The following is a 57,671-nucleotide window of genomic DNA, read 5'->3' on the forward strand; positions in this document are numbered from 1 at the left end:
TCCCAGATTACCCAGTCTCACCAGTTACTGACCTAGAACATGACATTCGAGCCCGTTATGATTCAGTTATCGGCTCTGCAGTTAATCCCGTTTTACGAGAGGGTAATTCGGACCGCCGCGCCCCGCGAGCAGTGAAAAATTACGCCCGTACTCATCCACATTCGATGGCTCCATGGTCAGCCGATTCACGCACCCGCGTTGCCACAATGGACAGCGGAGATTTTAAACATAATGAGGTTTCTTACCTGGTTGACCAGCCGCTGAATGCCAGCATCGTGTTTCAACCGAACGATGGCCCTGCACAAAAAATAAGAACCGCAATTCCCCTGACTACTGGCGATATCATCGATGCCAGCGTCATGAGTATTGCCCAGCTCGATCGTTTTTTGGCCACCTGTGTTGCCCAAGCTAAGGAATCAAACCTACTCTTTTCAGTTCATCTCAAAGCTACAATGATGAAAGTTTCCGATCCGGTGATTTTTGGCCGTGTTGTGCGCGCCTTTTTCCCGCGCACTTTTGCCCGGTTCGAAGGTCAATTAGCTGATTTGAAGCTGTCACCAGACAATGGTTTAGGAGCGATCTTCGCCGGATTAGAGCAGGTAGCCGAAGGCAGAAATATTCGCGAATCGTTTGATGACGAACTTGCTAGCAGTGGACCTCTCGCTATGGTTAATTCAGATCGAGGTATCACTAATCTTCACGTACCATCAGATGTCATTGTTGATGCGTCAATGCCAGCGATGATCCGACATGGCGGAAAAATGTGGGGTCCTTCTGGGGAGGAAAATGATACGCTCGCCGTCATCCCAGATTCGTCTTATGCCGGAATTTATCAGGTAGTTATTGATGATTGTAAAGCTCACGGCGCGTTTGATCCGGTTACGATGGGTAGCGTTCCGAACGTTGGTTTGATGGCGCAAAAAGCTGAAGAGTACGGTTCTCACGATAAAACTTTCGTTGCGCCAGCTTCAGGGCGAGTCGATATTATCGACGACGACGGACGAGTGCTTTTGTCACGGCCAGTTGATCAGGGCGACATTTTCCGCAGTTGCGTGACCAAAGATGCCCCTATCCATAACTGGATTTCATTGGCTGTTCAGCGGGCGCGCCTTTCATCAACTCCGGTTGTTTTTTGGCTTGATTCACAGCGGGCGCATGATCGAATAATGATCTCGAAAGTCGAATCTGCATTATCCCTTTGCAATACCGAAGGTCTTAATATTCGTATTTTAGATCCTTGTCAGGCAGCGGTACATACACTTCAGCGGTTGCGTAAAGGTCTGGATACTATTTCGGCTACTGGTAATGTTTTGCGTGACTATTTAACTGATTTATTCCCGATTATGGAGCTGGGGACGTCAGCGAAAATGCTTTCCGTTGTTCCGTTGATGGCTGGGGGTGGTTTATTTGAAACCGGCGCTGGCGGTTCTGCACCGAAGTTGGCTCAACAATTAATTGACGAAAACCATCTGCGGTGGGATTCACTGGGTGAGTTTTTAGCGGTGGCGGAATCGTTGCGGCATTGCGGGCAAATAACTGGTAATCATCATGCTCGTGTTCTTGCCGATTGTTTAGATATAGCAACTGAGCGGGTATTGACGCACGGACGTTCAGCACAACGTCACGTTGGTGAGCCAGATAATCGTTCTTCACATCTATGGCTTGCAACGTATTGGGCACAAGCTCTTGCCAAACAGAATGATGACGAAGAACTCCAGAATGCATTTGCTTCGTTGTCGGCAGAGTTGACTAAGTTAAGTCCACATATTGACGATGAACTTCTTGCAGTTCAAGGACAAGCAGTTGATGTAGGTGGCTACTATCATCCAGATCCGGTTAAACTTGCGCAAGTGATGCGGCCTAGTGCTGTCTTTAATCATCTTATTGATCAGTGAACTACCTACTGGCATACCAGCTTTTGCCTGCCATTCTTACCTTCACAAGTGATAGAATTTTGGGTAGTTTTGTCACTACTTTTATTAGGAAGAAGGGATCATGGCTCGTTGGAGCTTAGTGCGCGTTGGCGCTTGCCTACCTCTCGCGTTATTTGCGTTTACTGGATGTTCAAACTGTGCCGAGACTAGTGGAGAAGAAGCACTTGCTCAAGCTGCCACCGAGTTGGCACCAGCTTGGGAAGGTTTAGCGCCAGATAGTGCGGAAAATTGGGATTTTGCCAGTGCTGACACCAGTACGTATGATTCCTGCAAGCCGCTTTCTTGGATTGTTATCCCGACGGCGATGCCTAGCAAAGATGCTCCTTATGAAGTTGCACTATTCCACAATGGCGTCTTCAGTGGCACTTCAGAAGCCCGCCCGTATCTTGGCGAACCTAAAGTCACTCGAGTGTCCGATAACGAAATTCAGGTTGAACGCACCTGGTATCTCGATGAAGAAAAGACAATGCCTAAACCAGCCGTTGCAACATACGTTTGGAATGACGATAAATCACGAACAGTGCGCACTGGTGGTCTGCCGCCAAACGAATACGCGGCCGGTGGTCCACAGGCACCTGCGGAGTAAAAAGATTACTCTACGAATGTTTTATCCATAAATGTGTGAGTGGCAGGAAGAATCCTGCCACTCACACATTTATGGATAAATTTAGAGACCGATACTGCGCTGGGCTGACGTCAAGGCTTGTACAGAGGCGTCAAAACGTACCTGTTCTTGAGTATCCATCGGGAATTCAATCGTCCGTTCCACTCCGTTTGCTCCAACGATACATGGTACAGACATAGCTACATCGTTAACTCCAAAAGCGCCGTTAAGGACACTACTGACCGGTAAAATAGCTCGCTGGTTACCCAAAACTGCTTCCACAATACGCGCACCGGCCACACCGATGGCGTAGTTAGTGGCTCCTTTACCTTCAATGATCTTGTAGGCAGAGTGAATAACTTCTTGTTCTAACTCATGCAAAACATCGTCAGTAAAAACTTTTTCACCTTTGGCATTGCGCCAATCACGCAATGACACCTGTCCGATGGTGGCTGAGGACCACAACGCAAATTCACTATCGCCGTGTTCTCCAACGATCAATGAGTGAACCGAACGTGGCGAAACGCCAATCTTGCGGCCAACGAGCCACCGCAACCGTGAAGAATCAAGCACTGTTCCCGAACCAAAAACGCGACCTTCCGGAAGCCCGGAGAATTTCACCGCGGCCGCTGTCAGTACATCAACTGGGTTTGTTACCAAAACAAAAACTGCATTAGGAGATAGCGGAACAAGGTCAGACATCAAGCTTTCTAGAATATGAGCATTCTTTTCCGCTAAATCTAACCGTGTTTGACCTGGATTCTGTTTCGCTCCAGCAGTAATAAGCACAATATCGGAGTTTGCGGTTACGGTAATATCCGATCCGCCGATCAATTCCGACCCGGCCATGAACTGGGTACCGTGTGCAAGATCAAGGACTTCAGCATCAACTTTAGTCTTATTAATATCGAATAATGCAACAACGTTGGCCGAACCGCGCAACATCGCCGCATACGCAAGAGCAGTACCTACTGATCCCGCACCAACCACAGACATTTTCGTTTTGAATTGTGTAACCATGTAACCCATTATCCCGGTTTATATCTCAAATGTCTTGAGAATGATCGCACACTTTGTGGTCAGTAGCATTAACCGACACAAAAGTGACACAATAGCACAAGAGAAACAATCGTAGCCCGTGGCACACATCGTCGTCGGACTACAGGGAAGGAAACTGGCATGGATAGGTCACTCGCAGCGGATATTGCCCGTAAACTCAGTACAGCACAACATACCCATGAGCTCTTAGCGCGTATTTCTGAGCAACTTCCTCATGCTACGCTCGACGATGCTTATGAGATCCAAGCTGCCTGGGTTGAAGAACAACTTGATGCTGGCCGTCATCGCGCTGGTTGGAAAATTGGCTTAACAGCCAGAGCTGCACAAGATTCCCGAGGAATTACCGAACCCACATATGGCACGATTTTCCGCGATATGATCTACAGCAATTCGGCATTGATTGATTTTGACATGTTCAACAAACCTCGGGTCGAAGTCGAATTAGCTTTTATTCTTAAAGACCGTCTTGAAGGTCCGCATGTGACGATGTATGACGTGCTACGAGCTACCGAATTTATTACTCCAGCTATCGAGATTCTCTCTTCACGGGTTAGCGGTCCGGGACGAACCGTTGTTGATTCAGTTGCCGATAATTCTTATTTTGGCGCGATGGTTATGGGCGGTCGCCCATTGCCACCAGAAGATGTTGATATGCGCTGGATTTCGGCATTGCTCTACAAAAATGAGGTTATTGAAGAAACTGGCGTGGCTGCTGGGGTGATGAATCATCCAGCACATGGTGTTGCGTGGCTGGCTAATACGTTGGCACAGCAAAATCAGTTCTTGGATGCTGGTGAGATTATTCTTGCCGGGTCCTTTACGCGAGCAATGCCAGTTGAGCGTGGTGATGTTGTGCTCAGTGATTACGGTCGGATGGGAACGATTACTGCACGTTTCGTTTAAGGAGCTTTATGGAAACGACTTATCTTCAAGGGCTACGTCTTGACGATCATACGATCACGGTTCCCCTTGTTTTCGACGGCGACGCGGACACCCGCTCGATCTGTGTTTTTGCTCGAGTTATTACTCGAGATGGCGGCGAAAACTTGCCATATTTGGTGTATTTACAGGGTGGTCCAGGCTTTGAAGCACCACGAGTTTCAGCTCGCCCGGCAACACCAAGCTGGCTACCTCAGGCTCTTAAACATTACCGCGTAGTCATGCTTGATCAGCGCGGAACTGGCCGTTCTACTCCGGTAACTTCTGCCTTATTGGATAGTGGGGATGCGCCCGCTGTGGCTGAATATCTCAGTCATTTCCGTGCCGATTCGATTGTTGAAGACGCTGAAGCACTACGGAAGCACCTGGGGGCACGTCCAGAAGAATGGAATGTGCTGGGGCAAAGTTTTGGTGGTTTCACTGCCGTGTGCTATCTCAGCCGCCATCCACAGGCTATTCATCATGCCTTTTTCACCGGCGGGCTACCACCAGTGACCGGTCATGTTGATGACTTTTATACGGCAACATTTTCAAAAATGCGCTGGCTTTCCGAAAACTACTATGCGCATTTTCCGCACGATCGCGAGCGCATGCAAGCGTTACTCGAGAATGCGGCTGCGGGCAATATTGTGCTCCCCGATGGTGAGGTTGTCTCACCATCTCGTATTCGTTCTCTAGGAATGGAACTAGGACGAAATGAGGGCTGGCAGGTATTGCATCACTTGCTTGAGTGGGATCCGCAATCTGAGCAAATGCGTTACGATCTGGCAGGCCTTCTTCCTTTTAGTGGCCGAAATCCACTCTATTTCTTATTACATGAAGCCTGTGGAGCAAACGGGGTGATAACGGATTGGTCAGCAGATCGGGTGATGCCTACTGATTTCCGTGACGATCTGACGCTTTTGACTGGTGAGCATATCCGGCAAGAATGGTGTGAGACAGTTCCGGCTTGGCAACCGTGGGCCGAAGTGATGCGTATTCTCGCATCATGGCAGTGGCCAGCGTTGTTTGACCAAAGTACGTTACGTGATAGTGGCGCCCAGGGCGCAGCAACAATTTATGTGCGTGATGCCTTCGTGCCTTTTGAACTCTCCATGGCCACTGCAGATGTCCTGCCGGACATTAAACAAGTAATTACTAATACTCACGAACATAATGGATTACGTGCAATGGGGCCGGAGATTGTGGCACACATGTTTGATCTTGCCCAAGGGCTACGCTATCGCTAATCGGAAAAGAGAATAAACGATGTATAACAATATGTACGATGAGCTTTATGACGATGGAATGATTATTAGCTCAGTGACCGACGACGAGCGGACTTGGGCTAAACTTGCTCATCTATCCGCTATTATCGCTATGCTTATTTCTGCTAATTCTCTTTCTTTCCTCGGTCCACTTCTTATTTGGGGATTACAAAAAGACAAGAGTTCTTTTGTTCGTCACGCGGCTGCCGATTCGTTCAATTTCAATATCGGTATGTGGATACTGTGGTTTGCTGGTATCGCAGTATGTTTCACTATTATTCTGATTCCACTCGGGATAGCGATGATACTTGCGAGTGTCATTTTGACGTTATGGCATCATCTGAAAGCTTTTTCCGCAGTCAATCAGGGCCGGCTACACTACTACCCGTTCCAGCTAAAAATTTTGTCCTAGCTGGTAAAACTGCGCGTCATCAACACCCATATCGTCTGATAGGACCTGTGGAATTCTTCAACAGGTAAGAATTCGTGAACTGAGTGAAAATTGAATCCGCCAGTAAATAGGTTAGGTGTGGGAATTCCTCGAGTAGACAAATAAGACCCGTCAGTTCCGCCGCGCATGATGATCGCCGTCGGTTCACATCCGGTAGCCCGTATTGCGGCCCGCATATCATCAACCACCCATTGCGTATCAGGACTTAAAGAATCAGCAATATTGCCATATACATCCGTTATCTCACAGTTAATTTTCGCACGCGGATGAAGGTCTTGAAGGCGCCTAACCGCCGTCGTAATCTCGTCTTTACGCGCCTGATAGATAGCTTTGTCATGATCGCGAATATTTAATGTGACAACGGTTCGAGCCTGATTGCCATCAATGCCTTGAACCCAAATGTAGCCTTCTCTTCCTTCCGTGTGTTCTGGCGTTTGGGAACGGTCAAAAAATGAGATAAGGTCGTAGGCCACAAGATTTGGATTAACTAACACTCCTTTTGCAGACATCGGATGAGCGCTCACTCCGGTAATTGTCACTACTGCTTGTCCGGCATTGAAAGTTTCGTAGGCGAAGGTTGCTTGTCCTTCACAATCGACGGTATATGCGGCGTCGACGTCGAAACGTGCTAAATCGAGCGTCTTAATACCGCGTAACCCAATTTCTTCATCGGGAACAAAAGCAACGACTATTTCGGGATGGGCAACATGTGATAACCGGGATAATGCAGTCATGATGGAAGCCAGTGCGGCTTTGTCATCAGAGCCTAAAACGGAAGTACCATCTGTGCAGATAATGGGCTGGCCGATATAGTTATCGAGCACTGGATATTGCGCTGGATCAAGGATCTGCCCATGTCCGAGAGTTATCGGATGGCCGGTAAATTCACGTATCTGAGGTTTAATCTCTGGTGACAAACCAACGTCGACGGTATCTAAGTGCGCACAAAACCCAATTGCTGGGCCAGGCATCGTTGCGGGAAAACGAGCCGTGAGACACGCATGATCATCGATAACGACGTCGATTGCTCCGATACTTGCGAGTTCCTTGGCTAACAGCCGCGCAAGACGAAGTTGCCCAGGGCTGGTAGGCACCCGTGTTGCACTTGCATCTGACTGGCTAGAGATCGCCGCGTACCGAAAGAATCGGCGCACTAATTCGTCGGTAATCGGTTGCGTGGTCATATCCGTCACGTTGTTTCACCTTCCAACAGTTATCGTCATCTATAGCCTAGTTCTATTCCACAATCTATAACTAATATTGACAGATACTTGACTCAGTGTTCCTTGAGTTCGTATTATAGAAACATCTATAGAGGTTGCAACTTTTTAGGCAAGACTCAAGCGGCGCTTTAACGCGCTCTTGAGTCTTTATTTATTTCCGGCAAATGAGAAGGACGAAGATGTCTATAAAAACGAGCGCGCGCAGTATCATCGATGCTGTTGGCGGGCCACAAAACATTAACTCGCTGACCCACTGCGCAACACGTTTGCGTTTCGAGCTTTCTGACGCTTCGTTAGTAAGCCAAGAAGATCTAGAAAAAATCCCGGAAGTTCTTGGCACAATGCCACAGTCCGGGGATCGTTATCAGGTTATTGTTGGCGGCGCCGTCGAATCTATGTACAGCGCAATCAATGGACTTCCGGACATGGCTAAGACCAGTTCGAATGCTAAATCTGATGATGAGATTAAGGCTGCCGCACGTGCGAAGACGCGCGGTAAGTCTGCATGGCTTGATACATTCTTCGAATACCTTTCCGATTCATTCCGTCCCATTCTTGGCGTGCTCTTGGGCGCATCCCTGATTATCGCTTTTGCGGCGGTCCTCGACGCTCTCCATGTTGTCGACTTCCGAGCAGCCGATAAAGCACCTGGCTGGGTATTCGTTGACGCCATGTGGCATTCAGTGTTCTACTTCTTGCCAATCATGGTAGCGTTTAACGCCGCTAAGAAGCTCAAGGTTGATCCGTGGCTAGGTGCGACTATCATGGCCGCTTTCCTTACTCCAGATTTCCTCAAGCTGTCTAATCCGGAGGCATTTTCTGCACTACAGTGTGTGGAGAACGCAGCAATTAAGCAAACAACGTGTTCTATCGACGTTTTCGGCTTGCCACTGACACTGCCAGATTACTCTGGTAACGTCTTCGTCCCATTGATGATGATTCCAGTTCTTGCCTTGATCTACCACAACTTGAAGAAGATTATTCCAAGCAATGTTCAGATGGTCTTTGTACCATTTATTTCTATGCTCGTTGTTATTCCATTGACCGCATTCCTCATTGGCCCATTGGGCATCTGGATCGGTAACGGTCTTGGCTCTGGGCTTGCCTGGATGAACGCTACTGCGCCATTCATCTTCGCTATCGCAATTCCACTTATTTACCCATTCCTCGTTCCACTCGGTCTACATTGGCCGTTGAACGCAATGATGCTCGTTAATATCCAGACCCTCGGCTACGATTTCATTCAAGGCCCTATGGGTGCATGGAATTTCGCATGTTTCGGTACCACTGCTGGCGTCCTCTTCTTAGCTATTAAGGATAAGGACAACACGATGCGTCAGACCGCTTCGGGTGCGTTAGCCGCTGGCCTATTTGGTGGTATTTCAGAGCCTTCACTCTACGGTATCCACTTGCGCTTTAAGATGATCTACTCTCGTTTGCTGGCTGGCTGTTTAGCTGGTGGCGTGACGATCGCAATTTTGAGCTTGCCATACGGTGGCGTAACAACGAACGCCTTCGTCTTCACTTCTTTGTTGACTATTTCGGTATTCAACCCAGCCTGGGTTTATCTTATCGCTATCACAGTCGCATTCTTTACTTCCATGTTGGCTGTTATCATGCTCGATTACCGCCCCCGCGACGAGCGTCCGTCGAATAAGAAGACGATCGTGGCTTTGCCAGATAACGCGGTTGGTGTACCAATTGAAGGCCAAGTTATTTCTCTTGATGAAGCTGGCGATAAGGTTTTCGCATCACGCGCTTTGGGTGAAGGTTTCGCCGTAATCCCAACCTTAAATCCCATGGGTGTTTCTGAGGTTGTTGCGCCGATTTCGGGTACCGTATCTTCGGTGGCAAAGTCTGGCCACGCCTACGGAATTAAATCTGACGATGGAACCGAAGTTCTTGTTCATGTCGGCATCGATACAGTCAACATGAAGGGTGATGGTTTCACCGTCAAGGTTTCTAAGGGTGAGCATATTACTGCTGGAACGCCTCTCGTCGAGGTAGACTTTAAGAAAGTCGCCGCTGCAGGTTACGCAACTTCGGTGATCGTCACGGTCACTAATACGCGTGCTTTCGCAGCTGTCACCCCAGTACTGGCTGATTATGCTACTGTCTTAACGCCGGGTGTGACAACTCAACGTTAAGGACAGGTATGAAGGTTCTGCGGATCTTTAATAATAACGTCGTCTTGGCCCGTCAAGATTCTGGCCGTGAGGTCATCGTGACGGGCCGGGGCGTCGGTTTTAAAACCGCTCCCGGGCAAGAGATCAATTCTGATCTTATTGCCCGGGTCTTCGTTCCTGTTGATGGCCGCGATCCTGATCACGTGGGAACACTGATTGCTCAGTTACGTCACAACGTGCGAGATCTTGTTTACCGGGCGATGGTTGCAGCAAATTTTACTGAAGAGCAACTATCTAGTCCCACTCTTTTCATTAGTTTATGCGATCATATTGATCTTGCCTTACGGCGGCGAGAGACTGGCCAGATTCTGCACTATCCACTGCAAGCAGAAGTTGAACATCTTTATCAAAGTGAATACCGCGAAGCTGTTACTTTCCTCAATAAACTTAATGAGTTGTTATTAGCCGATGGCGATGAACAGTTGCCGGCACACGAAAGTATTGCGGTTGCTTTGCATCTCGTTAATGCTGGTTTTGCTGCCGGGGACTTAGCTCAAACTTATACGATGACTGGCCTCATCCAACAAATTATTGATTTAATTGGAGCATCTTTTGATGTTCGTTTGGATCAAACAAGTATTAATACTGCTCGGTTGATTACTCATATGCGTTATTTATTTTTACGTATTATTCAAGGGAAGCAACTTGATGATGATACGACCACTATTGGCGATACTATTCGCCATAGTTTGGTGCAAGAGTATGCATGTGCCGAAAGTATCGGACAGTTGGTATCGTTGCGGTTGGGCCAAGAATTAAATTCTAATGAGAAGGCCTATCTTGCCCTACATATTTCTCGTGTGACTTCTATGCGTTAAACTATTGCTTTATCAAAAAGAAGGGCGGGACAGTTCAAATATTACTGTCCCGCCCCTCTTTTGGGCACTATTTACATGAGGAACTTCACGTCAGGATGAACCAGTGCTTCTACAGCTGCACGTGCGTCTTTTGCCGTTGGGGCGTCTAACGCATACGCGGCCATTTGTTGGCACGTGGAAAGGTCGTGAAGCTTAAGTGAAACACGTACTGCTCCGACTTTTGGTGGTGCCATCGAAAGCGATTGGACGCCTAGTCCGGTAAGTACGAGGGCAAGTAGTGGATCGCCACCTGCTTCACCGCATACTCCAACGTATTTACCTGTTGCAGTACCGCCTTGGCAGGCCTTGCGGATCATACGTAGGACTGCAGGTTGCCACACATCCAACAAGCTGGCGAGTTCGCCTTGCATGCGATCAGCTGCCATCGTGTATTGCGCTAAATCGTTGGTACCGATCGAGGCGAAATCTACATGCGACAAGATCGTTGCCGCGTTGATAGCTGCTGCTGGAACTTCAATCATGACACCAACGGATGTTAAGCCGGCCGCATGTGCTTTATCGGCAAACCATTTGGCTTCTTCGGTTGTTGCGATCATCGGCGCCATAACTCTCACGTCCGCTCCAGTTGCTTTTTGTGCGGCTGCAAGAGCTTCAAGTTGCGCATCCATGAGGTCTTCGCGTATTCGTGTCAGGCGAATTCCACGCCGACCTAATGCAGGATTCTCTTCTTCGCCTAAATCGGCAAACTTTAATGGCTTGTCTGCTCCGGCATCTAGAGTTCGAACGGTGACGCGGCGATCTCCGAAAGCACGGAATACCTGGGTATATACCTCAGTTTGTTCAGCAACACTCGGTGCACTCTCCCGGCCCATGAAGAGGAATTCGGTACGGAAAAGACCGGCGCCTTCAACATCGTATTCAGCTGCCCGCTGTGCGTCTTCTGCTGTTCCAATATTGGCAAGAAGCGCAATCTTGTGACCGTCATATGTCAAACCGATCCCGTGGGAATCAGCAAGTGCAGCTTCGCGCCGTTCGGAGCGTTCTTTCAATAGAGCGATATCTTCATCGGAAGGAGCAATAATTACTTCACCGACACCACCGTCAATCGCGATTTTTGCGCCCTGTTCTTGTGCAGGTCCAGCAAGTTCGAGAATCTGTCCGACTCTCACTGCTGCTGGAATACCCAACTGGGCAGCTAAAATAGCGGTATGGCTGGTGGGTCCGCCTTCTGCAATAGCAATTCCCAGCGCAAAGTCAGGGTCTAGTGTTGCTGTTTCGGCGGGTGCGAGATCGCGGGCAACGATAATCGATGGCTCGGTCAATTGTGGAATGCCCGGCATCGGTAGTCCACGTACGACGGCAATTGTTCGATCACGTACATCATAGAGATCAGTTGCCCGCTCAGCCATGTATCCACCGAGTTTGATGAACATATCGACATATTTTTGCACGGCATCCGTGATGGCGCGGGTTATTCCAGCACCACCTTTGAGTTCGTTGACAATTGCTTTTTTCAACCCTCGATCGTGTGCCATTTTGGCGGTAGCTTTCAGGATTTCCTGGGCCTTTTCAGACGCATTTTCAGCTCGTTCATAGAGCATGTCTGAGACGGATTCCAGCGCTTGGGAAACAGTCTCAGTAGCAGCTTCGACGTCGGTAGTTTTTGGCTCGTTTGGGTCAACAGTTGGGGCTGGCGAAACGACGGCGATTGCTCCGTGTGCTGTACCAGCTGATACCCCAATGCCGAGCAGAACTCGGTGTTCGACAGTCATAGACTCACGCGTCCAGATCAGTTTCGAGCAACCCTGCGAGTTTTTCAAGTGCGTCTGTTGCTGAATCGTCCTGTGTGGACAGTGTTACTTCATCGCCGTGCTGCGCGCCAAGTGACATCACATCGAGAACTGACGCAGCGTCTGCTTCTTCACCGTCGAGTGTAAGCGTAAAATCAACGCCAGTTTCTTCGGCAGCTTCTGCGAACAGCGCCGCTGGGCGGGCATGCAAACCAACGGCGGATGCGATTTTTACGGTACGAGAGATCATAAGAGTTCCTTCCTCTTTGAAGGCGCTTTGGAGGCACGACTTCTATGGACTATGGGTCATGTAAAAACAAAAACCTGAGAAATGCATGCACATATCTCAGGTTTTGCCTTTTCAGTAACAACCCTGTTCATGGAATAATTCCATAATTCATTATATCGTAAGCGTTAAGTAAACGCTAGCGGGTTGTGGGTATGTGTGTGGGGAGGGTGTTGACTTATCGTCAACACCCTCCCCTTATATCACGTTAAGTGACGGCGGTGTCCTACTCTCCCACACCCCCTCGAGTGCAGTACCATCGGCGTTGGTAGGCTTAGCTTCCGGGTTCGGAATGGTAACCGGGCGTTTCCCTACCACTATGACCACCGTCAAAATGGTTGACATAACACACACGCACTACAACGTGTGGGAGTCAAGAATCGTATAGTAGACGCGAGCAGCATTACCATCAACATGTTCCATAATAAAACACTGACGATAAGGAAACTTTTTTGTAAATGGTTGGCCATTAGTACCAGTCAGCTCCACACCTTACGATGCTTCCACGCCTGGCCTATCAACCCCATGGTCTATAGGGGGCCTACAAAACAATAATGTTTATGGAAACCTCATCTCAAAGCAGGCTTCCCGCTTAGATGCTTTCAGCGGTTATCCTTCCCGAACGTAGCCAACCAGCCATGCACCTGGCGGTACAACTGGCACACCAGAGGTTCGTCCGTCCCGGTCCTCTCGTACTAGGGACAGCCCTTTTCAAGTTTCCTACGCGCGCAGCGGATAGGGACCGAACTGTCTCACGACGTTCTGAACCCAGCTCGCGTGCCGCTTTAATGGGCGAACAGCCCAACCCTTGGGACCTACTCCAGCCCCAGGATGCGACGAGCCGACATCGAGGTGCCAAACCATGCCGTCGATATGAACTCTTGGGCAGGATCAGCCTGTTATCCCCGGGGTACCTTTTATCCGTTGAGCGACGGCGCTTCCACAAGCCACCGCCGGATCACTAGTTCCTACTTTCGTACCTGCTCGACCTGTCGGTCTCACAGTCAAGCTCCCTTGTACACTTACACTCAACACCTGATTGCCAACCAGGCTGAGGGAACCTTTGAGCGCCTCCGTTACCATTTAGGAGGCAACCGCCCCAGTTAAACTACCCACCAGGCACTGTCCCTGAACCAGATCATGGTCCAAGGTTAGACATCCAGCACGACCAGAGTGGTATTTCAACAATGACTCCACAACCACTGGCGTGGCCGCTTCAAAGTCTCCCACCTATCCTACACAAGCCGTACCGAACACCAATACCAAGCTATAGTAAAGGTCCCGGGGTCTTTCCGTCCTGCTGCGCGTAACGAGCATCTTTACTCGTAATGCAATTTCACCGAGTTCGCGGTTGAGACAGTGGAGAAGTCGTTACGCCATTCGTGCAGGTCGGAACTTACCCGACAAGGAATTTCGCTACCTTAGGATGGTTATAGTTACCACCGCCGTTTACTGGGGCTTAAATTCACAGCTTCAAACACAAAAGTATTTTAACCGTTCCTCTTAACCTTCCAGCACCGGGCAGGCGTCAGTCCGTATACATCCACTTACGTGTTCGCACGGACCTGTGTTTTTGATAAACAGTCGCTTCTCCCTGGTTTCTGCGGCCCTTCCCCCTAGCCTGTTAAAAGGCTTCAAGGTCCGGGCCCCCCTTCTTCCGAAGTTACGGGGGCATTTTGCCGAGTTCCTTAACCACGATTCACTCGCTCGCCTTAGTATTCTCTACTCAACTACCTGTGTCGGTTTAGGGTACGGGCGGCTAAGACCTAACGTCGAGGCTTTTCTCGACAGCACAGGATCACTCTACTTCCCCACAAAAAATGGGTCATCATCCAGCCTCACCTACACGCTTCCCGGATTTACCTAGGAAACAGGCTGCGCTGTTAAACGTGGCAAGCCATTAGCCACGCGAAGCTACCACTCTGCGTCACCCCTGTTAACACGCTTGCCTACTACGCGATCAGTTCCCACGCTCACCACAACCCCAACCCGAAGGAAGGAACCATAGCTCGGATGGTTAGTATCCCACGATTCAACACGGACGGTCTTTCGCCGGTACCAGAATATCAACTGGTTGCCCATCGACTACGCCTGTCGGCCTCGCCTTAGGACCCGACTAACCCAGGGCGGACGAACCTGGCCCTGGAACCCTTAGTTATTCGGCGGACGGGATTCTCACCCGTCATTCGCTACTCATGCCTGCATTCTCACTCGTACGAAATCCACAACCAGTCACCTGTGCTGCTTCACCTCACGCACGACGCTCCCCTACCCAACAAAACAAAAAAAATTTCATTGCCGCGGTTTCGGCGGTGTACTTAAGCCCCGCTACATTGTCGGCGCAGAATCACTTGACCAGTGAGCTATTACGCACTCTTTCAAGGGTGGCTGCTTCTAAGCCAACCTCCTGGTTGTCACAGCAACTCCACATCCTTTCCCACTTAGCACACGCTTAGGGGCCTTAACCGGCGGTCTGGGCTGTTTCCCTCTCGACTACGAAGCTTATCCCCCGCAGTCTCACTGCCGTGCTCTAACTTACCGGCATTCGGAGTTTGGCTGACGTCAGTACCCCGATAAGGGCCATCGGCCATCCAGTCGCTCTACCTCCGATAAGAAACACACGACGCTGCACCTAAATGCATTTCGGGGAGAACCAGCTATCACGGAGTTTGATTGGCCTTTCACCCCTACCCACAGGTCATCCCCTCCATTTTCAACTGAAGTGGGTTCGGTCCTCCACACGCTCTTACACGTGCTTCAACCTGCCCATGGGTAGATCACCCCGCTTCGGGTCTAGAACATGCAACTAAAAACCGCTTTTTAAAACTCGCTTTCGCTACGGCTCCCCCACACGGGTTAACCTCGCTACATGCCACTAACTCGCAGGCTCATTCTTCAAAAGGCACGCCATCACCCCTACCAAGGAGGCTCTGACGGATTGTAAGCGTCCGGTTTCAGGTACTATTTCACTCCCCTCCCGGGGTACTTTTCACCATTCCCTCACGGTACTACTACACTATCGGTCACACGGAGTATTTAGGCTTACACAGTGGTCTGTGCAGATTCACACGGGATTTCACGGGCCCCGTGCTACTCGGGCACCACATAAGGCAGGCTAACACATTACAACTACCGGACTCTCACCGTCTACGGTCCAGCTTCCCAACTGATTCGTCTACACGCTAGCATTTATCACTACCCGACCCCACATCGGCAAGGTCAAACATGGCCCCACAACACCACACACGCAACACCCGATGGCTATCACACGCGCATGGTTTAGCCTCATCCGCTTTCGCTCGCCACTACTCACAGAATATCTTTTCCTGCGGGTACTAAGATGTTTCACTTCCCCGCGTTACCCCCAAACACCCTATACATTCAGATGCTGGTAACCAGAAACAACTCTGGCCAGGTTCCCCCATTCGGACACCCCCGGATCACAGCTCGTTTGCCAACTCCCCGAGGCTTATCGCAGGCTACAACGTCCTTCATCGGCTCCGTATGCCAAGGCATCCACCGAACGCTCTTGAACACTTACAAAAAACCAAAGATGCTCGCGTCCACTATACAATTCTCAACCACCACACCAACACCACAAACAACCAACAACCACACAGGCCATCAATCATCCACAGGCAGCACGGAGTATTACCCCACACCCCAACAGCATGCCAACTTCCCACAACAAAAAAATTTTCCACTAAAAACCACCAAACCAACACCAACAAAGGCATCAGCACACCCACAATCAAACAAATAAAACCAGGTGTAAGGCAGCTCCTTAGAAAGGAGGTGATCCAGCCGCACCTTCCGGTACGGCTACCTTGTTACGACTTCGTCCCAATCGCCAATCCCACCTTCGACCGCTCCCCCCAAAAGGTTAGGCCACGGGCTTCGGGTGTTACCAACTTTCGTGACGTGACGGGCGGTGTGTACAAGGCCCGGGAACGTATTCACCGCAGCGTTGCTGATCTGCGATTACTAGCGACTCCGACTTCATGGGGTCGAGTTGCAGACCCCAATCCGAACTGAGACTGGCTTTAAGGGATTCGCTCACCCTCACAGGCTCGCAACCCTCTGTACCAGCCATTGTAGCATGCGTGAAGCCCAAGACATAAGGGGCATGATGATTTGACGTCATCCCCACCTTCCTCCGAGTTAACCCCGGCAGTCTCTCGTGAGTCCCCACCATAACGTGCTGGCAACACAAGACAAGGGTTGCGCTCGTTGCGGGACTTAACCCAACATCTCACGACACGAGCTGACGACAACCATGCACCACCTGTACACCACCCCGAAGGCCACACTATCTCTAGCATGTCGCAGTGTATGTCAAGCCTTGGTAAGGTTCTTCGCGTTGCATCGAATTAATCCGCATGCTCCGCCGCTTGTGCGGGCCCCCGTCAATTCCTTTGAGTTTTAGCCTTGCGGCCGTACTCCCCAGGCGGGGCACTTAATGCGTTAGCTACGGTACAGAACCCATGGAAATAGGCCCCACACCTAGTGCCCAACGTTTACGGCATGGACTACCAGGGTATCTAATCCTGTTCGCTCCCCATGCTTTCGCTCCTCAGCGTCAGTAACGGCCCAGTAACCTGCCTTCGCCATCGGTGTTCCTCCTGATATCTGCGCATTCCACCGCTACACCAGGAATTCCAATTACCCCTACCGCACTCTAGTCTGCCCGTACCCACTGCAGCCCCGGAGTTAAGCCCCGGTCTTTCACAGCAGACGCGACAAACCGCCTACGAGCTCTTTACGCCCAATAATTCCGGACAACGCTCGCGCCCTACGTATTACCGCGGCTGCTGGCACGTAGTTAGCCGGCGCTTATTCAACACCTACCCTCAACTTACGCCTTGTTCAGTGTTAAAAGGAGTTTACAACCCGAAAGCCTTCATCCCCCACGCGGCGTCGCTGCATCAGACTTGCGTCCATTGTGCAATATTCCCCACTGCTGCCTCCCGTAGGAGTCTGGGCCGTATCTCAGTCCCAATGTGGCCGGTCACCCTCTCAGGCCGGCTACCCGTCGACGCCTTGGTAGGCCATCACCCCACCAACAAGCTGATAGGCCGTGAGCCCATCCCCCACCAGAAACCCTTTCCAACCCCCACCATGCGGCAGAAGCAGAATATCCAGTATTAGACCCCGTTTCCAAGGCTTATCCCGAAGAAGGGGGCAGGTTACTCACGTATTACTCACCCGTTCGCCACTAATCCACCCCAGCAAGCTAGGGCTTCATCGTTCGACTTGCATGTGTTAAGCACGCCGCCAGCGTTCGTCCTGAGCCAGGATCAAACTCTCCAAACAAAAACCAAACACCCAACAAAAAGGCATCCAATCAATACACGTTCGAAAAGCCCAAAAACAGACTCAACAAAACAGACAAACCAAAACTAGCTCATCCAAAATAAAAAAGAAAACAAACCACACCAGCCACCAAAAAAGCAACCAGCACAATCCGCTTCCCAAACAAAAAATCATTGTAAAAAGCTGACACACTATTGAGATATCAAACAACACACCCACACCCAACAACCACCCAACAACAAAGCCAGGCAACCATCAAGAAGGCTATCCACACCAGTCTAACACACAACCACAACCAAGCAAAAACACCCAGTCACAACCACGCACCAAACCAGCGCCACCACCAAAGAACACAACCGCGCTCCCGGCGACAGATAAAAACTTTACGCACCCCCACCCCAAACGTCAAACCAAATCATCATAATCCAACTCACAATCTCTCAAACTCGCTAACTATCAACATAAACACCGAACGTAACTCACCCAACAGCAGTGTCAAGTAGACAAATATATAGACCTCATGGCATGGCGCCCAGCAAATCTTCACCAACCACCCATTCCACCACTCCGGCTCGCCTGAGAGCTAAATTTATCGCCAACAATTCTTCTTTATGCCCACGCTTCTGCAATAATCACTGGTGCGCATTAATTAGCGCATTTTGTTCCTATAGAAAGGCTCACCCATGCCAAAAATCGGCGTCATCGTTGGAAGCACTCGAACTGGCTCCTGGAACCGGAGAATCGCACAGGACCTCGCTTCTCAACTACCCGACGGCTTCGACGTCGTCGATATCGCAATTGATAATCTCCCTTTCTACAGCTCGGAGTGGGACACCCCCGAAACCTTGCCAGAGTCGGTGGCAACCCTACGCGCCACCGCAAATTCATGTGACGGTTTCATTATCGCTAGCCCTGAGTTTAATCGATCCATTCCAGGCGTATTAAAAAATGCGCTAGACATTCTCTCGCGTCCTTATGGCGCCACAACTTTTGCTGGAAAACCCACGTTAGTTGCCACTGCTACTCCTGGAGCTATGGGCGGATTCGGCGCTAACCGCGATTTACGTACCGTTTTGGCATTCTTGGATGCCCAGATTATTTCGCAACCAGAAATTTATGTCAGTTTCGTTCATAAGTTGTATGACGGAGATACTCTCAACCCAGAAACATCAGCATTTTTCCACACCGCGGCAGAAAAATTCGTTGCTGCATTTCACCTAGTAGCGAAGTAATACGTCCGTTCTTGGAAGTATGCACAATAATAGAGAATGTCAAAGAAATTTTTACGAGAGGAAATAACGATGACGAAGGCTTTTTCTGGTTCCACTGTTCTATCTGAGAGCTTACAGAAAGTATTGACCGACGTAACGGCACTTTCCCTCGTGGGCAAGCAGTTGCATTGGAATATTGTAGGCGTCGGTTTCCGCGGCCTACACCTCTACCTCGACGAGGTAGTCGCAGTTGCTCGCGCAGCTTCTGACGAGATTGCTGAGCGCATGCGTGCAGTGAACTTAGTTCCAGACGGTCGTCCCGAAACAGTTGGGCAAATGACATCATTGCCACCTGTTAAGGAAACTCTTCTTACCAGTGAAGAAACCGTAGCTGCCGCTGTTGCATCTATCAACGCTACAGTTGGCACAATGCGCCAGGTCCACGAGAAGGTCGATGCCGAAGATCCAGCATCTGCTGATATTTTGCTCGATTACATCCGTCAGCTTGAACAACAAGCATGGTTTATCGGATCTTCAGTCGACATGGCTTAAGGTTTATAACAGAGTTGGGGGCGAACCGTAAGTTCGCCCCCAACTTTTATTCCATCAACACTTTATTTATCGACGACGACGTCGAGCCCTAACTCCTGGGACGCTTCTTGGACCGACCCAAGATTCTTCACATCAGTAAAGCCAATGCTTTCCATGTAGCCTTTGGCGCCTTCCGCACGATGGCCGGAACGACAGTACAGTACATATGCTGCAGATTTATCCAAATCTTTGACTTGATTTTGGAATTTCGCATCGTTGACATCGAAATTAACAGCACCGGTCACATGACCGGTGGCAAACTCTTCTGGGGTACGAACATCAATAATCATTGGGGTTTGGTCTTTCTCTGATAGTTGGGAACTTTCTTTGGCCTGGGAATGAGCAGGCGTCTCCGATTGCGCTTGCTCGGCAGACGAACAGCCTGCCAACACCAAGCACAACCCACATATCACACCCGAAACAATTTTCTTCATCATGCGCCCATCCTATCCAGAATCGTACGGTTAAGGACACATCACTATGTTGTCTCTTGTACGAGCAGTTTTTTCAATTCCCTAATTTCTGCCCGCAATTCAGCAATTTCTTTTTTCGTGGCTGCCTGATGCTCTTCTGATTCTTCACTAACATTTTCGACAATCCATGAAGCTAACGTAGCTGTGACGATACCAGTGAGCGCGATGCCACCAACCATGAGCAGCAAGGCGATAATGCGCCCCGTCGTCGTCACCGGAAAAAGATCGCCGTAGCCAACTGTTGTGATCGTGACGAAAGCCCACCACAACGCATCCCCAAAACTCGCAAGCATTGTCCCCGGGGCATGCCGTTCCGTATCAAGAACTGCAATCGCGGAAATAAACACGAGCATCGTCACCGCACTCACGGCATAGACAATAATTTTTCCCCGGAAACTGATACTCACTTTCCGACCTAAAATCTTGACGAATGCCAGCAGGCGAAGAAGTCGAAGCGGACGTAGTAATGGCAAAAGCACAATAGCTAAATCAAATAAATTTCGGATAAACCATGGACGTTTCGGCGTAGCTAAAACAAACCGAACAGCATAATCCGCAATGAACAAACCCCAAATAATGTTCATAACGACGTCAATAGTGAACCGAGTCGGGCCAGTAACCTCACAAATAACTTCCCAGGTGTATAAAACAAGGAAGATTAACGCCAATATCACCATTGGACATTCTGATTGGCGTTCCCATTTTTCCACACGGTTCATGCGAGTGCCTCCATTTTCTATGCACAAGCCGACGGCGATCGCTTTGTGACCGTTGCTATCTTACCGATATTCTCACCCGCCGAACATTACGCAAAGACCGTATGTTTTCCAACAACGACTAACTTTTCCCCATTAGCAAACACTAATAGCCACTTCGGCAAAGTGTCAATAAGATGGAAAGAAGGTGATGATCAATATGCGCCCGTTCCACTCATGAACACTCAACGCGCTACTCATCACTCGAACCATACAAAGACTCATGAAGGACAATACATGTTTTTTCATCATAAGTTACGCAAATTTTGTGCAACTTTATCACTTACTGCGCTCCTGACAATGGGAGCTATAACCACATCTATGGCACAGGCGGCTCCTGCTGTCGAAACTGACCAAACCCCCAGCAATCTAGCTGATCAGTATACTTTCCATTTTGACTGGGACAGCAAAAATTTTGTCACATTTGATCCATCAATGAAGGGCCAGGAAGAAACACTCTTAGCCCAGTTCCACTTAATTGGAACTGATCCGAACACAAACGAACGAACACTCTTCCATCCGGCCATTTTATTGGAAACAAAACTGGGCGAATCGCAAACCTACTCTATCCCCACCGCATCCTACGAATGGGGTGGTACTACCTACACAGACATTCGCCTGTCGGGTGACTGGAACTGTGCCGATTTATATCCGGGCTATCCAGTCGGGGAGAATCAGCACACTACCCGCATCGTTAGCGCGTCATCTGCGTGCCCGCTTGGACGAGAAAATGGCCCTGACCCAGCGCAAGGTACCGACACTATCCGATTTGCTTTAGAGCAAAATGCAAACACTGACGTCAGCTTCAAGATTGCCGACGACAGCACGGTATTTAGTGAACACCGCGATAACCTTAAGGTTAAATTCGGCCTGAATAAGACATACAACGGCGCGACTGAAGTACACACAAACAAAAACGGTAAGCCGGTCACTGCAGTCATCCCGTTTGCGGATGGTCAGACGGTTTATCTTGCCAACGTCACCCCGGGAACAAATCCAAACGACAACGATTTTAACCGTGCCTTATCCTCGAATCACTTGGACATGTTCAGCCAATATACTGGAAAGTATCAATCGTTTACGTTGACAGCCGAGTTTGCAGATTCCAGTGCTCCTGCAGATAAGCTTGCCCAGTATTACGACCTCACAGTTGATGGCTCAGATATCGAAGGATGGACTCTCACGCTTCATTCCAAGGAGTTGCAGGCACACTACTCACAGGTCTCAGCGTTGCCTGACTCCCAGGTAGACTTCGTAGCGCCGACAGTCGACGTCGTTCCAACCGAGGACGTCGAACAATTCGCTGTTCCAGACAAGATGACCTTCGCCGAGAATGATAAAACACCACAGTGGGTCACCGTCAATCCTGATGGATCGCTATCTGGAAAACTGCCACAAGGCGCAAAGCCCGGTTCAACCATTGACATTCCAGTATCAGTGACGTTGCCAGATGGAAAGGTCACAGAAACTATTGCACAAGTCAAGGTAGACCAGCCATTAGTAGAGATCGCTCCAATCGGCACATTGACGGTTACTGGTGAAGCAACCTTCACCGAAGGTAAAGCTGACGAAGCCACCCTAGAGATCACTACTGAAGATGATCAGGCAACTGTTTCGGCAACTGATGTTCCACAAGGCTTAACTTTCGACCCAGCAACTGGAAAACTTTCCGGAACCCCAGTTGTTCAGGATTGGGCCGATGAGGAAACAAGCCGAGTTGTGCCAGTGTCCTTTACTGTGAAGAATTCTGACGGGTCCACTTTCACCACTACATTGAATGCAACGATTAACCGTGATAGTGATAGTGACGGCGTAGCAGACACTGCGGATAAGTGTGCGGATACTCCCGCCGATGCCCATGTTGATGGTAACGGTTGCGCAGTGGCACCACAGTTACCATCTGTCCCAACAGTTGCTGGCGAAAAGGGTAAGGAGATCACACCAGTTGAAATCCCGGTATCTAATCCCGGAAAGTTTGCCTTCACCTGTGCGGTAACGGATCTACCTGCTGGACTTCATGTCAAGCTTAATGACGCTGGTACCGCCTGCGTTATTTATGGAACTCCAAGCGCAGACACGGTTAAGGATGCGCAGTTTACGATTCAGTTGGCCTACACCCATCCAGATGGGGAGAAGACAGCTGGAAAGTCGCCGGTATACACCGGGAACGTCGATATTACGTTGCCGGCAATGATAGTTGATCCGACGACGACGATCGAGCGCCCGTCGTCGCCATTGATTCCGCTCACACCAGCAGAACCAATCCAAAAGCCAGGCACACCATTGATTCCGCTCACACCAGCAGAACCAATCCAAAAGCCAGGCACACCATTGATTCCGCTCACACCAGCAGAACCAATTCAAAAGCCAGGCAAGATGCTTGCGAAGACGGGTGCGCAAACACTCGGGCTAGTAGCGCTTGCCGGATTGACTGCAAGCGCTGGCGCGCTCCTCGTTGCTCAGCGTCGTAAGGAAAGCTAGCAACACAGGCGCATAGTCGCAGTACGAGATGTTAACTGAGGTGTGGGGAGTTCAGCACTCCCCACACCTCAGTCTTGTTTACTTGGGTACTAACTAATCCCAATACTTCTTAAATACTGACGAAACCGCGGACGATATGGCCTGTGGAGCAGCTTTAAGCTGTTCTACAGCATAGGTGGATGCTTCCTCGGCAGTCCGCGAAATACTATCCGATTTTTCCGACACAAAATTGCTCGCCACTGTTAACCACGCCGGACGCTCGCCCACATCTAGCACCATCTCTTGATCTGCCAGAACGCGCAAAATATTCTGTGTATCGCGAGCAATGCTTTCGGCATCTGAAATAACCGCATCGGCGGTTATCGGATGGAGTAGTTTATTATCCCGAGCTTCCTCAGCTTTTGCCACCAGCATCTCTCCCCAAACTGAAATTCCATCAGTGATGAGTTGCAACCGGCGTTGCCGTGCCCGCTTCTTTGCGTGCCGGTGGGCAAGGTATGCCTGCGGGGTGTCATGCTGAACTTTTTCCAGCTCAAGCAAGGCTACCTGATCACCAATCTTGAGTGCATGCGCACAGACAAGCATCCATTGCGGAACGTCTTCAACCGCAGTGTTCATCAGCCTTTGCAGCTCGGAACTAAACTCTGTCTTCGATATTTCTTTCCTTAAGTACTCAATTTTTCGCAATGCATATGCTTGCGCCTCGGCAAGGACTTTTTCGGCGTCGTCAATCTTTGACCACGCAATATCACCTAACTCGCCAACATTTTGAGCAATCTCAGCTGCCTCATCTACCCGCATTTGCAGGCCGAAGATTTCCGAAATAACACGATCGTGCTGATCCCGTATTAGCGTATCGAGCTTTTTATCTATCGTGACAAGATATTCTTGGATTTCTTCGAGTTGCTGCTGGAGTGCCATCTGTTGCATGTACATTCCGAACGAGACGAAAGATGCCGGGTTAAGATCCATCAAACCAGTTTGATCAAACTTGATGTGTTTGATAATTTGGCCATTATCTTGGCGAACGACGCCGGCAGGAACATTCGCAATACCGCCACGTTCCGCTACTAATTTTGCGGATTCTTCGGTTAATTTTACCCAGCGCCCTGATTCTTGAGTAACTAATCCACCTAATGAGCTTATAGAACCAAGCGACGAAAGAATAGATTGCGTAGGCGAAAAAGGTCGGGATTTTGCACCGCGTTGTTCGAGTGCTTCTATCAGAGCTTCGCCAGCGCCAAAAATTACCAGACCGTCCTCATCTTCGATGACGGTAAGCTGGTTATTTTCAGAAGCACCATTATCTTCAAAATCATTCTGTGGATTGGTCATGAAGAAAGGATACTACGAAGTTCAGACATGGATAAGCTCTGAGTTTTATTAACTTCTCACACGCTGCAGCCGCATCTGAGCTTGCGAATGCTAGCAGTTATGCTGAGAGATTCGAGGTAAAATTTTTCAAAACTACCCTTATATGTAGCGGAGAGCTACCAGAAAGAAGCTCTCCGCTACCAACACTAACTACCGTGGCGTAATCACTGGGTTTAAGCGATAATAATCGGTCATAGATTCCTTAGTGATGACAACATTTCCTGGATCACCAGGTCCTAGATTTCTACGAGCGCCTATCCACGGTTGTTCACTATGGGTACGTTCGCTTAATTCTCTTCCAGATAAGCTCCCAAGTTCGTCACGTACTTGGTCAACTATCCGAATTTCATTCTCAGTGAGCTCAGTTCCTCGATCCGGGATCTCTGATTCAGAAACAAAAAACTTACCGCGGTGAAGATGATATAGGTCGACGGCGACTGGGCCGCCACGCCATGCTTGAAAATCAGATTCAAAAAGCGGATGTCCGGTTGTAGCTAGGGCATGCGCTTGCGAATAGAAAACAAGCTTTTGCAACTTCATAGTTGTAAGAGACTTGTAGTTCGACAGAATATGCCGTGCAACATTATTAATACTTGCCATACAAGCCTCCTCCAGATCACTATTACTAATAGATTATTATAATACACATGAATTCGGTTAAAAATGCGAACTGTGATACGCCGATCTCTCGCTCGATGGCGAGGAAAAAGAGTAAGCTATTAAAGACCAAAAGCGTCTCACCGGGAGAAGACACCTATATCGAAGCAATCAGAGTGGTGCAGTGTTGGCGTAACCAATGTGTCCCCGCTACACAAAACTGTTTTCAGATCGTGATGCAGTGCGCTCAAATTATTGATGGGGCAGTTGCCACATTCCGAATGAAGAGGGTTAAGTCCATTGTTAACAAAATTCAGCGACCAAATAGCAATTTCGAGTTAAGCACACTCGATGATGTTGGCGGTTGCCGGTTAATTGTTAGCACTATCGACGATGTGGAAATAGCCAAAAAATTTTTGACTGATCATCTCACAAGTATTCATATATTGCGCATGAAGGATTATATAAATGAGCCCAAAGAAAGCGGATATAGGTCTTGCCACATATTAACTCAGCAAGAAATTGATGGCGTCAAATACCGGATAGAAATTCAAATTAGAACAAAGCTTCAGCATTATTGGGCGACAGCAATCGAAGTTGTTGACGAGCTTTATGGCGAATCTATAAAAAGCCCAAATTTTATCAATTCGATAGAAAAGGAGAATTTACGCGAGTTAAAGAACTCCCTTGCGATCGTTTCAAGTCTATTTGCTTTAGAAGAACATACAACTATAATTCCGGGGGCTTCTTCAACTAAGAAAGAACTATTAACGCAGCTTTCAAGTTCTGACATTTTCAGATCGCTCATCGATGACATGGAGGAAGCTTGTAGTGATGTTTTAGAACTTATAACGGGCAATGCCGAAAGCTCCGAGATATTTATCTTATCTTTCACAAAAGAGGATCAATTTCTACTAGTGCAACCCTTTACATCAGAACAGCTCGAAAATGCTCTTGCGAAGTATGCAAAGCTAGAACAAACCATAGAATCAAACGAGCATACGACAGATAATGTTGTTCTAGTTCACGCAAAAGGCGTTGAACAGCTCCGATTGGCATATCCGAATTACTCGGCTAACACACCCGAATATGTCCGGAAAGTAAGGGAGTATTTCGTTCTCGCACAATAGCTATTGCATGCTCGAATTTCATTTCAGTATCAAATATTGGGCGTTCCAAACTTCGTATACCTATTTAACGACGACGAAGCACCTTATCGTATTACTACCACTGGCAAGCCGATCGCAGTTTGAAACCATGCATAGTCCATTCACGCTGGGCTCCACGCAAGGTAGTGCTATCAAACGCACGTTGCGACAGGCTAACCATTTCAGAAACTTCTGGAAGCAAGTCGTTAAACGGCTTATACTGCGTGTGTCGAATCCCGCAGAATCAGCAAATTCATCCCCATACCTACCGTGCGCATTTATGCTTGCCGGTAGATTTACATAACTTGCGCTGCATCTTCTTGAATTCGAACCGCCTTGATCGGTCATGTTGAAGAAACGATCTTCATTCGTACACTCGATTCTCGATCAAACTGGCTATTAGATATTGAATCCCCCATTAACCGCTTTCAACCAATAACAATGGACATCGATCCTTTAGCTTCAACTCAAGACCCCCTTACCTCTCTTAACACTCTTGCGCTTGACATAATTAATCAAGGAGGAGTCGAAAATCTGCGCCGCATTGCCCACCCGTAAGTTTCAACCTCGAAGTGTCATTCCCTGCTCTCCCACTCATTTCTATGTAAAAATATACTCATGGCTAATTCTTCATTAACAACTGCTGAACGCTCCGAGCTGCATAAGACTATTTGGCGTATTGCCAACGATTTGCGCGGTAGTGTTGACGGGTGGGATTTCAAATCTTACGTGTTGGGTCTTTTGTTTTATCGTTTCATTTCAGAAAACCTCACGAATTATTTGAATTCGATGGAGGAGGATCCTGATTTTGATTACACTTCGCTTCCGGACGAGGAAGCTGAGTTCGGCCGACAAGAAACAGTGAATGATAAGGGCTTTTTCATTCTTCCCAGTCAGCTTTTTGTCAACGTTAAAAAGCATGCAGCCCAGAACGAGAATTTGAATGAAACTCTTGATTCGATTTTCAAGAGCATTGAAGGGTCTGCGATTGGTTCGTCTGCGGAAGACGATGTGAAGGGTTTATTCGCGGATATTGACGTTAATTCTGCGAAGCTTGGCCAAACAGTTATTGCTCGTAATGAAAAGCTCGTAAAACTACTCAACGCTATTGGTGATCTTCCACTGGGAAGTGCCGATACGCACGCGATTGATGCTTTTGGGGATGCATACGAGTATCTGATGACGATGTATGCGTCGTCTGCTGGTAAGTCTGGGGGTGAGTTTTTCACTCCACCTGAGGTCTCCGAGTTGCTTGCAAAATTGGCGGTTGTTGGTAAGACGTCGGTGAATAAGGCTTACGATCCGGCTTGCGGTTCTGGTTCTTTGCTTCTCAAGCTAAGCAAGGTTTTGGGTAAGGAAAATGTGCGTGGTGGTTATTTCGGCCAGGAAATTAACCTCACTACCTATAACTTGTGCCGTATTAACATGTTTTTGCATGACATCAATTATTCAGAGTTCAGCATTGCGCATGGAGATACCCTCATTCATCCCCAACATTGGGATGATGAACCGTTTGAAGTGATTGTTTCTAACCCACCGTATTCGACAAAGTGGGTTGGTTCTGACGATGCGGCATTGATTAATGATGAACGCTTTGCTCCTGCGGGTGTTCTGGCCCCGAAGTCAAAAGCTGATCTTGCGTTCACGATGCATATTTTGAATTGGTTGGCTGTGGATGGCACTGCAGCTATCGTTCAGTTCCCTGGTGTCCTCTACCGTGGCGGTGCAGAAGCGAAGATTCGCCAATACTTGGTGGAGCATAATTTTGTGGATTCAATTATTCAGCTTCCACCAGATTTATTTTTTGGAACCACCATTCAAACGTGCATCATGACGTTGAAGAAGTCGAAGACTGATAACAATGTTGCGTTCATCGATGCTTCTGATTTGTTTGCTCGTTCCGGAAATAAGAACCAGTTGCGCGCCAGCGATCAGGAACAGATCCTGCAGTTCTATACGAATCGTGAATCAGTAGATCACCGAGTGGCGGTGGTTGATAATCGAACGATTGCTGAGAATGATTACAACTTGTCTGTTTCTAGCTATGTGGAGCCGGAAGACACCACCGAAGTAATTGATATCGTTGAGCTCAATGCGCGTATCGAACAGATCGTCGCCCGACAAACCGAGTTACGTACGCAAATCGATGAGATCGTGCGAGGTTTAGAACAATGACTAATCTTCCCGAACTTCCTGCTGGCGAGTTGCTCTTTTATTCTGATGACGACGGCGATATTCAACTTCACGTCTATCTTGAAAACGAATCAGTTTGGCTCACCCAGGGTCAGATGGCTGAACTATTTCAACGCGATAAGTCTGTGATTTCTCGGCATATTAGAAACATTTTTACCGAGGGAGAGCTAGACGAACAGTCAGTTGTTGCAAATTTTGCAACAACTGCTGCAGATGGAAAATCATACACTGTCACCTATTACAATCTGGACGTTATTATTTCGGTGGGTTACCGCGTCAAGTCCTTAGCGGGAACAAAGTTCCGGCAGTGGGCAACCGGCAGGATTCGTGAATATATCGTGAAGGGATTCACGATGGATGATAAGAGGCTTGCTGATGGCCCCGATAAGTATTGGCGAGAGCTACTGGAGCGAATTCGCGACATTCGTTCCAGCGAACGACGCCTATACCAACAAGTACTGGATCTCTATGCCACGAGTGTAGATTACGACCCCAATACACCAGAAAGTCGTGAATTTTTCGCAACAATTCAGAATAAACTTCACTATGCCGCGCATGGACATACAGCCGCAGAAATAATTTACAGTCGGGCAGATGCTTCGCAACCATACATGGGCCTTACAATAGTTGCCCATGACAATCCGCGCAGTAGTGATGTTGTTGTGGCGAAAAACTATTTGTCTGAGGAAGAAATCTCTCGATTGAACTTAATCGTGTCTGCCTATTTTGATGCTGCAGAGCTACGAGCAAAACTGCATCAAGTCACCCGAATGGCTGACTGGTTAACTCATCTAACTAATATGCTGCAAGCCATGGAAGCTCCTATTCTTTCAAACGCTGGGAAAATCTCGAAAAAGCAAGCAGACAATCATGCTCTCGCGGAGCTGAAAAAATATAAATCAAGAACTGCATCCCAAGTAACAGATGTGGATCGTGACTATCTTTCTTATATCAAGGATGCACAAAAGCGGGTGACAAAGAATGAACATCAATGAACTATTAGCGCGGCTTTCTCCAACCGACATCCCTTTGCGAGTACTAGGTGAGGTGGCGGAGTTTTCGCGCGGAAATGGCCCCCAAAAAAAAGACCTGCAAACAACCGGAAACCCTTGTATACATTACGGCCAGATTTATACTCATTACCGTCATTCTACAAAGAAAACTATTTCATACGTATCCCAGTCCGTTTATGAAAAATCGAAGAAAGCCCAGACTGGTGATGTAATTATCGCTGATACGAGTGAGAATAACGAAGATCTAGGAAAAGCTGTTGCATGGCTAGGGTCTACCCCTATTGCAGTGAGTAACCATACCCTGATTGCGAAGACGAACTTAGTCCCGGAATATTTAGCATATTTTCTTGCATCTTCGAGTTTCGATCATCAAAAACGTCGTTTCATTACGGGGACAAAAGTTAGAACAATCTCCGCCAAATCTCTTTCTAAAATTATAATTCCTGTCCCTCCGCTTGACATACAGCGTGAAATTGTGAAAATTCTGGACATGTTCACGAACCTGGAAGCGGAGCTGGAAGCGGAGCTGGAAGCTCGGAAAAAACAATACCAGTTCTATCGCGATTCCTTGCTGACATTCCCACCTGAGGGGGGGCGAACGAGGTGGACGACCTTGGGTGAAATCGGCACCTTCTCTCGGGGAATTCCTATACAGAAGAAAGATTTCGTTGCCTCTGGAATACCAGCGGTGCACTACGGTGAAATCTATACTCACTATGGGCTATCTACCACAAGAACACGCTCGCATATTCATTCCATTCCTATCGCTCCATCAAAACTGGCTAACTATGGAAACCTGATCATTGCAACTACCAGTGAAAATAGCCATGACCTAGCTAAATCACTTACGTGGCTAGGAGTTGAAAAACTTGCAGTCAGCAATGATGCACTAATATTTCGCCATGAATTGTTCCCAAACTATGTCTCGCACTTTTTTGCAAGTTGCCATTTCCACGGGCAGAAAAATCGACTCATAACCGGAACGAAAATTAAGCGTATTTCTGCAAAATCTTTATCGCAAATCCGTATTCCCATACCATCTCTCGAAGAACAAAAGCGTATCGCTGACATTCTCGATAAATTCGATGCTCTTGTAAACGATATTTCGTCAGGTTTACCAGCCGAAATTCAAGCTCGCCGCCAACAGTACGAATACTATCGCGACGCCCTCCTATCATTCCCAACACCAGAAGAATAAACATGACCGAGCCAAGTTCTGCATACCGCTACTCCCCTGTTGTTGTTCGTGACGACGCCACCGTCGTCGCCAAATACGAACCCGAACAAAAACGCTCCGACCAATATCAAACCGAAGCGCAGCTCGAAGAAGCATTCATTGCCCAGCTACAACGGCAAGCCTACGAACGCCTATCGATCACAAGCGAAGCAGAACTCATCGCCAACCTACGAACCCAACTCGAACTCCTCAACGACATCACCTTCAGCGACACCGAATGGCAACAATTCTTCACCCAATCCATCGCCAACAAAAACGAAGGAATCGTTGAGAAAACACAAAAACTCCAAGCAGACGGACACATCCAACCCCTCATCCGTGACGACGGCAGTGTCAAAAACATTCTGCTCATCAACAAAAAACATATCCACGCCAACCGCGTCCAAGTCCTCAACCAATACGAAGCAACCGGCACATACGACAACCGTTACGACGTAACAATTCTGGTCAACGGCCTCCCGCTCGTACACGTCGAACTCAAACGCCGAGGCGTAAACCTACGCGAAGCATTCAACCAAATTAACCGCTACCAACGAGACTCATTCTGGGCAGGCAGCGGACTATACGAGTACATTCAGATCTTCGTCATTTCCAACGGCACCCGAACCAAATATTATTCAAACACCACCCGTGCCGGCGTAATCAACGAAAACAAAGACAAAAAGAACTCAAAGAAAACATCGAACTCGTACGCCTTCACAATCTGGTGGGCCGACGCCGAAAACAACGTCATCGACGACCTCATGGACTTCGCCAAAACCTTCTTCGCAAAACACAGCCTGCTCAACATTCTGACCAAATACTGCGTATTCAACACCGAGCAAACACTGCTCGTCATGCGCCCATACCAGATCGTCGCCACCGAACGAATCCTCAACCGCGTCCTCACATCCACCAACAGTAAAACCTGGGGAACTACCCAGGCCGGTGGCTACATTTGGCACACCACAGGCTCAGGAAAAACCCTCACCAGTTTCAAAACTGCTCAACTAGCCACCAAGCTAGAAGGAATAGATAAAGTACTCTTCGTCGTCGACCGGAAAGATCTCGACTTCCAAACCATCCGTGAATACAACCGCTTCCAAAAAGACGCAGTATCTGGAAATGCTTCCACTGCAGCATTAAAGGCACAACTCGAAAATCCAGATACTAAAATCGTTGTCACCACAATCCAAAAACTCTCCATCTTCGTCAAAAACAACGCCCAACATGACGTGTACGGCAAACACGTCGTCATCATTTTCGACGAATGCCACCGCTCCCAATTCGGAGACATGCACAAAGCAATCCGTAAATCATTCAAGCGCTACCACCTCTTCGGATTCACCGGCACCCCCATCTTCGCCGTGAACTCCCCAAGCACGTCAAAAACCAACCTACGCACAACAGAACAAGTATTCGGCGACAAGCTACACACCTACACCATCGTTGACGCAATCAACGACAAAAACGTGCTGCCCTTCCGGATTGACTATATCAACACCATTAAAGCCAAAGACATTAATTCTACAGTCGACGTTGCCGGCATAGAAACCGAGACAGCACTACTCAATATCGACCGCATTCGCACAATCACTGACTACATCCTCGATCACTTCGCACATAAAACCAAACGCAATACGAGTTACTCAAGGAACGGCACCCGAATACGCGGATTCAACTCCATCCTCACCTGCAGCTCTATCGACGCTGCAAAAATGTATTACAACGCCTTCCAACTCGCCCAAGCCGAACGAGCAGCACAAAATCCAGGCTACGATCCACTAAAAATCGCGATCATTTACAGCTACGCACCAAACGAAGAAGACCCAGACGAACAAACCACCGGCCTGCCACGCGAAGAATCACTCGACGCCGACAAGCTCGACGCCTCATCACGAGAATTCCTCGACGACGCCATCTCCGACTACAACGACATGTTCGGATCCTCGTTCTCCACATACGGTAATAGTTTCGAAAACTATTACAAAGACGTCTCGAAGAACCTCAAAGAACAAAAACTCGACATGCTCATCGTCGTCGACATGTTCCTCACCGGATTCGACGCCCCCACCCTCAACACACTATGGGTGGACAAAAACCTGCGCTCACACGGATTAATCCAAGCATTCTCGCGCACCAACCGTATCCTCAACTCCGTCAAAGCATACGGAAATATCGTCTGCTTCCGAAACCTTGAAGAAGAAACCGATGCTGCACTCGAACTCTTCGGCAACAAAAAAGCCGGCGGAATCGTACTACTCAAGAGCTTCAACGAATACTACGCAAGCTACCAGGAAAAGATCGCCGAACTACACAAAAATTTCCCGCTAGATAAGCAAATCCTTGGCGAGAAAAAACAAAAAGAATTCGTCGGACTATGGGGTTCCCTGCTCAGACTCGTCAACATATTGTCATCCTTCGACGAATTCAACGACGTCGAACGGCTAGACCCACGCTCCGAACAAGACTATCAATCTATCTACCTCGAGCTATACGAAGATTTCCGACGGAAAGCCAAGGCAGACAAAGAATCAATCGCCGACGACGTCGTCTTCGAAATCGAACTCGCTAAACAAGTCGAAGTCAACGTCGACTACATTCTGCGACGCGTCAGCGAAGCCCTCGAACGCAACGGCGGCGCACTCGACAAAGAAATACGAGCAGACATCACCCGCTCCATCAACGCCTCGCCTACCCTACACAACAAGCGTGATCTCATCGAAGCCTTCCTCGCCCACATAAACGTAGCCGAACTCGGCAGTAATGGACGTGTAGACGAAGAATGGAGCAAGTTCATACGCGAACGGTTCGTCGAAGAACTCAACGCGGTAATAGAAACCGAAAAACTCAAGCCCGCACTAACCACCGATCTCGTCACCAACGTGATGAAAGATGGCGCTGACATTCCAGCCGACGGCACTGCCATCTCCAACATCATGCCGCCGATCTCACGGTTCCGAAAAGACAACCAACGCGGCCTCAAACGTGAACGCGTAGTCTCCCAACTCCAAGCATTCATTGAGCGATTCCGCGGGCTGGGAGGGGAATAGGCCGAGCTCTAGTGATGGCGAAAAAGATAGGTTAAGAATAACCAACGGTCATGGGCTCAGCAGACTCTGCCAACTTTGATACCGTACTTCGTCAGCGACTATACCTGTAAACAACATGACCGGTTCTGGCGCTCTCTACGGAAAGTCCAGGGCCGGCTCTTGCTCATACATGCGCCAATGTTTCAGTAGTTTCACGTCTGGCAACCTGCTCTAGAATTGTCCACAAAGCAAATTACCTACCACAATAATTAAAATTTTGTTTGTAGCTACTCCATTCATATTTCTCTTACGAGCTAAATCTGGCGTATACAAAGTAAACACAGAGCAATAACCAGTTCATACACACAAATCGTTATGGTTCTATCTTTGCTCTTATCTCCATAAATTCTCAAAAATGATTCCACTACGGTTCTTTACACAACCGGCACTTACCAAATCAATATACTCAGCTTCCAGTGCTATCACTGAATAAACGCCAGTCCCCCTCACCTACTGCCCACCAAAACAATCCGAGCCGCCCTTGCGCAACCTGATCATGTATGTCATACCTTAACTTCACTACACGTTTCCACAAGTCAGCACCATAAGAAAATCCTGGGGTGATGAAGCAAAAGCTCAATCGCCCCAGGATTTGTACGATTGCCTTAGTCGTTTTCGATTGTGCCAATCTTTCCAGAAGATTCATCTGGATGGGTAGCCATCAAATATGCTCCGATTGCTAAACCACCACCAACGATTCCTAAATAGACCACCATCATAATGATTGCTGAAACGCTCATGCCCGGTCTCCTTCCATCAACTCGTCCTTGTACTCTTCTTGCGCGTAAACACTAGCCGGATTCGGTTGCCCATACGGCCGTTCAACATCGAAATCGTATTCAGCCGGAGCCTCCAGCTTCGTATCTTTCGACCACGGCAACTTACTCATCACAAGCGCCGAAACCCAGATCAAGCCAGCCAATCCCCAGCCATAAACCAGCAACTGAATACTTGAATAGTCGCCATACGGATGAGTGAGCAATTCACGAGTATCACCAATCATCGTCACTGCAAGTACCATCGGAGTCAACACCCCAACGGTACCGATCCACCAACCCCGCGTCGGAATCGTAGAAATCGCATCCAAGTGGCGAGAAAGAACCGGGAACATACGCATTCCCCAACCGACCACCAGCAAAGTAACCAACGCAATCAACGCGATACCGAAAACGTTAACGAATCGATCCATGATATCTAAGGTTGCCAAGCCCGTAACCGAGGAGAATAACGTCACCGAGATAACCGCAGCAGAACCGCCAACAATCATCACCGACTTACGACGGCTCCAGCCAAACTTATCCATACCAGAAGAAATAGGAACTTCAATCACTGAGAACATCGAAGTGAAACCAGCTAAGAACAACGAACCAAAGAACAAAACACCAAAGACTGGGCCACCGGGCATCAACGAGATGATCTTCGGGAACGCAATAAACGCCATTCCGATACCAGAGGAAACCACGTCACCAACTTCTTGACCAGAATTCATTGCCATATAGCCCAACACTGAGAACACACCAATACCGGCAAGCACCTCAAAAGATGAGTTAGCAAAAGCAACCGTCCACGCCGTCGTCGTCACATCTGTACGACGCTTCAAATACGATGCCTGGGTAAGCATAATTCCAAACCCAACCGCGATCGAATAGAAGATCTGACCATAGCCAGCCATCCATACGGACGGTTTCAACAAAGCCGACCAATCTGGGCTAAAGAACGTGTCTAAACCGGCTGCTGCCCCTGGCAAGAACAATGCCCGCACCGTGATGGCTAAGAACAAAACAACCAAAAGTGGCACGGCGATCCTCGAAACCTTACCAACACCATGCTCAACACCTTGTGCCATCACAAATAACAGCACCAGCCACACCAGCGATAAAACAATCGTCAAATGCGGTAAATATCCGCCACCGAATACTTGAGTGTTATCAACTTGCAAGAAGTCGTTAATGAAGAACGCCTCCGGGTCATCACCCCACGCCAAGGTCATGGAATAGTAAGCGTAGAACGCAGCCCACGCCAAAATCGCCATATAGTACACGCCAATAAAATACGTTACTGCGGTCTGCACCCAGCCGAGCACTTCAGCCCGCCGGGACACCCGCCGGAATGCCAACGGTGGCGCGCCACGGAACCGATGCCCGATTGCATAATCAAAGAACAACATAGCAATGCCGCCCGTAACCAGTGCAACGACGTAAGGAATCAGGAACGCCCCACCACCATTTTCATACGCAATATAGGGAAAGCGCCATATATTTCCCAAGCCAATGGCCGAGCCAATCGCCGCAGCTAAAAACACTGTGCGCGACGACCAGATTTCTCTTCCTGTTGTTGTAGACATAAAAATACCTTTTCGGTAGTAATGGATTAATTCATCGAATGTCGATATGAAAAAACCCCGGCCTGTCTGTTCGGTTCCGGGGTGGGGTGCGCAGGACTGCGGATGGCGGCTTCTCTAGCCTGCACACCCGCTCATAATCTCTAAACTCTTACGCAACATGGTTTTTACAGTATCATTACCATTTCCATACGGTCAAGTTGAGTGTTTCATACCACTTGGTTAGAACACTCAACCTAATGTCATCACCTAATGTCATCACAACACCTGATCGTTTTCCATAATCACCGGCTGGCCATACTCCACATCCGGCCCATCGTCATACATTGACCGAAGATACGTCACCAACTGCTCACGCGATTCAAACCAGCTCGCCCGATACGGTTGATCGAAGGCCAGCTTCTCCACAAACAACAGCTTTCCTGGTTCATTTTCCACCAGCAAACCCACATGCCCAATAAACATCGCCGAGTTCTCTGGATCGATATTGTCATGCATAAACACCGACACCATCGATGCCTTACCCGACGCAAACACAATCTGGTGATCTACGAAATATGACGCAATATCCTTCGCATGCTGCGCCGAATCCTTCGCCGCCACGGTAGACACGCGCCCATACAAGGCCATAAACGCATCCCTCTCGCCGGCAGTAAACATCGCCGGTGGAGTATCGATAGATTCTGCATCAAAGAACAGTTGCGAATCATCAGCGCCGGCAGTCTTGCCGATACTCACCAATTCCCGCCCCAGCGTAAACGTGGTAATCCGGCAATTCGTTAACGGTGCGGCCTTTTCTTGGGCAGCTTGCATAATCCCAAGTTCGTCCATGTTCTCCGTTGTGCTCAGTGGTACGAAACCTTCTGAGATTAACGACGACGTCGGCACGTTCCCGTTAAACCGTTGTACTTGGCGCGCGAAATCATCAAGTTCTTCCTGATTAATCCCCGCCTGACGCAGTTGCGCAAAAACTTCCTCGCGAGTCACTTCATCTACCAGATTACTGGTACGAACCGATGCCAACGCCAGATCACTATCCGCCTTAACCTCACTCTGACGTTGATCCGCTGGAGCAGATTCAGGGGCAGACTCCCCAGCTACTGAACAGCCCGCAAAAACAATACTAACCGCCGCTAGTACCGGCCATAAACGCATAAAACTTCTCATTTCTTCAGTTTACCCAATCGCGGCCAACCATAGCGTTTAACAAGAATCACAAAGGCAACCAAACCAAACACACATTGCGGAATCAAGATAACCAGCACAGTTACAAGGTTAGGGACTGCGTCGTCGTCGACATTAATAACGACGACGGGCGCAATATTTACTGCCCAATGCAACCCTGCTGCAAGCAACCCCCGCTGCCACCACGAACCAGCAACCATCATCTCCAAAACCAACGAGAGCGCTACGCAGGTGAGCGCAAAAACAATAAAACCTAGCGGATCCAACAGTTGATCGCCATGCCATGCTGCCCAAATAACACCCACCAGGCTGGCACCCAAAATCGCCCCAAAGCGTTTCACAAACAACGGCTGCAAGAATCCGCGCCAGCCAATCTCTTCAACCACTGCGCCTAAAAACTGCACCGTTAAAAAGCCAACTAGATGCCAATCGGTGAACAGGGCACGATACGAACCTGCCTGTAACATTTCCGCCAGCACCCAGGTAGCAAATACATACCCGAGGCACGCCACAACAACTATTCGCGAGCGCCGGCGAAACTCCCCCACGCTCGTAGGCGCTACCGGTAAAAACGGTGTTAGCCAGCTGCGATACAACAGCCAGGTAGTAGCCAAACCTAGCGTGGGACCCAACTGCGGAAAAGCAATGTAATCAAGACTCACGTCCAGCCATAATTGGAAGGCAATCAGCCACAGCGAATGAAACAACATCGCAGCGAAGAACACGAGGATCGGCCGCCAGGGCAACATCGGCCCTGATGACGGTTGCCCCAAACTCACATCATTCACTGCCAACTCCTTTAGCCACTGCCTCCTGGAAAATCTACACAGCAAACTTTACTCGGAAAATACGGCAGGGATTTTTCAATATCAGGAGATCTAATACCTAAGAGTAGTAACTCCCGAATCGGACACCATATTTTCTAGCACTCCGGCGCAAGAATAGATCGTTTTTCGGGAACCAATATTGGTTTGTGCGTATGTAACTGGCACCGGGGCAATTCCTAAATTATTTACATATCTAACGGCCTGGCGTAAAATCTCGGTCGCATATCCGCGACGCCGATACTCTGGGCGCACCCCGTATCCGATATGGCCACCGTACTGAAGTAGATAGTCATTAAGCTTATGACGGATGCTCACTCGCCCAACAAGGGTTTCCCCAGCAAAAGCACCTAAAAATGTTGCGGGGACTCGGTTTTGAGGAAGATTCACTCCAGCATGTTCATCGGCAATCCGAGCTAGAAACTGAGCCCACGTCTCATCATCGTGCTTCAGTAAGAAATCAAAACCGCTGCCAGCGAACTCTGCGTTTGCTTCAAGCGCCTGAATTTCATCATCAGGACCAAGCGGGCGTAAAAATAAGGCAGACATCGGATGGTTCTTTCTGTGGCGTTGGCAAAAGCGGGCAATAGTGCAAACCTCGACGTATATGGACGCAGTTTGCGCTATTGCCAAGATTGCCTACCGGCTAGCTTCCTATAAATCCAATGGTTACTAATTTTGTGGCTTGTTTCTATACAAAGACTGCGGGAGCCATCGGCTCCCGCAGTCTATCTAAGATCTAGATCAGCCGTCACACGTTAAACATGAACTCCACAACGTCACCGTCATTCATTACGTATTCTTTGCCTTCCATACGAACCTTGCCGTGGGCCTTAGCTTCTTGCATCGAGCCGTATTCTACAAGGTCCTCAAAGGAAATAACTTGTGCCTTAATGAATCCGCGTTCGAAATCGGTGTGGATCACACCGGCTGCTTGTGGCGCGGTCCAGCCCTTGTGGATCGTCCATGCACGGGCTTCTTTCGGTCCGGCAGTCAGGTAGGTTTGCAGTCCCAGGGTGTCAAAACCGACGCGTGCGAGCTTGTCCAAACCGGCTTCATCTTGGCCAGTGGATTCGAGCATTTCGCGGGCTTCTTCTTCATCGAGCTCAATAAGTTCGGCTTCGAACTTGGCGTCGAGGAAGATCGCTTCGGCTGGTGCAACCAAATCGCGCAACTGCTGTTGCATATCAGTATCAGCCAATCCCTCATCGTCGGTGTTGAAGACGTAAATAAATGGCTTGTTAGTCATCAAATGGAAAGTCTTCAAAATTTCAGGGTCGAGGTCTCCACCAGCCGCGTAAAGCGTCTTGCCATCTTCGAGAATCTTCAGGGCAGCTTGGGCAGTCTCAACAACTTCCTTGGCGACCTTGCGATTGGTCAATTCCTTCTGCAACCGCGGCAGCTGCTTTTCCAGGGTCTGAATATCTGCTAGCACGAGCTCGGTGGTGATGGTGTCAATATCGGATGCGGGATCAACGCGACCATCGACGTGGGTGACGTCTGGATCTGCGAACGCACGGGTTACTTGGCAAATAGCATCAGCTTCGCGAATGTTTGCCAAGAACTGGTTTCCTAAGCCTTCACCTTCGGATGCGCCACGCACAATTCCTGCAATATCAACGAATGATACGGTTGCTGGGAGGATCTTTTGCGATCCGAAAATTTCCGCTAGCTGGTTTAGCCGCGGATCTGGAAGGGGCACGATACCCACGTTTGGTTCGATGGTTGCGAACGGATAGTTCGCTGCCAGCACGTTTGCACGGGTAAGTGCGTTGAACAAAGTTGACTTGCCGACGTTGGGCAGTCCTGCAATTCCAATAGTTAAAGCCACGTTTTCTATGTTAGTCCACGTACGAGTTTGCGTCACTTTTGTTGACTGTGGGCTTTGTTTGATTTTCGACGACGGCGATTGAGCAACACCAGGTGTTCCCCAAAGTATGTGGGAGGCAGCTTTTAGAATGTAGGCATGACTATCAATCTTGGTTTATTTGTGTTTTTCATGCTTCTGGCAGTTGGGTGTGGGGGCGTTATTGGATGGTTTGTTGCAACAAATCACGAACGTAACGGACTAGATTCCGTGCGTGCGGAACTTACTCGTGAACGCGAAAACGCCTTACTTATTCGTGGCCATGCCGAACAATTAGAACAGCAAAATGCGCATCTTCAAGAGCGCTTGGCTCAGCAGCACTCTACTGTTGAAGCTCTGGCTCCTATTGCACAACAGCTCAGTTCGGTTGATTCTTATGTGCGAGCTTTGGAAAATAAAACCGTTCAACACTTTTCCACACTCGCTACTCAGCTTCAAGCTGATGCGAAGATTTCAGCTCAGCTTTCTCAGACTGCCGAATCCCTCAATACAGCATTGCGAAACTCGTCCGTGCGCGGTTCATGGGGTGAAGTACAACTGCGGAGAATCATTGAAGTTGCCGGGATGCTAGAACGCGTTGATTTTGATGAACAACGCACAAATTCGCAGTTCTCCGAATCTGGCCAGGGCACGGGGCGCCCGGATGTCACTGTTCATCTTCCTAATGGCGCACATATTGCTATTGATGCAAAAGTTCCGATGGCCTCATATATTGCTGCTCACGATATCTCGGAAACAAATATTGGTGCTGCCAGTGAACGTAAAGAATTACTTCAAGCACACGCGAAAGCAGTTAAACAACATGTCAATGCTCTAAAGAAACGTAACTATCCAGCTGATTTTCCGCAATCTCCGCAAATAACTATTATGTTTTTACCTTCCGAAGCACTACTGTCTGAAGCTTTGGCGAGCGATCCACAACTTCTTGATTACGCATTGGCTGATGGAATTATTTTGACTTCGCCCGCCTCTTTACTGGCATTACTGCGCTCAGTTGCCGCGATTTGGCGTTCTGCTCAAGCCAGTGAACAGGCTCGCGATATTGTCAATGCTGGCAGAGAGTTAGTTGATCGCCTTGCTGTGTTCGTTCGCCATATAACGAAGCTAGGTTCACATCTATCTTCTTCTGTCACCTCATACAACAAAGCAATGGCTTCGCTTGAGTCACGCGTATTAGTAACCTATCGATCATTCGATGCCCTGGGCGAAAACCTCAGTGATTTAGAAACCCATAGCAGCATTATTGATCCAGAAAAAGCTAATGTTCGCAAACTATCAGCGCCCGAATTAACTTCGGCTATTTCTGACGAAAATACTGATGAATGAAAACATCAGCCCTAGTTTATTCGGAAGCTAATCGCCCTGTGCTACGTGCTGTCGATCGCTTCGCAGAATTCTTTTCTCGCACTTTGTGTGGTCGATCAACTTCTGCCCCGGTGGCTTTTAGATCACCACGCAAGTTCTTCGGCAACGAAAAATGAACATCTTCTTGAACTGTGAACACTGGCTCTACCGAAGTAAATCCCCATGTTTTTAGTTGTTCAACCACGTCTCGTACCAGAATTTCTGGCACCGATGCTCCTGAGGTCACGCCGATGGTTCGGGCATCTACCAGCCAGTCACGATCTAATTCGTCTGCTTTATCAACCCGATACGCCGAACCCGCACCAGCTTCCAACGCCACCTCAACCAAACGCACGGAATTTGACGAGTTCGCCGAACCCACCACAATGACCACGTCACAATCAGGAGCCATCTTTTTCACTGAACCTTGGCGATTTTGCGTAGCGTAACAAATATCGTCACTTGGCGGATTCATCAGGTTCGGGAAACGCTCACGTAACAACTCCACCGTCTTCATTGTCTCATCAACCGAGAGAGTCGTTTGTGAAATCCACACAACCCGATCCGGGTCACGCACCTGGACATGAGCTACGTCTTCTGGACCATTCACAACTTGAATATGGTCAGGTGCCTCGCCTTGAGTACCCTCAACTTCTTCATGGCCAACATGCCCAATCAACAAAATGTCATAGTCCTGATCAGCAAACCGAACAGCTTGCTTGTGAACCTTCGTCACCAAAGGACACGTGGCATCAATGGTTTCTAACATACGCACCCGAGCCGCCTCATGAACCTCAGGAGAAACCCCATGCGCAGAAAAAACAACTCGTGCGCCTACTGGAACATCATCAGTATCGTGCACAAAAATAGCGCCACGCTTCGTCAACGTCTCAACAACAAACTTGTTATGAACAATTTCTTTACGCACATAAACTGGCGGGCCATAAAGCTCCAACGCCTTTTCCACGGTATCTACAGCACGATCTACGCCAGCACAATACCCACGCGGAGTCGCCAGCAAAATACGCTTACCCTCCGAATTGGGTTCAGACGGTATATCAGCTGGAAAAGCCGAAGCTCCAGCAAGCGAAACAGTATGCGTACTAACTACATTATCTTGAGATACCACGCATCAAGACTAACAGCTCCCCGGAAGCAATGCTCGCCACGCTATGCGCATCCGTTCACATCCCACTGGGACTTTCGCCCAAAATTTCACCAGCCACACAACGTAAACTAAATAGAAGCTTCATTACGTAAGAATCTTACCGCCGCATGATGAGAGTAGGTCGTGATATGGCAGCAAACAAAGGCGTTGCTGTGCCGGCTAACCTGCCACAGATGGCGCGCGAAACATCCCCTGATCACCCTTGGCCATTACGTTTACTGAACGCAAAAATAGCCGAATATATCGCTAAAATGTCTCGGCTATGGGTAGAAGGTGAAATCATCACACTCACCCGCCGCCCGGGTGCTAAAGTCCAGTTTTTCTCCCTAGCTGACCTCGAAGAAAAATCTTCTATCACCTGCAAGATATTTAGCCATGCCCTACCAGAAGGAATCGAATCCGGATCACGAGTCATCGTCTGGGCTAAACCAGATTTTTGGACAGGAAACGGTTCCCTCGCCCTGCATGTCGATGAGATTCGTGCCGTTGGCCTCGGCGATATCCTCGCCCGCATCGAAGCTCTGAAAAACAAACTGGCAGCCGAAGGCCTCTTTGCCGCCAACCGTAAAAAACCACTCCCTTTCTTGCCGCACTCCATCGGCCTGATAGTCGGGCGCAATACCAAAGCCCGCCACGACGTTGAGGTCAATGCCCGGGCACGGTGGGCAAGCGCAAAATTTGAGGTATGCGAAGTCGTCGTCCAAGGCCCAACTGCAGTCAACGAAATAATCTCCGCCCTCGAAGAACTCGATACTCTCCCGCACGTTGATGTCATCGTCATAGCGCGTGGCGGCGGCTCCGTCGAAGATCTCCTCCCCTTCTCTGACGAACGATTATTACGCGCAGTAGCCAAAGCAAACACACCCATCGTCTCGGCAATCGGACACGAAACCGATAACCCCCTCCTTGACTTCGTCGCTGACTTACGCGGCTCAACCCCCACTGATGCGGCACGAAAAATTGTTCCTGACGTCGTCGAAGAACAAACCAACATACGCGAAGCACTACGTCGAGGACGCATCGCCATCGATACTCTGCTCACTCAGGCACACACTGACCTAGAAACCCAACGTTCCCGGCCCGCACTCACCCAACCGCAAACACTCATCGATATGCGCGAAAAAGACCTTCATCAATTGCGCCAATGGTTGATAAACAACACTGACCGCATACTAACCAAACATAGTGCGCTCATTGACACCCATCTAGCGCGCCTGCGCACACTCTCTCCACTTTCAACACTACAACGCGGATACGCCGTACTACGTACCGAATCCGGCGTCCTAACCTCAACTACCAACGTCACCATTGGCGATACGATCCATGCTCAACTTATTGACGGGACAATAAGTGCCACAATCACTGCGTCAGAAAGGACTGACCGATGACTTCACGTGATCCACGAGAGCTCGATGCACAAGTAAGCGAGTACACCTATGAACAAGCACGAACCCAACTTGTTGATATTGTGGCTCGCCTCGAACAAGGCAACATCCCCTTAGAAGAAGCCTTGGAACTATGGGAACTCGGTGAAGCCCTTGCCCGTCGTTGCCAAACGTGGCTCAATGGTGCCCGCGAGCGCCTCGCCCAAGCACAAGAGCACACTCGTGAAACACTAGCTGACGAAACAAGCGAGAAATAACATGTCATTCGTAGTGATTGGCGAATCGCTCATCGACGACGTAGAGCGCGAGCATACCCGCACCACACACCCTGGTGGCTCGCCACTCAATGTTGCCGTCGGACTAGCCAGACTCGACCGTGAGGTCACTCTCGTCACCCGCATTGGTGACGACGACGCCGGCACGCTTATTAGCGATTTTCTGCATGAATCAGGTGTGAATCTCTACCCTGGCTCGGTTGACTCTCACCCAACGTCCACGGCATACGCCCAACTCGATCAGCACGGCAATGCCACCTATACGTTTGATCTGCTATCAAACTATCCACCGCCTGCGATGGATCTCATTGAGAGTGCGCCACGATTAGTTCACATTGGCTCCATTGGAGCGCACCTAGAACCTGGAGCAACTGTGTTGCGCTCATGGCTGGAATCGTTCAACGGCCACTGCACAGTGTCATACGATCCAAATGTTCGTATGTCCTTGATGGGGCCACATGAAAAACTCATTGCTGAAGTTGATGAGCTCATGCCTTTTGTCGACGTCGTTAAAGCCTCACTTGACGATATGAATGCCATGCTCGGACCAACAACGCTTGAAGAAAGCGCCCAGTATTTCTTGGAACGTGGTGCACAACTCGTTGTTATCACCCGGAGAGCTGAAGGGCTTAATCTTATTACTCCAGAGGCTGATATCCATGTTCCGGCAAGCAAAGTACCGGTAGTCGATACCGTAGGTGCTGGCGATTCACTCATGGCAGCACTCATTGATGGCCTTGCTCGCATGAGCGTATTAGGCGATGAAGATGGCGAAGCGCTACGTTCGATCTCCCGGCAAGGCCTAGCCTCACTTGGGTCTTATGCGGCTGCAGCTGCCGGGATCACCGTGGGGCATCCCGGATCACATTTGCCAACTCGTGAAGAACTAGCTAAATCGACTGACTTATACTCCCCCGATAGCGGTTTCTAAAAGCATGCGCTTATATGCGCGTTTGCGCGCGCGGTTATGCACTCGCTTATGTGCGTTTGCGACTTTGCCTTTTATCAATGCAACGTTTTTATTTGCCTTTACGACGTTCCCGAAGCGAGAAATCACGTAAGGCTCGCAAGAAATCAATCCGGCGAAAATCTGGCCAATACGTTTCACAGAAATATAGCTCAGTATGAACCGTTTGCCACAACATAAAACCACTCATGCGCTGTTCGCCTGAGGTGCGGATAATAAGATCCGGATCTGGCTGTCCTTTAGTGTAAATATGATCGGTAATCGCATCAACAGTGATTGATTGAGCAACGTCTTCTAGTGTTGCTCCGCAGGCGGCCTGCTCACGTAAATAATCTTGGACAGCCTGGGTGATTTCTTGCCGGCCACCATATCCGACTGCCACATTAACAATCATGCCAGTGTGGTTGACCGTTTTTTGTGCCGCATTTTGCAAAGCGTGCGCTGCTTCTTCCGGAAGTAAATCAAGGTCCCCTAAAACTCGGATTTGCCATGCTGGATTCTTAGCAAGTTCCTCAACTGCGCCGACAATAATTGCTAGCAGTTCGCGGATCTCTTTTGCCGAACGTTGCAAATTATCAGTGCTCAGCATCCATAGCGTGACGATGGAAACGCCTGCTTCTTGAGCCCATCCCATAACTTCGCTGATGTGGTCTGCTCCGCGCCGATGCCCGTGGGCTGCAGAGGTGCCTAGCGCCTTTGCCCATCGTCGATTTCCATCTAGAATAATGCCCACATGATGAGGAATTTGGATGCGCTTAATTTCTCGCGATAGGCGCCGTTCGTAGATACGGTACAAAAATTCTGTTGCGATCATACGTCCGCCACCTCCTTTTCACTGTAGGCAAGTCTTTTCTTACTTCATAGTATCCCGCCTGCAATGGTGATGCACGGTCATTGAGTCAAGTTATTTTAGACGCTGATATGCCACTAGATGCCTGAAGGGTATAGCCTACTTATGAGAGGGGGCGTCTATGTGCTCAAACCATGAGATCGCTGTAAACGATGAACTTAAGCCACGCCTACGTGGCTGGATTCATGCTATAACTGCACCTTTAGCCCTAGCGAACGGTATTTTGCTTGCTATTTTTTCACCCGATATCGGAGCGATGATTGCATGTCTGGTCTTTATGCTGGCATCGTTTTTCTTATTCACAAACTCCGGTATCTACCATATTGGTACGTGGAGCCCCAAAGCAGATGCAGTTTTACGACGCATTGACCACTCCAATATCTTCTTCCTTATCGCGGGAACTTATACCCCGCTATCGGTTATGTTGCTCAGTCCGCGAAAACAACTCACCGTTTTACTCATCGTGTGGGGCAGTGCGTTCTTTGGCGCACTATCACGGATTTTTTGGCTCAATGCCCCGCGTTTCCTATATGTACCGCTCTATATTGCGTTAGGGTGGATTGCCGTATGGTACCTACCTGATTTTTGGGCTAATGGGTCACCAGCCATTGTTTGGCTCGTCTTAGCTGGCGGCATTTCCTACACTGTTGGGGCTGTCTTTTACACTTTCAAATGGCCAAATCCTTGGCCGCGTATGTGGGGATTCCACGAGTTCTTCCACCTGGGAACATTGGGGGGATTCGCCTGTCATTCAGTAGCGGTGTGGCTGGCTATTTTCAGTTAGAATTTGGTGAATAATCGGCGAAAACTCGCGCTACATTTCTCAGCTACTGGCGAATCTCGACCACACTAATTGTTCTCACCCGCGTAAAGTGGTACGCTCTCGCTCAGATAGGTTCATGCCCACATGTTGTGGACATATCTTTTTATCCGCCTCGGCAATGAACTATTGTCACACTATATAACCAAGGAGAAAGCACATGGCTGAAACTACATGGCTCTCACAAGAAACCTTTGATCGTCTAAGTGCCGAACTTGAGCACTTAAAAACTACTGGCCGTTCGGAGATTGCTACCAAGATCGAAGAAGCTCGTTCCGAAGGTGACCTTCGGGAAAACGGTGGCTACCATGCGGCGCGTGAAGAGCAGTCGAAGATGGAAGGTCGGATTCAGGAACTCACCTATCTTCTTGAACATGCCGAAGTTGGCGATGCTCCACAAAAGCTCACCGAGGTTGCCCCTGGTCTTGTCATTACTGCTGAAGTCAACGGCCGACACAAGAAGTTCTTGCTCGGATCACGCGAAGCTGCTGATTTCGTTGATATCGATGTTTACCCAGAAACAGCCCCTCTCGGTTCGGCAATTATGGGCAAGAAAGTAGGCGATGAGACCTCCTACACTGCCCCGAACGGTAAAGAGTTTTCCGTTAAAGTGCTCGGCATCGAACCTTTCCAAGGCTAAAATATGTTGACGAAACAAACAGCGCTACCTGATAATACCACACCAGTATTACCCAATCCTCGCCCGCACACAGTTCTCGGAACCGACCTTTTGGCTGAACCTGGCTCCGGAGAGCAAGTCATTTACCTTGCTGGCGGTTGCTACTGGGGCGTAGAAGAGATCATGTGGCAACTACCAGGTGTTATCAGTACCGCTGTGGGTTTCATGGGCGGGTTCACCGCTCACCCAACCTATCGCCAAACATGTACTGGGCTAACGGGGCACACAGAGACAGTGCGTGTGGTATGCAAAGACGATGCCATCGCGCATGTTATTAAGACATTTTGGGAGATGCATGATCCGACGTCGTTAAATCGGCAAGGTAACGACGTCGGCACCCAATATCGCTCCGCTATCTTCTATACCACTGATCAGCAACGTAACTTCATCGAGCAGTCCATTGCTACGTATTCGAAGGTGCTACATGATGCAGGCAAAGGTGACATCGTCACTGAAGTACGGGAAGCAAACGAAGCTGGACCATTTTATCCAGCCGAGGATGACCATCAGCAGTATTTAGATAAAAACCCCTTTGGCTACCGTTGCCACGCAGCTACCGGGATGCCATGTCCAATGCCTGGCTCAGGTCCGTTAGCAAACACGTCCCCGTCTGACTCTCATTCGTTTATTAATCTTGATTAGAATGATGTTATGAAGGCGGCCGGCAAAGGTTGCCACGTTAATCGAAAGGTATCACTATGACGGTTGCACTTCCGACTGTTTCTGGTTCATTTGGCGAAACGCCAACGATCACCTATCCCACTCCAGAAGCACCCAAGGGGCTCAAGGTTGTTTTACTTGAAGAGGGAAATGGCAAAGTTGTTCAAGCTGGCGATGAGGTTGAAGTTAACTACCATGGCCAGATTTGGAATGGAGAGCTTTTTGACTCTTCCTATTTCCGGAGCGAACCAACACGGTTTCCCATTGGTGTTGGGATGGTTATAAAAGGATGGGACCAGGCACTCGTCGGCAAGCAGGTCGGTTCTCGTGTCATGATCATCGTGCCACCGGAAAAGGGTTATGGAGCGGCTGGAAATCCACGTGCAGGTATTAAAGGCGACGACGTCTTGGTTTTCGTCGTCGATATTCTCGGTGTAACACAAACTGCTTTTTCGAAGCACTTCACGCGCTAATCACCTCAGCGCTAACCACGTCATAAAAATGTTAAAAATGTTGGGGCCGTATCTGATAAAGATACGGCCCCTACATGATGATAAAGGTTATGACCTATCAGCAAAGATAGCGAGAATACGCAAAACTTCAATATAGATCCACAAGATAGTCATAACGATTGCCAACCCAGCGGTCCATGCAAATTCCTTTGGAGCGCCACGATCAATCGCCTCATTAACTTGCTCAAAATCAGCAATGAGCATGTACGCGGCAACAACAATCATTACCATCCCAATCAGGATGCCAAATCCACCGCTACGCAAGCCGAAGTTATCGAGCATACCAGTGGCAACGAGAATCATGTTCAGAAGCGAGAACACTAAGTATCCGATAGCTACAACATAGACAATCTTACGGCCCCGAGGCGTGGTACGAACCGCACCAGAATAGTGAAGCCCCAACGTTACTGCAACAATCACAGCCGTCGCCAAAATTGCTTGGAAAGCAATCCCAGGATAGAAGATGTTAAATGCCCCAGTGATAGTTCCTAAAGCAACACCTTCTAGGACCGCATAACTCAATGCTAACCCCGGCGAGACCATCGGCTTGAAAGCAGCGAACATCCCCACTCCAAAGGCAGCAAGTGCCGTTAACATAGCAACTGCTGGGAAAGATGGCACCGGCACAATAAATGCAGCTAGAACAGCCGATACTAGGGTAACTCCCAAGAGTAGGGCAGTTTTATTCATAGCATCGGTGTACGTCATCCGTCCATCAACTGGCTGCGCATCAAATGCGGTGGGTACCGGTTGAGCCTGTGGCTGACCAAGGGTTGCTTGATCGAATTGATTTGGCCGCTGAGTCTGACCGGTGAAATACGGGTTACGAGACATGACTGGGTTGCTCATAAACGAACCTCCTAGCTTATTACTGCATGCAATTTGCACACTTTTTCTATTTCTCAGTCTAACGGATCGGTAAGTTATCGCCCGGCCATTTTTCTCTGGCAGGAGAAAACTCATAGATTTTCCAGCATTTCTTCAGCTAAATAAGCCGGCACACCAGTGGATAACATAAGAATTATCCACAACTACGCTGTCCCAAAACCAAAATACAGTAACATGAAAATGTCAGCTAAAACGATGAAAGGTTGTGGCTGGATGATCACTGTTGAGCATCTATATAAAAACTATGGCCAGGTTCGAGCAGTTAACGATTTATCCTTTAACGTTCGGGCAGGTGCCGTCACCGGTTTTCTTGGACCCAACGGTTCTGGAAAATCAACAACATTACGTTGTCTTTTAGGATTAGATACCCCTTCTTCCGGCACTGCCCTGATAGACGGCCACTCCTATGTAAAGAATCAGGCCCCAATTACTAAAGTTGGCGCATTGCTTGACGGGAAAGCGTTTAACCCCAAAGTAACAGCTCGGCGGCACCTAGAGATTGTCGCTGCTACCCACGCCATTCCCGCAACACAAATCGATCGAGTTCTTGAAACTACTGGCATAGCGTCTGTTGCAAAGAAAAAAGTTGGTGGATTCTCACTCGGTATGAGCCAACGCCTAGGTATCGCCACAGCACTACTCGGCGATCCAGAATATCTCATCTTTGACGAACCTGTTAATGGCTTAGACCCAGATGGTGTGAAGTGGGTGCGTAACCTTATGCGTCACCTTGCTGGGGAAGGACGAACTGTTTTGGTTTCCTCTCATCTCATGTCTGAAATGTCCTTGACTGCAGACGACGTCGTTATCATCGGACGGGGGCGGTTGATTGATGCCGGACCAATTGGCAAGTTCACTCATTCTTCATCTCGTACAACCGTCCAGGTCAGTGGCCCAGAAACTGAAGCTATCACTCAGGCTTTGAGTGAGCACGGCGTCGAATTCACCTTCGAACAGCCAGAACAAGAACGCCCGCACGGACGATTCACTATTGCAGGATCGACCTCTGAGGTGATCGGTCACTTGCTGTATCAACACAATATTGAGTTACACGAACTATCTGAGATTCATTCATCACTCGAAGATGTCTTTATGGAATTAACCGATGAAGCTGTCGATTACCGTATGAACGACAAAAATGGAGGTGCACAGTGAGCGCGACACACTACACATCGGTTTACGCGTCAGGTGGCAATAAAAATACATTTGGGCGCACATTTACTAGCGAGCTACTCAAACTGCGCCATCGGTCATTCTGGCTAAACTTGATTATTTTTTCCATCCTACTTATTGGTGCACCAGTCACAAGTGCGTTATTTTCTCGTGCAGACAGCCAAGGTTTCGCATTAACAGTTGAAGATGCTACTGGCGGTACTCAAGTATATTTATTGTTTGCAATTGTTATCGGTACTCTAGCTGTCACGAACGAGTATGCGTCAAATACGATGCGCACAACTGTTTTAGCCACCCCTCGCCGATTGGTAACTATGGGTGCGAAGGTTCTCGCTGTCGCACTCTACACTGCGCTAGCCTCAATCGCCATTATTGCAATCGCCTTTATCATTATCGCGATCATCGCTGGTGGAAAATCTGACCTTGCCTGGAATGATATTCTCATTTTGCTAACGCTGGTTGGGATCGTCGTACTCACAGCAATAATGGCTACCGGATTAGGTTATATCTTGCGTTCAACGGCTGGTGGCATCAGCTCAATGATCGCATTCATTTTTCTTCTCCCCCTCATTATGCTCATCTTCACCAAGTTCGATACCTTCCGTTACTATGTGCCACCTCATTTACCAACCGAGCTCATCGGGACAGCACTCCAAACAAACGCTAATTTCCCACCGATAGAAGATGCCATACACTATTCACCTGCTGCAGCATTCCTGATCTACGCCAGCTACAGCATCATCGCATTTGTCTTAGGCTACCTACGCTACGAAAAATCAGACGTGTAAGTTTCACTGAAAAGCTTAGAGATACCGGCACTTCAAGCCAAAACATCCAAGCCAGATCGCAGAAAAACTGCACAATATAGCAAAGACCCGCGATATCCTTGTGATATCGCGGGTCTTTAGTGCCTCCAGTGGGACTCGAACCCACACTGAACAGATTTTAAGTCTGCTGCCTCTGCCGATTGGGCTATGGAGGCACGGTAGTAAGAACTACCGAGATAATCCTAATGGGTCAACAGCCAATTAAGCAAAACCAACACGTTTTTCATCTCATTTTGCTCATAGACGGGCCTTAAAAGTCACCCCTCCGCAACAAAAGCGTAGACTGAAGAGCATCGAAACAATAGGAAAATAACGAAAAACTATGCCAGAAACTAAGAATGGAGCTGGTACATGCCTCATCGTCCAAGCCTCATCGCCCGTTATCGGCGAGCGCTACAAAATGAAGCCACTGCCGGAATAGTCCTTATTTTAGGGGCACTTATTGCACTTATATGGGCTAATTCACCTCTACGTGAATCTTATATGCACCTATCGGAAACAGTGATCGGCCCCCAATCCTTACACTTAGGATTGCCGCTATCGCACTGGGCAGCCGATGGCCTGCTAGCTATCTTCTTCTTCGTCGTCGGACTCGAGCTCAAACACGAATTCGTTGCCGGATCACTGCGCGATATCAAACAAGCTCTTGTTCCCATTCTTGCAGCTGTCTGTGGCATGATCGGCCCGGTTGCCGTCTACTCTATTATTCAAGTTTTATCCGGCTCAACAATCTATGACGGCTGGGCAGTTCCAGTTGCTACTGATATCGCTTTCGCCCTCGCCGTCCTCGGAGTTTTCGGCAAAGGATTCCCGCCAGTAGTCCGAACCTTCCTCATGACTCTCGCAGTTGTTGACGATCTCCTCGGCATCGTCATTATCGCCGTCTTCTTCTCCGACGGAGTAAACTTCCTCTACCTCGGCCTCGCTCTCATCGTCGTAGCCATCTTCGGCTTCCTAGTACAACAACGTATCATTCACTGGTACTTACTGTGGCCACTGGGAATCATCGCTTGGTACTTCATGCACCTATCAGGAGTACACGCCACCATTGCCGGCGTTGCCCTAGGGATGACCGTTCCTGCCCTCATGAAAGGTAAAGAACGCAAACCCCTAACCGAACAGCTCGCCGAAAGAATCAACTTCTACTCCGCTGGCTTCATACTGCCAATTTTCGCGTTCTTTGCTGCCGGAGTCAACGTTATCGACTCAGGCGGCTTTGGCGCAATGCTCGTAGACCCCGTCTCCATGGGAATCTACCTAGGACTACCCTTAGGTAAATTCCTCGGCATTTTCGGCGGCGTCGTCCTCATGATCAAAGTTTTCCGGCTCAAACTCGGACACGGTGTTGACCTGCCCGATATTTTTGCTATCTCATGGGTCGCAGGAATCGGTTTTACTGTCTCTTTGCTCATCGCAACACTCAGTTTCGCCGAAGGTAACCCCCATGGGCCACACGCCCGCGTCGCCGTTATTCTCGGCTCTCTCCTCTCTCTCATCCTAGGGGCACTATTCCTTATCCGTCGTGCCCGGCAACAACAGCGAGGAGCCATCGCTAAGCGGCCACTACATACCGAATCGCGCAGACTGCGTAGCCAGCCTACAAAGAGGCACAAGAAACACAAGAAGAAGTAAAAATCTGATAAGACGAAGGGCGGGACATAACCGATGTCCCGCCCTTTCCGTTACGCCAACTACGCTAACACGCCCGCTGCTCGCAACGCTAAGCCGTCTAAAATATCATGTTCCGAAATCATCACCGAATCGAGCCGATGCCCAGCCTGTTCACTGCGCAACACAATGCGACGAACAACTTCTTGCCACACCAACGCCCCAGCATTCATCACATCAGCGCGCTGAGGATGTAAGAAGGCAACACTCCTGCGCTCATCGAAGGTAGCATCAATAAACCACTGCGTTGCCTGCTCAATGTGGCCAACACTCATCTGTAAACCATGAATTCGTTGCGGATCATACTCAGTAAGACCCAACGAAAGCGCTGCAACAGAAGTGATCGTTCCAGCCAAGCCCACAATAGTGCGAGCTTGCCCCAGATTAACATGCTGTTCTGCTTCGTCTAATGCCTGGCGAATATCATGACGCGCCGCGTCAATCTCCGCACTCGTTGCCGGATCTGAAACTAGCCGACGTTCCCGCATCCGCACCGAACCAACGTCCATCGAAAATGCGCTGATAATATCGCCGTCCCTCGTACCTAAAACAAGTTCGGTAGAACCGCCACCAAGATCAATTGCTAAAACTGGATCCAGTGGACCCGTCAAGGTCTGAATAGCCCCCGCAAATGACGTTCGCGCCTCTTGAATACCACTAAACACTTGTGGGCTAACACCAAGCCGTTCCCGCACACCCGAGATAAAAACATCGCGATTGCGCGCGTCACGAGTCGCCGATGTTGCTGCAAAAACAATCGACTCACATTTATACTTCGCAATATCATTCGCATAATCGTCAATTGCTGCGAACGTACGAGCCAAAGCCTGCGGATCAAGTTCACCGATTCGATCCACACCTTGCCCCAAGCGCACAATCTCCATACGGCGCACAATATCGGTAAGCACACCACGAGCATCAACGTCTGCGATTAATAAACGAATGGAGTTAGTGCCACAATCAATTCCTGCAACGCGCACAATCCGCTCCTATGCCTGCACCGGTGCGTTCTCGTCGTCGTCAGTCGAAGAACAATGGCAAACATTCGGATCCCACCCTGCCTGCGCTAATACTTCATCGCCTACCGGGCATACTCCTGGACCTACTGCCAACGCATACCCAGCTAACGCATGTAAACACTTCACCCGATCAGGCATTCCACCGGCTGACTTACCAGCAATCTCTGGAACCTCCTTTAGTAAATCACGGCGAGCAACATAAGATTCATGTGCCCGCACATGACTGGCCGCATACTCCTGATCGTTAGCTAGCCGCTCGTTATACGCCACCATCTCACCGGCGCTTTCAATCCGAGAAATCTCACGAACTAGCCACGGGTAGGACAGGTAAAACAATGTTGGGAAAGGAGAGCCATCAGGCAACCGCGGATAGGTAATCGTCACCGCTGGAGCACCACACACACAGCGGGCACCAATACCAACTAAGCCGCGTGGATCTCGCCCTAGTTGGGCAGTCAAAATCTCCCTATCTCCAGGGCGGATCTCGGTGGCATTGCGCGCCACGCGTTGTAAAACGTCAAGGGAAATCGTTGTCATTCGTTCGTATCCTTTGATTCAGGGGAATCTGGCGATTCCGGTGGCGTATCCGTAGCATCCGGCGGGGTTTCCGCAGACTCCGGTGGGGTATCCGGCAACGGCTCATTCAAAATTGGAGTGTGCTGCGGATTTTCTATTTCACCGATTTGTCCAGCAACCGTAATAGAGTCCCAACCGGTGACGAAAAATGGTGTTTGTTCACGGCGCAAGCGAGTAACTTCTTCAGTTCGAGCATTCAACTGTTCGGTAGCAGATCCCTTATCCGGATCAGTCGTTGTATATAACGTCTGCCCAGGCATAACGAATCCCAAACGTTCACGAGCTTTAGCTTGAATAAAAACCGGATCGCTCCACAAAGCTTTTTCTTCTTCTAAGGCATCCACACGTTCTTTGACAAGCACTAATCCTGCTTTTGCTTTCCGAATCTCTTCTTGCTGCGCTAAGTATTGTGTGAGTGGATTAGCTACGATCAAAACAGCAAGGAGAACAAACAGCATCACCGTCGCTAAGCGAAGAGAAATTCGATGGGTTTTCTGCTGCCCTTGAATAACAAGATGATGCTCCCGGGTAAAACGCGAGCGCGAGCCAGCTTCAGTTTTTCGTGACGACGACGGACGCGACTGCGGCTTTGATTTTTTTCGTCCGCTACCGGGTTTATGCGCATGCTGCTGAGGAGTAGGCGCACGAAAAGATCCGGATGTACCGGATGAGCGCTTTACAGGACGACGGACCATATTTCTAAGTTTAAAGCTCTCGTGCACGAAAGTGGAGACGGCAGTGGTGAGCCGTCCCACGCTAACGTACTTATCGGCCTAAAGCTCGGATCGAATCAACAACCAACTGTGCAAAACGATCCCAATCCAATGTTGTTGCCACATCGGTACGGTATTGATCGTCGTCGAGAACTGGGAAAGGATGACGCATGGGAGCTACGTCCTTAAAGGATGTCACTGTCATGCCGCGCGTCCATGTTCCAGTTAATTCCACGGTTACAAAGGCTTTACTACAGGTGATGATTTGCGGATCGATGAGTGCTGCCACGCATACGGCATCATGGATAGGTGGGGCTGGGAAATCATACATGTCCTTATAGGCCGCCCCAACAAACCCCCAAATATCTAGAACAAAACGAGATAAGTCAGTATTGATATCCCGCACTCGGTCCTGGAGCTCTTGAGTAGCTAGGGCTTGATGTGTGAGATCCAGAGAAACCATAGTTACTGGCCAAGATTGTTCGAAAACAATGTGGGCAGCTTCTGGGTCAGCAAAAATATTAAATTCAGCAGCTGGGGAGGAATTTCCACGGGTGTACGCACCACCCATGAGGATCACTGACTTAACCCGGTCAATTATTGCCGGTTCCTTGCGTGCCGCTAACGCAATATTGGTCAAAGGGCCGACGGGGACGAGATGAACGGTTTGTGCGGGCTGGCTCATAATAGTTTCGATGATGAAGTCGACGCCGTGGCGCGGGTCCAGTTCCATGTGGGCTTCTGGCAAGACTGGGCCATCAAGTCCACTTGTCCCGTGAATTTCCGGGGCAGTGATTTGCCTTTGGACCAGTGGGCCAGCAGCTCCGCGAGCCACCGGGACAGTAATATTCGCCGCCGCACACACAGATAGTGCATTTCGAGTGACTTTTTCTAGCGTCTGGTTACCAGCAACAGTAGTAATACCTAATAATTCGATATTTGGGTTTCCGGCAGCTAATAACATGGCGATTGCATCGTCATGGCCAGGATCGCAGTCAAGAATAATCTTTTCAACCATTATTCTTCCTCTCCATTCTCATTATCTTTCTAGTTTAGCCTGCCATGAAACAATGTGGGGGCGGTTTCGCATTTGCTATACCGCCCCCACATGAGCTTTTAGTAGCTTGCTATTCCTCAGGCCTTGAAGCGTGGGAATGCCGATGCGCCAGCGTAAACTGCAGCATCGCCGAGCTCTTCTTCAATGCGAAGGAGCTGGTTGTACTTGTTAACACGCTCACCACGGGCTGGAGCACCAGTCTTGATCTGACCGGAGTTGGTAGCAACTGCAAGGTCAGCAATCGTGGTGTCTTCGGTTTCACCGGAGCGGTGGGAAGTCATTGACTTGTAACCAGCACGGTGGGCTGCTTCAACAGCTTCGAATGTTTCGGTGAGGGTACCAATCTGGTTAACCTTCACGAGCAGTGCGTTTGCGGCACCAAGCTTGATGCCCTTGTTCAAGCGCTCTGGGTTGGTAACGAAGAGATCGTCGCCAACGAGCTGGACGCGATCGCCAACGTGATCAGTGAGGGACTTCCAAGCATCCCACTCATCTTCGGAGAGTGGATCTTCGATGGAAACGATTGGGTACTTGGCAACGAGTTCATCGTAGTACTTCACCATGTACTCGGTGTCACGTAGTTCGCCTTCGAACATGTACTTGCCATTCTCGAAGAATTCGGTGGAAGCAACGTCAAGTGCGAGTGCAACATCCTTGCCTGGCTCCAAGCCGACCTTCTTGATTGCTTCAACGATCAAATCGAGAGCTTCAGCATTCGAGCCGAGGTTTGGTGCGAAGCCACCTTCATCACCAAGACCGGTGTTGAGGCCACGATCCTTCAGAACAGCCTTGAGTGCGTGGTAAACCTCTGCACCCCAACGTAGGGCTTCCTTGAAGGTTGATGCGCCAATTGGAGCAATCATAAACTCTTGGATATCA

Annotated in this window: 48 protein-coding genes, 1 tRNA gene and 3 rRNA genes (2 of these 52 cut by a window edge); 26 read left to right on the forward strand and 26 right to left on the reverse strand. The window is 49.1% G+C overall.

Annotated elements, in window-relative coordinates; all coding sequences use genetic code 11:
- Both HC352_RS07480 and HC352_RS07485 read left to right on the forward strand, forming a co-directional pair.
- Positions 1-1,895 carry the 3' portion of an NADP-dependent isocitrate dehydrogenase gene (locus HC352_RS07480; RefSeq protein WP_168918289.1) on the forward strand. The gene continues 313 nt to the left of window position 1, outside the view, so 1,895 of the gene's 2,208 nt are visible here — the last part of the coding sequence; its start codon lies off the left edge, out of view; its stop codon occupies positions 1,893-1,895.
- Positions 1,896-1,995: 100 nt separating this feature from the next.
- Positions 1,996-2,520: an LppP/LprE family lipoprotein gene (locus HC352_RS07485; RefSeq protein WP_168918290.1), complete on the forward strand. Its 525-nt coding sequence runs from the start codon at positions 1,996-1,998 to the stop codon at positions 2,518-2,520.
- An 81-nt stretch (positions 2,521-2,601) separates the two neighbouring features.
- Here HC352_RS07485 and HC352_RS07490 read toward each other — a convergent pair whose 3' ends face one another.
- Positions 2,602-3,558 carry an L-lactate dehydrogenase gene (locus HC352_RS07490; protein WP_168918291.1) on the reverse strand — a complete coding sequence of 319 codons (957 nt, stop codon included), beginning with the start codon at positions 3,556-3,558 and terminating at the stop codon, positions 2,602-2,604.
- A 159-nt stretch (positions 3,559-3,717) separates the two neighbouring features.
- Here HC352_RS07490 and HC352_RS07495 point away from each other — a divergent pair, with 159 nt between their 5' ends.
- Genes HC352_RS07495 through HC352_RS07505 form a run of 3 tightly spaced genes read left to right on the forward strand, consistent with a single transcriptional unit; the run spans position 3,718 to position 6,195 of the window.
- Positions 3,718-4,500, forward strand: coding sequence for a 2-keto-4-pentenoate hydratase (locus tag HC352_RS07495; RefSeq protein ID WP_168918292.1), 783 nt, complete (start codon positions 3,718-3,720; stop codon positions 4,498-4,500).
- Positions 4,501-4,508: 8 nt separating this feature from the next.
- The gene (locus HC352_RS07500; RefSeq protein ID WP_168918293.1) at positions 4,509-5,765 is read left to right on the forward strand and encodes an alpha/beta fold hydrolase; all 1,257 of its coding nucleotides are present in this window, start codon (positions 4,509-4,511) and stop codon (positions 5,763-5,765) included.
- Positions 5,766-5,784: 19 nt separating this feature from the next.
- Positions 5,785-6,195, forward strand: coding sequence for a DUF4870 domain-containing protein (locus HC352_RS07505; RefSeq protein ID WP_247645183.1), 411 nt, complete (start codon positions 5,785-5,787; stop codon positions 6,193-6,195).
- Here the strand turns inward: HC352_RS07505 and pepT are convergent.
- On the reverse strand, positions 6,192-7,418 hold the full coding sequence (gene pepT, locus HC352_RS07510; RefSeq protein WP_168918646.1) for a peptidase T: 1,227 nt from the start codon (positions 7,416-7,418) through the stop codon (positions 6,192-6,194). The genes HC352_RS07505 and pepT overlap by 4 nt on opposite strands.
- A 218-nt stretch (positions 7,419-7,636) precedes the next feature.
- On the opposite strand from pepT, the gene HC352_RS07515 reads away from it, so the two are divergent.
- On the forward strand, positions 7,637-9,604 hold the full coding sequence (locus HC352_RS07515) for a glucose PTS transporter subunit IIA (RefSeq protein ID WP_168918294.1): 1,968 nt from the start codon (positions 7,637-7,639) through the stop codon (positions 9,602-9,604).
- 8 nt (positions 9,605-9,612) lie between these two features.
- A complete protein-coding gene (locus HC352_RS07520) occupies positions 9,613-10,461 on the forward strand; it encodes a PRD domain-containing protein (protein WP_168918295.1) in 849 nt (282 codons plus the stop codon).
- A gap of 71 nt (positions 10,462-10,532) precedes the next feature.
- Here HC352_RS07520 and ptsP read toward each other — a convergent pair whose 3' ends face one another.
- From ptsP to HC352_RS07545, 5 genes are all read right to left on the reverse strand, one after another.
- Positions 10,533-12,233, reverse strand: a complete 1,701-nt coding sequence (ptsP, locus tag HC352_RS07525; RefSeq protein WP_168918296.1) for a phosphoenolpyruvate--protein phosphotransferase — start codon at positions 12,231-12,233, stop codon at positions 10,533-10,535.
- Positions 12,234-12,237: 4 nt separating this feature from the next.
- Complete coding sequence (locus HC352_RS07530; RefSeq protein WP_168918297.1) at positions 12,238-12,501, reverse strand: HPr family phosphocarrier protein; 264 nt, start codon at positions 12,499-12,501, stop codon at positions 12,238-12,240.
- Between the two features lie 249 nt (positions 12,502-12,750).
- Positions 12,751-12,868, reverse strand: a 5S ribosomal RNA gene (gene rrf / locus HC352_RS07535).
- Between the two features lie 119 nt (positions 12,869-12,987).
- Positions 12,988-16,080: ribosomal RNA gene (locus HC352_RS07540) — 23S ribosomal RNA — on the reverse strand.
- A gap of 245 nt (positions 16,081-16,325) precedes the next feature.
- Positions 16,326-17,850, reverse strand: a 16S ribosomal RNA gene (locus HC352_RS07545).
- Together the 16S, 23S and 5S rRNA genes form the textbook arrangement of a ribosomal RNA operon.
- 683 nt (positions 17,851-18,533) lie before the next feature.
- Between HC352_RS07545 and HC352_RS07550 the strand changes: the two genes are divergently transcribed.
- Together HC352_RS07550 and HC352_RS07555 are read left to right on the forward strand one after the other, a co-directional pair.
- Positions 18,534-19,082 (forward strand): NADPH-dependent FMN reductase, encoded by a 549-nt coding sequence (locus HC352_RS07550; protein ID WP_168918298.1) that lies wholly within the window; start codon positions 18,534-18,536, stop codon positions 19,080-19,082.
- A gap of 69 nt (positions 19,083-19,151) precedes the next feature.
- A complete protein-coding gene (locus tag HC352_RS07555) occupies positions 19,152-19,613 on the forward strand; it encodes a Dps family protein (RefSeq protein WP_369801236.1) in 462 nt (153 codons plus the stop codon).
- Between the two features lie 62 nt (positions 19,614-19,675).
- Here HC352_RS07555 and HC352_RS07560 read toward each other — a convergent pair whose 3' ends face one another.
- Both HC352_RS07560 and HC352_RS07565 read right to left on the reverse strand, forming a co-directional pair.
- Positions 19,676-20,089, reverse strand: coding sequence for a rhodanese-like domain-containing protein (locus HC352_RS07560; RefSeq protein WP_211080657.1), 414 nt, complete (start codon positions 20,087-20,089; stop codon positions 19,676-19,678).
- 41 nt (positions 20,090-20,130) lie between these two features.
- Positions 20,131-20,844 carry a potassium channel family protein gene (locus HC352_RS07565; RefSeq protein ID WP_168918299.1) on the reverse strand — a complete coding sequence of 238 codons (714 nt, stop codon included), beginning with the start codon at positions 20,842-20,844 and terminating at the stop codon, positions 20,131-20,133.
- Positions 20,845-21,117: 273 nt separating this feature from the next.
- Between HC352_RS07565 and HC352_RS07570 the strand changes: the two genes are divergently transcribed.
- Positions 21,118-23,361 carry a Rib/alpha-like domain-containing protein gene (locus HC352_RS07570; protein WP_168918300.1) on the forward strand — a complete coding sequence of 748 codons (2,244 nt, stop codon included), beginning with the start codon at positions 21,118-21,120 and terminating at the stop codon, positions 23,359-23,361.
- Between the two features lie 93 nt (positions 23,362-23,454).
- Here the strand turns inward: HC352_RS07570 and HC352_RS07575 are convergent, their stop codons facing one another.
- Complete coding sequence (locus HC352_RS07575) at positions 23,455-24,696, reverse strand: hypothetical protein (RefSeq protein WP_168918301.1); 1,242 nt, start codon at positions 24,694-24,696, stop codon at positions 23,455-23,457.
- 189 nt (positions 24,697-24,885) lie between these two features.
- Positions 24,886-25,335 (reverse strand): Panacea domain-containing protein, encoded by a 450-nt coding sequence (locus HC352_RS07580; RefSeq protein WP_168918302.1) that lies wholly within the window; start codon positions 25,333-25,335, stop codon positions 24,886-24,888.
- 47 nt (positions 25,336-25,382) lie between these two features.
- Between HC352_RS07580 and HC352_RS07585 the strand changes: the two genes are divergently transcribed.
- The 5 genes from HC352_RS07585 to HC352_RS07605 all read left to right on the forward strand — a co-directional run bounded on the left by HC352_RS07585 (position 25,383) and on the right by HC352_RS07605 (position 33,955).
- The gene (locus HC352_RS07585) at positions 25,383-26,462 is read left to right on the forward strand and encodes a RelA/SpoT domain-containing protein (protein WP_168918303.1); all 1,080 of its coding nucleotides are present in this window, start codon (positions 25,383-25,385) and stop codon (positions 26,460-26,462) included.
- A 636-nt stretch (positions 26,463-27,098) separates the two neighbouring features.
- A complete protein-coding gene (locus tag HC352_RS07590) occupies positions 27,099-28,655 on the forward strand; it encodes a type I restriction-modification system subunit M (RefSeq protein ID WP_168918304.1) in 1,557 nt (518 codons plus the stop codon).
- A complete protein-coding gene (locus HC352_RS07595) occupies positions 28,652-29,668 on the forward strand; it encodes a virulence RhuM family protein (RefSeq protein ID WP_168918305.1) in 1,017 nt (338 codons plus the stop codon). The genes HC352_RS07590 and HC352_RS07595 overlap by 4 nt, the downstream gene beginning before the upstream one ends.
- Positions 29,655-30,884 carry a restriction endonuclease subunit S gene (locus tag HC352_RS07600; protein WP_168918306.1) on the forward strand — a complete coding sequence of 410 codons (1,230 nt, stop codon included), beginning with the start codon at positions 29,655-29,657 and terminating at the stop codon, positions 30,882-30,884. The genes HC352_RS07595 and HC352_RS07600 overlap by 14 nt, the downstream gene beginning before the upstream one ends.
- A 2-nt stretch (positions 30,885-30,886) precedes the next feature.
- Positions 30,887-33,955: a type I restriction endonuclease subunit R gene (locus HC352_RS07605; protein WP_168918307.1), complete on the forward strand. Its 3,069-nt coding sequence runs from the start codon at positions 30,887-30,889 to the stop codon at positions 33,953-33,955.
- Between the two features lie 644 nt (positions 33,956-34,599).
- Here the strand turns inward: HC352_RS07605 and HC352_RS07610 are convergent.
- The 6 genes from HC352_RS07610 to ychF all read right to left on the reverse strand — a co-directional run bounded on the left by HC352_RS07610 (position 34,600) and on the right by ychF (position 40,175).
- A complete protein-coding gene (locus tag HC352_RS07610; protein ID WP_168918308.1) occupies positions 34,600-34,734 on the reverse strand; it encodes a methionine/alanine import family NSS transporter small subunit in 135 nt (44 codons plus the stop codon).
- On the reverse strand, positions 34,731-36,338 hold the full coding sequence (locus HC352_RS07615; RefSeq protein ID WP_168918309.1) for a sodium-dependent transporter: 1,608 nt from the start codon (positions 36,336-36,338) through the stop codon (positions 34,731-34,733). The genes HC352_RS07610 and HC352_RS07615 overlap by 4 nt, the downstream gene beginning before the upstream one ends.
- 255 nt (positions 36,339-36,593) lie before the next feature.
- Entirely contained in the window at positions 36,594-37,490 is an 897-nt protein-coding gene (locus tag HC352_RS07620) for a DUF4300 family protein (RefSeq protein ID WP_168918310.1), read from the reverse strand.
- Between the two features lie 8 nt (positions 37,491-37,498).
- Positions 37,499-38,308, reverse strand: coding sequence for a CPBP family intramembrane glutamic endopeptidase (locus HC352_RS07625; protein ID WP_168918311.1), 810 nt, complete (start codon positions 38,306-38,308; stop codon positions 37,499-37,501).
- A gap of 90 nt (positions 38,309-38,398) precedes the next feature.
- Positions 38,399-38,893 (reverse strand): GNAT family N-acetyltransferase, encoded by a 495-nt coding sequence (locus HC352_RS07630; RefSeq protein WP_168918312.1) that lies wholly within the window; start codon positions 38,891-38,893, stop codon positions 38,399-38,401.
- 202 nt (positions 38,894-39,095) lie between these two features.
- Complete coding sequence (gene ychF / locus HC352_RS07635) at positions 39,096-40,175, reverse strand: redox-regulated ATPase YchF (RefSeq protein ID WP_168918649.1); 1,080 nt, start codon at positions 40,173-40,175, stop codon at positions 39,096-39,098.
- Positions 40,176-40,310: 135 nt separating this feature from the next.
- Here ychF and HC352_RS07640 point away from each other — a divergent pair, with 135 nt between their 5' ends.
- Entirely contained in the window at positions 40,311-41,537 is a 1,227-nt protein-coding gene (locus HC352_RS07640) for a DNA recombination protein RmuC (protein ID WP_168918313.1), read from the forward strand.
- A gap of 16 nt (positions 41,538-41,553) precedes the next feature.
- Here HC352_RS07640 and HC352_RS07645 read toward each other — a convergent pair whose 3' ends face one another.
- Positions 41,554-42,612 carry a 4-hydroxy-3-methylbut-2-enyl diphosphate reductase gene (locus HC352_RS07645; protein WP_168918650.1) on the reverse strand — a complete coding sequence of 353 codons (1,059 nt, stop codon included), beginning with the start codon at positions 42,610-42,612 and terminating at the stop codon, positions 41,554-41,556.
- Between the two features lie 239 nt (positions 42,613-42,851).
- Here HC352_RS07645 and xseA point away from each other — a divergent pair, with 239 nt between their 5' ends.
- The 3 genes from xseA to HC352_RS07660 are packed head-to-tail and all read left to right on the forward strand — an operon-like array spanning position 42,852 to position 45,314.
- Positions 42,852-44,111 carry an exodeoxyribonuclease VII large subunit gene (gene xseA / locus HC352_RS07650; RefSeq protein WP_168918314.1) on the forward strand — a complete coding sequence of 420 codons (1,260 nt, stop codon included), beginning with the start codon at positions 42,852-42,854 and terminating at the stop codon, positions 44,109-44,111.
- A complete protein-coding gene (locus tag HC352_RS07655; protein WP_168918315.1) occupies positions 44,108-44,365 on the forward strand; it encodes an exodeoxyribonuclease VII small subunit in 258 nt (85 codons plus the stop codon). The genes xseA and HC352_RS07655 overlap by 4 nt, the downstream gene beginning before the upstream one ends.
- Before the next feature lies 1 nt (position 44,366).
- Complete coding sequence (locus HC352_RS07660; RefSeq protein WP_168918316.1) at positions 44,367-45,314, forward strand: carbohydrate kinase family protein; 948 nt, start codon at positions 44,367-44,369, stop codon at positions 45,312-45,314.
- A gap of 88 nt (positions 45,315-45,402) precedes the next feature.
- Here the strand turns inward: HC352_RS07660 and HC352_RS07665 are convergent, their stop codons facing one another.
- On the reverse strand, positions 45,403-46,164 hold the full coding sequence (locus HC352_RS07665) for an isoprenyl transferase (RefSeq protein WP_168918317.1): 762 nt from the start codon (positions 46,162-46,164) through the stop codon (positions 45,403-45,405).
- 157 nt (positions 46,165-46,321) lie between these two features.
- Here HC352_RS07665 and trhA point away from each other — a divergent pair, with 157 nt between their 5' ends.
- The 4 genes from trhA to HC352_RS07685 all read left to right on the forward strand — a co-directional run bounded on the left by trhA (position 46,322) and on the right by HC352_RS07685 (position 48,832).
- Positions 46,322-46,984, forward strand: a complete 663-nt coding sequence (trhA, locus tag HC352_RS07670; RefSeq protein ID WP_168918318.1) for a PAQR family membrane homeostasis protein TrhA — start codon at positions 46,322-46,324, stop codon at positions 46,982-46,984.
- Between the two features lie 196 nt (positions 46,985-47,180).
- Positions 47,181-47,660 (forward strand): transcription elongation factor GreA, encoded by a 480-nt coding sequence (greA, locus tag HC352_RS07675; protein ID WP_168918319.1) that lies wholly within the window; start codon positions 47,181-47,183, stop codon positions 47,658-47,660.
- A 3-nt stretch (positions 47,661-47,663) separates the two neighbouring features.
- On the forward strand, positions 47,664-48,341 hold the full coding sequence (gene msrA, locus HC352_RS07680) for a peptide-methionine (S)-S-oxide reductase MsrA (protein WP_168918320.1): 678 nt from the start codon (positions 47,664-47,666) through the stop codon (positions 48,339-48,341).
- 56 nt (positions 48,342-48,397) lie between these two features.
- Positions 48,398-48,832: an FKBP-type peptidyl-prolyl cis-trans isomerase gene (locus HC352_RS07685; protein ID WP_168918321.1), complete on the forward strand. Its 435-nt coding sequence runs from the start codon at positions 48,398-48,400 to the stop codon at positions 48,830-48,832.
- Between the two features lie 87 nt (positions 48,833-48,919).
- On the opposite strand, the gene HC352_RS07690 is transcribed toward HC352_RS07685, so the two are convergent.
- Positions 48,920-49,720 (reverse strand): Bax inhibitor-1/YccA family protein, encoded by an 801-nt coding sequence (locus HC352_RS07690; protein ID WP_168918322.1) that lies wholly within the window; start codon positions 49,718-49,720, stop codon positions 48,920-48,922.
- Between the two features lie 213 nt (positions 49,721-49,933).
- Between HC352_RS07690 and HC352_RS07695 the strand changes: the two genes are divergently transcribed.
- On the forward strand, positions 49,934-50,914 hold the full coding sequence (locus HC352_RS07695) for an ABC transporter ATP-binding protein (protein WP_247645184.1): 981 nt from the start codon (positions 49,934-49,936) through the stop codon (positions 50,912-50,914).
- Entirely contained in the window at positions 50,911-51,720 is an 810-nt protein-coding gene (locus HC352_RS07700; protein ID WP_168918323.1) for an ABC transporter permease subunit, read from the forward strand. The genes HC352_RS07695 and HC352_RS07700 overlap by 4 nt, the downstream gene beginning before the upstream one ends.
- 120 nt (positions 51,721-51,840) lie before the next feature.
- On the opposite strand, the gene HC352_RS07705 is transcribed toward HC352_RS07700, so the two are convergent.
- Positions 51,841-51,914, reverse strand: a tRNA-Leu gene (locus tag HC352_RS07705).
- Positions 51,915-52,110: 196 nt separating this feature from the next.
- On the opposite strand from HC352_RS07705, the gene nhaA reads away from it, so the two are divergent.
- Positions 52,111-53,391 carry a Na+/H+ antiporter NhaA gene (gene nhaA, locus HC352_RS07710; protein ID WP_168918324.1) on the forward strand — a complete coding sequence of 427 codons (1,281 nt, stop codon included), beginning with the start codon at positions 52,111-52,113 and terminating at the stop codon, positions 53,389-53,391.
- A gap of 59 nt (positions 53,392-53,450) precedes the next feature.
- Here the strand turns inward: nhaA and HC352_RS09025 are convergent, their stop codons facing one another.
- From HC352_RS09025 to eno, 5 genes are all read right to left on the reverse strand, one after another.
- Positions 53,451-54,407 (reverse strand): Ppx/GppA phosphatase family protein, encoded by a 957-nt coding sequence (locus tag HC352_RS09025; protein ID WP_211080658.1) that lies wholly within the window; start codon positions 54,405-54,407, stop codon positions 53,451-53,453.
- A gap of 9 nt (positions 54,408-54,416) precedes the next feature.
- Complete coding sequence (locus HC352_RS09030; RefSeq protein ID WP_211080659.1) at positions 54,417-54,983, reverse strand: DUF501 domain-containing protein; 567 nt, start codon at positions 54,981-54,983, stop codon at positions 54,417-54,419.
- Positions 54,980-55,717 (reverse strand): FtsB family cell division protein, encoded by a 738-nt coding sequence (locus HC352_RS07720; RefSeq protein ID WP_168918325.1) that lies wholly within the window; start codon positions 55,715-55,717, stop codon positions 54,980-54,982. Before HC352_RS07720 ends, HC352_RS09030 begins: the two co-directional genes overlap by 4 nt.
- Positions 55,718-55,787: 70 nt before the next feature.
- Positions 55,788-56,753, reverse strand: coding sequence for a nucleoside hydrolase (locus tag HC352_RS07725; RefSeq protein ID WP_168918326.1), 966 nt, complete (start codon positions 56,751-56,753; stop codon positions 55,788-55,790).
- Positions 56,754-56,869: 116 nt separating this feature from the next.
- A protein-coding gene (gene eno, locus HC352_RS07730) for a phosphopyruvate hydratase (RefSeq protein ID WP_168918327.1) crosses the window boundary here: on the reverse strand, positions 56,870-57,671 show its 3' portion. It continues 479 nt past the right edge of the window; 802 of the gene's 1,281 nt are visible here — the last part of the coding sequence; the start codon falls outside the window, past its right edge — the gene reads right to left on this strand; the stop codon is at positions 56,870-56,872.

Origin of the sequence: Arcanobacterium buesumense (assembly GCF_012563545.1) — a bacterium.
GTDB classification, from domain to species: domain Bacteria; phylum Actinomycetota; class Actinomycetes; order Actinomycetales; family Actinomycetaceae; genus Arcanobacterium; species Arcanobacterium buesumense.

Bases quoted from the DNA above. Each gene is read 5' to 3' on its own strand.
- HC352_RS07485 (WP_168918290.1), top strand. From the start codon at position 1,996: ATGGCTCGTTGGAGCTTAGTGCGCGTTGGCGCTTGCCTACCTCTCGCG.
- HC352_RS07490 (WP_168918291.1), bottom strand. From the start codon at position 3,558: ATGGTTACACAATTCAAAACGAAAATGTCTGTGGTTGGTGCGGGATCA.
- HC352_RS07495 (WP_168918292.1), top strand. From the start codon at position 3,718: ATGGATAGGTCACTCGCAGCGGATATTGCCCGTAAACTCAGTACAGCA.
- HC352_RS07500 (WP_168918293.1), top strand. From the start codon at position 4,509: ATGGAAACGACTTATCTTCAAGGGCTACGTCTTGACGATCATACGATC.
- HC352_RS07505 (WP_247645183.1), top strand. From the start codon at position 5,785: ATGTATAACAATATGTACGATGAGCTTTATGACGATGGAATGATTATT.
- pepT (WP_168918646.1), bottom strand. From the start codon at position 7,418: ATGACCACGCAACCGATTACCGACGAATTAGTGCGCCGATTCTTTCGG.
- HC352_RS07515 (WP_168918294.1), top strand. From the start codon at position 7,637: ATGTCTATAAAAACGAGCGCGCGCAGTATCATCGATGCTGTTGGCGGG.
- HC352_RS07520 (WP_168918295.1), top strand. From the start codon at position 9,613: ATGAAGGTTCTGCGGATCTTTAATAATAACGTCGTCTTGGCCCGTCAA.
- ptsP (WP_168918296.1), bottom strand. From the start codon at position 12,233: ATGACTGTCGAACACCGAGTTCTGCTCGGCATTGGGGTATCAGCTGGT.
- HC352_RS07530 (WP_168918297.1), bottom strand. From the start codon at position 12,501: ATGATCTCTCGTACCGTAAAAATCGCATCCGCCGTTGGTTTGCATGCC.
- HC352_RS07550 (WP_168918298.1), top strand. From the start codon at position 18,534: ATGCCAAAAATCGGCGTCATCGTTGGAAGCACTCGAACTGGCTCCTGG.
- HC352_RS07555 (WP_369801236.1), top strand. From the start codon at position 19,152: ATGACGAAGGCTTTTTCTGGTTCCACTGTTCTATCTGAGAGCTTACAG.
- HC352_RS07560 (WP_211080657.1), bottom strand. From the start codon at position 20,089: ATGATGAAGAAAATTGTTTCGGGTGTGATATGTGGGTTGTGCTTGGTG.
- HC352_RS07565 (WP_168918299.1), bottom strand. From the start codon at position 20,844: ATGAACCGTGTGGAAAAATGGGAACGCCAATCAGAATGTCCAATGGTG.
- HC352_RS07570 (WP_168918300.1), top strand. From the start codon at position 21,118: ATGTTTTTTCATCATAAGTTACGCAAATTTTGTGCAACTTTATCACTT.
- HC352_RS07575 (WP_168918301.1), bottom strand. From the start codon at position 24,696: ATGACCAATCCACAGAATGATTTTGAAGATAATGGTGCTTCTGAAAAT.
- HC352_RS07580 (WP_168918302.1), bottom strand. From the start codon at position 25,335: ATGGCAAGTATTAATAATGTTGCACGGCATATTCTGTCGAACTACAAG.
- HC352_RS07585 (WP_168918303.1), top strand. From the start codon at position 25,383: ATGAATTCGGTTAAAAATGCGAACTGTGATACGCCGATCTCTCGCTCG.
- HC352_RS07590 (WP_168918304.1), top strand. From the start codon at position 27,099: ATGGCTAATTCTTCATTAACAACTGCTGAACGCTCCGAGCTGCATAAG.
- HC352_RS07595 (WP_168918305.1), top strand. From the start codon at position 28,652: ATGACTAATCTTCCCGAACTTCCTGCTGGCGAGTTGCTCTTTTATTCT.
- HC352_RS07600 (WP_168918306.1), top strand. From the start codon at position 29,655: ATGAACATCAATGAACTATTAGCGCGGCTTTCTCCAACCGACATCCCT.
- HC352_RS07605 (WP_168918307.1), top strand. From the start codon at position 30,887: ATGACCGAGCCAAGTTCTGCATACCGCTACTCCCCTGTTGTTGTTCGT.
- HC352_RS07610 (WP_168918308.1), bottom strand. From the start codon at position 34,734: ATGAGCGTTTCAGCAATCATTATGATGGTGGTCTATTTAGGAATCGTT.
- HC352_RS07615 (WP_168918309.1), bottom strand. From the start codon at position 36,338: ATGTCTACAACAACAGGAAGAGAAATCTGGTCGTCGCGCACAGTGTTT.
- HC352_RS07620 (WP_168918310.1), bottom strand. From the start codon at position 37,490: ATGCGTTTATGGCCGGTACTAGCGGCGGTTAGTATTGTTTTTGCGGGC.
- HC352_RS07630 (WP_168918312.1), bottom strand. From the start codon at position 38,893: ATGTCTGCCTTATTTTTACGCCCGCTTGGTCCTGATGATGAAATTCAG.
- HC352_RS07640 (WP_168918313.1), top strand. From the start codon at position 40,311: ATGACTATCAATCTTGGTTTATTTGTGTTTTTCATGCTTCTGGCAGTT.
- xseA (WP_168918314.1), top strand. From the start codon at position 42,852: ATGGCAGCAAACAAAGGCGTTGCTGTGCCGGCTAACCTGCCACAGATG.
- HC352_RS07655 (WP_168918315.1), top strand. From the start codon at position 44,108: ATGACTTCACGTGATCCACGAGAGCTCGATGCACAAGTAAGCGAGTAC.
- HC352_RS07660 (WP_168918316.1), top strand. From the start codon at position 44,367: ATGTCATTCGTAGTGATTGGCGAATCGCTCATCGACGACGTAGAGCGC.
- HC352_RS07665 (WP_168918317.1), bottom strand. From the start codon at position 46,164: ATGATCGCAACAGAATTTTTGTACCGTATCTACGAACGGCGCCTATCG.
- trhA (WP_168918318.1), top strand. From the start codon at position 46,322: ATGTGCTCAAACCATGAGATCGCTGTAAACGATGAACTTAAGCCACGC.
- greA (WP_168918319.1), top strand. From the start codon at position 47,181: ATGGCTGAAACTACATGGCTCTCACAAGAAACCTTTGATCGTCTAAGT.
- msrA (WP_168918320.1), top strand. From the start codon at position 47,664: ATGTTGACGAAACAAACAGCGCTACCTGATAATACCACACCAGTATTA.
- HC352_RS07685 (WP_168918321.1), top strand. From the start codon at position 48,398: ATGACGGTTGCACTTCCGACTGTTTCTGGTTCATTTGGCGAAACGCCA.
- HC352_RS07690 (WP_168918322.1), bottom strand. From the start codon at position 49,720: ATGAGCAACCCAGTCATGTCTCGTAACCCGTATTTCACCGGTCAGACT.
- HC352_RS07695 (WP_247645184.1), top strand. From the start codon at position 49,934: ATGAAAATGTCAGCTAAAACGATGAAAGGTTGTGGCTGGATGATCACT.
- nhaA (WP_168918324.1), top strand. From the start codon at position 52,111: ATGCCTCATCGTCCAAGCCTCATCGCCCGTTATCGGCGAGCGCTACAA.
- HC352_RS09030 (WP_211080659.1), bottom strand. From the start codon at position 54,983: ATGACAACGATTTCCCTTGACGTTTTACAACGCGTGGCGCGCAATGCC.
- HC352_RS07720 (WP_168918325.1), bottom strand. From the start codon at position 55,717: ATGGTCCGTCGTCCTGTAAAGCGCTCATCCGGTACATCCGGATCTTTT.
- HC352_RS07725 (WP_168918326.1), bottom strand. From the start codon at position 56,753: ATGGTTGAAAAGATTATTCTTGACTGCGATCCTGGCCATGACGATGCA.